Origin of the sequence: Kitasatospora sp. NPDC058048 (genome assembly GCF_042885555.1) — a bacterium.
GTDB classification, from domain to species: Bacteria; Actinomycetota; Actinomycetes; order Streptomycetales; family Streptomycetaceae; genus Kitasatospora; species Kitasatospora lactacystinica.
In genome coordinates this window covers 1-56,655 of the sequence record NZ_JBHVRT010000031.1, presented here as the reverse complement: position 1 = coordinate 56,655, position 56,655 = coordinate 1, and the positions used below count along the sequence as shown (strand labels likewise).

Sequence of the window (56,655 nt, the reverse complement as noted above, 5' to 3'; positions counted from 1 at the left end):
CGCCGTCGCCGGCCACCGCCTCCTGGTGCGCCCCGAGGGCACGGTCCAGGCGCTCGATGGTCTCGGCGTACCGCTCCTGCGTCTCCTTGAGCATGGTCACCTGGGAGAAGCCGCTGCTCGCGTGCGGCTCGACCGGGTGCGCCAGGCCCAGCTCGGAAGCGAGCATCAGGAAGCGCCGGTTGTGGTAGCGGCCGGCCCGCGAGGTGTCCCGGATGTCCCGGGCCGCGGCCAGACCGTGGGCGGCCTCGTGCAGGAGTCGCTCGAAACCGAGCCGTGTCCCGCAGGCCGAGGAGGACTCGCCGATCAGCGCCTCGGGCGAGGCGAGGTCGGGGAGGTCCTGGTGGTAGGCCTGGATGTCACTCCAGGCGGCGGCCAGTTCGGCCGCGAGAACGAGGGGCTGTGTCGTGCTCACGCTAGACCAACGATGGAGTGCGAGCCGATGTTCCGCATGTTCTCGTTCCCGGGGAATTCACAGGGAACTCCCAGGAATGCAAGGCCGCGCGCGAATTGCGCGTTCCGGATCTGACGCAAGACCAACCCCCTGCCGGTTTCGGCCCGTCGCGAGGTCGGCGGGCCTGCTGAATTTCCGTCCGGGGAGCGGGCTGTCGCCACCCAGGACGTACGGCCCGTGGGTCTGCCGGATTGACAGGGCCACGGGCCGTACACCGTACCGCTATTCCGTTAATACCGGGAGTTGACCGGCCAGTAGGGATGTCCACCGCGGGGACGCACCGGAGGAGTTACCGGATTCTTACCCTTCCGCATTCCGGGCAAATGTCGCCGCTGTCGGTCATTACCAGCGGACGACGGACGTCCGGCGGACATCAACAGGACATCCACCGAACACCGAACACCCGTCGGGGCGCACCCGTGACAACCGCACGCCCCGGAACGGACGCACACCCGGGACGGGCGCGCCCCCGGAGCGGCCCCGGACCCGGACCCGGGACAAGCGGGACCCCGGACGGACTACGGCACGCCCCGGACGGACGTCAGTACGCCCGGGCGACGATCGCGATGTTGCCCTCCTGGTCGTCCGCCGCCGGCACCGAGCCGTCGGCCGCGACGATGCAGCGCACCGTGACACCCTGCTCGGCCAGCTTGGCCTCGCCCTCCGCGCCGAGCTCGGCCCAGGAGATCCGGCCCCAGCCGGTCGCGGCGGCCTCGATGGCCTCGTCGATGGTCTTGACGTCGACCGTGCGGGACTCGCGGCGCTCGCGGGACTGGCGCAGCAGCAGCGCCTGGTCCTCCTCCAGCACGCCCGGGACCAGCGCGACGAGGGAGTCGATGGAGACCGGCTCCTTGCCGCCCGGGATGCGGCGGGCCAGCATCGCGGTGCCGTTCTCCAGGTCGCGCGGGCCGACCTCGATGCGCAGCGGAACGCCCTTGAGCTCCCAGTCGACGGCGCGGCGGCCGAACGGGGTGTCGGTGCGGTCGTCGACCACGACCCGGATGCCGGCGGCCTCCAGCTGGGCGCCGATCTCGCGGACCTTGGCGATGACCGCGTCGTCGCCCTTGATGGCGAGCACGACGGCCTGGACGGCGGCCAGGCGCGGGGGCACCCGCAGGCCGTTGTCGTCGCCGTGGGACATGATCAGGCCGCCGACCATGCGGGTCGAGACGCCCCAGGACGTCTGCCAGACGTGCTCGCGCTCGGCGCCCTGCAGCTGGTAGGTGGTGTTGAACGCCTTGGCGAAGTTCTGGCCCAGCTCGTGGCTGGTGCCCATCTGCAGGGCCTTGCCGTCGCCCATCATGCCCTCGAGGGTGAGGGTGTTGATGGCGCCGGCGAAGCGCTCCTTGGCGGTCTTGCGGCCGAGCACGACGTCGATGCCGAGCACGTTGGTCATGAAGTCGCCGTAGACCTGGGTGTGGATCATCGACGCGTAGGCGCGGGCGTCCTCGTAGGTGGCGTGGGCGGTGTGGCCCTCCTGCCAGAGGAACTCGGTGGTGCGCAGGAAGACGCGCGGGCGCAGCTCCCAACGGACCACGTTGGCCCACTGGTTGATCAGCAGGGGCAGGTCCCGGTGGCTCTGCACCCACTTCGAGAAGTACTCGTTGATGATCGTCTCGGAGGTCGGCCGGACGACGACCGGCTCCTCCAGCTGCTTGCCGCCGCCGTGGGTGACCACCGCGAGTTCGGGGGCGAAGCCCTCGACGTGCTCGGCTTCCTTGGTCAGGTAGGACTGCGGGATGAACATCGGGAAGTAGGCGTTCTGCGCGCCGGCCTTCTTGATCCGCGCGTCCATCTCCTGCTGCATCCGCTCCCACAGGCCGTAGCCGTACGGTCGGATGACCATGGTGCCGCGCACCGGACCGTTGTCGGCCAGCTCGGCCTTGTTGATGAGGTCCTGGTACCAGCGCGGGAAGTCTTCCGCCTGAGGGGTGAGAACGGGTGCCTTAGCCATGGGGCGAATGGTACGGGGCCCGGGGCCCCGGTTTCGAATCGGTATCACCGGACGGGGGCGCACCACCGCGACACGCGCGCACCACCCTGCACCCCTCTGGACGCCGGGCCCGACCCGCTGTTCGCTGGTGTGGGGCGGGACTTTGGGGGAGCCGTAGCAGCACACCGAAGGACCGGATGGGAGGCCGCCGTGGCTTCAGCTCGGACGACCGGCACGACCGCACGACCGACGGGCGCACGCCCGCACCACCCGCGGACCGGGGTCGCCCGCCCCGCGCGGGCGCGCGACTGGGCGGAGATCCAGGAACGCATGCTGGTGCCGCTCTACGAGGCGGTCTACGACCGGCTGGAGGTCGGCCCGGCGAGCAGTGTGCTGGGCCTGGGCTGCCGGTCCGGGCTGGCCCTGCTGCTCGCCGCCGGGCGGGGTGCCCAGGTCGCCGGGCAGGAGCCGCGGGAGGAGCTGCGCGAGCTGGCCCACGACCGTCGGCTGCGGGTGTGCGCGGGGGCTCGGACAGCGTCCGCCGTCCCCCGCTCGGCCCATTCGCTGGTGACGGTTTTCGAGCAGCTTCCCGGTGCCGCCGGGTCCGGCCCGGTGGTCGCCGAGGCCGCCCGGCTCACTCTCCCGGGCGGGCACGTGGTGCTGGCCGCCTGGGGCCCGCCGGAGCGCTGCGAGAGCGCCGCCGTGCTGGACGTGGCCCGGCGGATGGCGGGCCGGACCACCGCGCGGGACCCGTTCGAGCTGAGCGCGCCGGGCGCCCTGGAGGACCTGCTCGCCCCGGCCGGCCTGCGCCCGGCCGGCAGCGGCCGGGTGAGCTGCCCGTTCGCGTACGCGGACCTCGACAGCGCCGTTCGCGGCCTGCTCTCCACCGGTCTGTTCGATCCGGCCGAGGAGTTCTCCGGCGCCTCGCTGGTGGCCAAGGAGCTGGAGGAGGCGCTCCAGCCGCATCTGCGCGCGGACGGCACGGTGCGGATGGAGAACCTGTTCCGCTACCTGGTCGCCGAGCGGCCGCGCTAGCAGGGGCGGGGAGACGAAAAACCGGGGGCGCTCGCCACTCTGGCGCGCGCCCCCGGCATCGGGCGTCACGCCCGGTCGATCGACTTCCCGTCGGAACCCTCGGAACCGTCGGAACCTCCGGAACCTTCGGAACCCCCGGAAGACCCCGCCGAGCCCGCCGAACCCTCCGAGGCCGCCTCCCGCGGCACCCCCGCCGCCCGGTACGCCGCCTCCTCGTCCAGCGTCTCCGCCTCCAGCAGCGCCGCCGCCAGCGCGTCCAGCCGGTGCCGCTGCTCGTTCAGGATCCGCACCGCGTCGCCGTAGCACTCGGAGACGATCCGCCGGGCCTCCTCGTCCACCGCGTCCAGGGTCGTCGGCGCGGCGGAGAGCCCGTACGCGCCCTGCGGGTCGGAGGGCACCGCGGTGAGCCGCCCGACCCGCTCGCTCATCCCCCAGCGCCCGGCCATCCCGCGGGCGATGTTGGTGACCTGCTCCAGGTCGCTCTCCGCGCCGGTGGTGATCACCCCGTAGACCACCTGCTCGGCCGCCATGCCGCCGAGCGCGCCGATGATCCGGCCGCGCAGGTAGGGCTCGGTGTACGAGTAGCGGTCGTTCTCCGGGGTGGAGAGGGTGACGCCGAGCGCCCGGCCGCGCGGCACGATGGTGATCTTGCGGACCGGGTCCGCGCCGGGCTGGAGCATGCCCAGCAGCGCGTGCCCGCTCTCGTGGTACGCCGTCCGCTCGCGCTCCTCCTGCGGCATCACCAGCGGCCGCACCGCACCGAGCTGGACCTTCTCCAGGGCGTCCGAGAGGTCCCGCTCGTTGACGGCGTCCTGCTCGCGCTTGACGGCCAGCAGCGCTGCCTCGTTGACCAGGTTGGCGAGTTCGGCGCCGGTCATCCCCGGCGTGACCTTGGCCAGCTGGTTGAGGTCGGTGCCGCCGGCCAGCGGGACGCTGCGGCTGTGGATGCGCAGGATCGCGGCACGGCCCTCCCGGTCGGGCGGGCTGACGGTGATCCGCCGGTCGAAGCGGCCGGGGCGCAGCAGCGCCGGGTCGAGCACGTCCGCCCGGTTGGTCGCGGCGATCACGATGACGCCCTCGGAGCCGGTGAAGCCGTCCATCTCGGTGAGGATCTGGTTGAGGGTCTGCTCGCGCTCGTCGTGCCCGCCCATGCCGCCGCCGGCGCCGCGCTGGCGGCCGATGGTGTCGATCTCGTCGATGAAGATGATCGCGGGGGCGACCTTGCGGGCCTCGGCGAACAGCTCGCGGACCCGGCTGGCGCCGACGCCGACGATCATCTCGATGAACTCGGAGGCGGAGGCGGAGAAGAACGGCACGTTCGCCTCGCCGGCCACGGCCCGGGCCAGCAGGGTCTTGCCGGTTCCGGGCGGGCCGCTCAGCAGCACGCCGCGCGGCATCTTGGCACCGAGCCGGCGGTACCGCTCGGGGTTCTTCAAGTAGTCGACGACCTCGGTGAGTTCGGCCTCGACCTCGTCGATGCCGGCCACGTCGGCGAAGGTGGTGCGCTTGCCCTCCTCGGCCATGACCGGCTTGGGCGGGGCCTTGCGGCCGAGCGGTCCGCCACCGAGTCCGCCGGCCATCCGGCGGGCGAGCAGCACCCAGATGAAGATCAGCAGCAGCATCGGGGCGAGCGAGAGCAGCAGGTTGGTGAGGAAGCTGCGCTGCTGGACGGGCGAGGTGGCGGTGACCTCGACGCCCTGCTGCTGCAGGGTGGCCCAGAGGTTGTCGCCCGCGAAGGAGGGCCGCTGGGTGTCGAACTCGGTGTAGTCGCCCTTGCCGCCGTCCGGCTTGGGCTGGGCGCTCTTGAGGGTGCCCTCGATCGCGTCGCCCTTGGCGTAGATCTTGGTGATGTTGCCCTTGTTCAGCTGGTTGTTGAACTCGGTGTACGAGATCGTGGTGGCGCCGGCGGGGCCGAAGAAGGACAGCAGCAGGTCCGAGATCAGGAACACCACGAGGGCGGTGAGGGCGAGGCCCACCCAGCCGCCGGGCATCCGGCGCTTGGGCGGCGGGGGCGGGGCACCCTCCGAACGCCAGGGCTGTTCGGGGGTCTGACGTGGCGGCACGGGTTCGGTCACCCATCGGACAATACGGACAGCTGCTCGGACGAGCCAATCGCAACGCCGCGCCCGGACCGCCGTACGCCCGCGCCACCCCCTCCCACCAGCGGCTATGCCGTTGCGCCCGGCCACTCCTCGGCGGTCAGGGCGAACCGCTCGTGGTCGCGCCAGTCGCCCTGGAGGAACAGCATCCGCGGGGAGAAGCCCTCGTGCCGGAAGCCCAGCCGCTTGGCCATCGCGACCGAGCGCTCGTTGTCCGGCTGGACGTTGATCTCCAGCCGGTGCAGCCCCAGCCCGTCGGCCGACTGCGGGGCGAAGCAGCGGTCCACGACCAGCCGCATGCCCTCGGTCATCCGGCCGGTGCCGTTGAACGGGAGGTAGGAGTCGTAGCCCAGCGTGGCGTTGCAGAAGCGGCTCATCACGATGTTGGCGACGTTCACCTTGCCGACCAGTCCGCCGGTCTCCCGGTCGAGGATCAGGAAGGTGCGCAGCCCGGAGCCCTGGCGCTTCAGCAGGTCGGGCAGTCCGTCCGGCTCGACCGGGTTCCACCGTCCGATGTGCTCGGCGGACCGCCGGACCGCCTCGGCGTACGCGGCCGTGTCGTCGGCCCTCGGGGCCCTGATCATCACTCGCATGCCCCCATCATCGGACACGCGATCGGCCCGCCGCCCGGAAACACCGGGCGACGGGCCGACCAGAATCGATCAGGACCGACCGCCGTTGATCAACGGATGACCGAAGGCGGCGGCACGTCCAAGGACTACAGCATGTCCTTGAACTCCTTGGGCAGCTCGAAGTCGGCCGGACCCTTGCCCGCGCCGAGACCGAACGCGCCGCCGTCCGCCGGACCCTGGCCGGCGCCCGGACCGAGCGCGCGGCGCTCGGCGGCCGCGGCCTCGTCCTGCGCCCGCTTCAGCGGGTTGCCGCTCTTGCGCTTGCCCTTGGCCTGCGGGGCCTTCTTGGCGGACTTCTTCCCGCCGCCGCCCATGCCGGGGATCCCCGGCATGCCGGGCATGCCCTTGCCGGAGGCCATCGCGGACATCATCTTGCGGGCGTCGAAGAACCGCTCGACCAGGTTCTTCACCTCGCCGACCTGGACGCCCGAACCCTTGGCGATGCGGGCCCGGCGGGAGCCGTTGATCAGCTCCGGCTCGGCGCGCTCGGCCGGGGTCATCGACTTGATGATCGCGCCGACCCGGTTGACGTCCTTGTCGTCGATGTTGTTGATCTGGTCCCGGATCTGGCCCATGCCGGGCAGCATGCCGAGCAGCTTGGAGATCGAGCCCATCTTCTGGACCTGCTCCAGCTGGGACAGGAAGTCGTCCAGGGTGAACTGCTTCGGGCCGCCGCGCAGCTTGGCGGCGATCTTCTCCGCCTCGGCCTGCGAGAAGGTCTGCTCGGCCTTCTCGATCAGCGAGAGGACGTCACCCATGCCGAGGATGCGCGAGGCCATCCGGTCCGGGTGGAAGGCGTCGAAGTCGTCGACCTTCTCGCCGTTGGAGGCGAACATGATCTGCCGGCCGGTGACGTGCGCGACCGACAGGGCGGCACCGCCGCGGGCGTCGCCGTCGAGCTTGGAGAGCACCACACCGGTGAAGTCGACGCCGTCGAGGAAGGCCTGGGCGGTGGTGACCGCGTCCTGGCCGATCATCGCGTCGACGACGAACAGGACCTCGTCCGGGTTCACCGCGGCACGGATGTCGGCGGCCTGCTGCATCAGCTCGGCGTCGATGCCCAGGCGGCCGGCGGTGTCGACGACGACGACGTCGTACTGCTTCTGCTTGGCGTACTCGATCGAGTCCTTGGCCACCTGCACCGGGTCGCCGACGCCGTTGCCCGGCTGCGGGCCGTAGAAGGCCACGCCGGCGCGCTCGGCGACCACCTGGAGCTGGTTGACCGCGTTGGGGCGCTGGAGGTCGCAGGCGACCAGCAGCGGGGTGTGCTTCTGCGTCTTCAGCCAGTGGCCGAGCTTGCCCGCGAGAGTGGTCTTACCGGCGCCCTGGAGACCGGCCAGCATGATCACCGTCGGGCCGCTCTTGGCGAACCGCACCCGGCGGGTCTCGCCACCGAGGATCGCGATGAGCTCCTCGTTGACGATCTTGATGATCTGCTGCGCCGGGTTCAGCGCGCCGGAGACCTCGACGCCGAGGGCCCGCTCCTTGACCTGCTTGATGAAGGCCCGGACGACCGGCAGCGCGACGTCCGCCTCCAGCAGCGCGATGCGGATCTCGCGGGCGGTGGCGTCGATGTCCGCCTCGCTCAGGCGGCCCTTGCCCCGGAGGTTCTTGAACGTCGCTGCGAGGCGATCGGAAAGGGTGTCGAACACGTCGTCGCGGGTCCTCTGCGGCATCGGTATCAGTACGGTCGTCGCCCCCCAGGGTATCCGGCCGCCCCGGGTGAGGTCTCCACCCCCGGTCGGAACTCCTGCTCGTCCCCGTGGCCGCACCCCTGCCCGCGCCCTTCCGCGAGCCCGGACGGCCCGGCCCCGACCGGCCCCGACCAGCCCCGACCGGGCCCGGCGCTCAGCCCAGCGCGGCCCGGACCGCCGCCGCCACCTCGCCGGCCCGCCCGGCGGTCAGCGGCCGCCCCGCCTCGTCGGTCAGGTAGAACGAGTCGACGGCCTCCGCGCCCAGCGTGGACACGTGCGCGGTGCGCACCCGCACGCCCGCCGCGTCCAGCGCCCGGCCGATCCGGTGCAGCAGCCCGGGGGCGTCGTGGGCGCGGACCTCCAGCACGGTCGCGGTCGCCGAGGCCACCGCCGGCGCCACCGCGACCAACGGCGGCGGGGTGGGGATGCCCCGGCGGCGCGGGGCGGCGGCGTCCCGCTCGGCGAGGCGGCGGGCGACGTCCAGCGAGCCGTCCAGCGCCCGGCGCAGGTCGGCCCGCAGCCGGGCCGCCTCCGGCAGCTCTCCGTACTCGGCCGCCACCCGCCAGGACAGCACCAGCACCGGCCCGGCGCCCACCGGGTCCAGCTCGCGCAGCCCGGCCGAACGGACGGCCAGCCGGTGCAGCGCGAGCACCCCGGCGGCGGTGCCGAGCAGTCCGGGACGGTCCGGGACCGCCAGGTTCAGCTCGACGCCCATCGGCTCGGCGCCCGGCTCCGCCCCCTCCGAGCGGGCCCGCAGCGACAGCGCCGGCTGCCCGGTCCGGGCGGCCTCGACCGCCAGCCGCTCCTGCTCGGCGGTCGGCGCCGCCTCGACCGGCGGGACTCCCGCCCCGGCCAGCCGGTCCGCCACCCGGGCCACCAGCCCGTCCACCAGCGAGGCCCGCCAGCCGCTCCACGCGGCCGGCCCGGTGGCCAGCGCGTCCGCCTCGGTGAGCGCGTGCAGCAGCTCCAGCTCCGGCAGGGTGGTGACCGCCTTGGTGATCGCCTCGACGGTGGCCGGGTCGTCCGGATCGCGCCGGGTCGCGGTGTCCACCAGGGTCAGGTGGTGGCGGACCAGTACCGCCAGGGTCTCGGTGTCCTCGGGGCCGAAGCCCATCCGGGCGCCGAGGTCGCGGACGATCACCTCGCCGGCCGCGCTGTGGTCCCCCGGCCAGCCCTTGCCGATGTCGTGCAGCAGCGCGGCGACCAGCAGCAGGTCCGGCCGGGCCACCCGGCGGGTCATCGCGGCGGCCCGCACCGCCGTCTCCACCAGATGCCGGTCCACCGTCCAGCGGTGCACCGCGTTGCGCTGCGGACGGCAGCGCACCCGTTCCCAGTCCGGCAGCAGCCGGCGGACCAGCCCCTGCGCCTCCAGCGCCTCCCACACCGGGACGGCCGACTCCCCCGCGCCCAGCAGGGTGACCAGCTGCTCGCGCGCCTCGTCCGGCCAGGGCACCGGCAGCGGGCGGCACTCGGCGGCCAGCCTGCGCACCGTGGCGTCCGAGACGGTCAGCCCGTTCTGCGCGGCGGCGGCCGCGGCGCGCAGCGGCAGCACCGGGTCGGCGGCGGGGCGGGCGCCCCGGGCGAGCACCGCCTCGCCGTCCTGCTCGACCACGCCCTCGGCGAGCGGCCGCCGCTCGACCGCGCCCCGGGCCGCCGCTCCGGTGCCGCGTCCGGAGCCGACGAACGGGATGCCCGGCCGGCGCGACCGCCGGCTCCGGCCGCCGCGGGCCGCGAGCACCCGGTCCACCGCCCGCCAGGTGACGTCGCCGGCGTACGCGATGGTGCGGGCGGCCTGGTAGACCTGGCGCAGCAGGGTGTCGGCGTCCAGCACGCCGAGCCGCTCGGCGACCTGGTCCTGGTCCTGGAGGCTGAGCCGTTCGGTGGCCCGGCCGGTGACCAGGTGCAGGGCGTCGCGTACGTCGGCCAGCCGCTGTGCGGCGGCGTCCAGGCCTTCCCGGGGGGCGTCGGCCAGCCAGGTGGCGGCGATCGCGTCCAGCGCCACGACGTCGCGCAGGCCGCCGCGGGCCTCCTTGAGGTCGGGCTCCAGCAGGAAGGACAGCTCACCGTGCCGTTCGGCCCGCTCGCGGCCCAGCTCTCGCAGCTCCGGCAGGCGCGCGGGGGCGCTCGCGCGCCAGTCGGTGAGCACCGCGGCGCGCAGGGCGTCGGTGAGCGCCCGGTCCCCGGCGAGGTGACGGGCGTCCAGCAGGCCGAGCTGGACCTTGAGGTCGGCGGCGGCGACCGAGCGGGCCTGGGCGACGGTGCGCACGGCGTGGTCGAGCCTGGCTCCCGAGTCCCAGACCGGGTACCAGATCCGCTCGGGCAGCTCCCGGGGGATCGGGCCGTCGTGCAGCAGCAGGACGTCCAGGTCGCTGCGCGGGGACAGCTCGCCCCGCCCGTACCCGCCGACCGCGACCAGGGCGACGCGGGGCGGGGCGCCGGCGGCCGTGAGCAGGCCGGCCAGCCAGTCGTCGGCGAGCCGGGCGAGCGCCCGGCGGCGGGGGCGGCCGCCCGGGCCGGGGCCGGCCAGCAGCGCGGCCCGGGCGGCGGCCCTGCCCGCGAGGTCGAAGGGGTCGAAGGGGTCGGCGGGGTCGCGGGCGTCGCAGGGGCCGCCCGGGGCGACGGGGCCGGAGGGCTCGGAGGGGTTGGTCTCGGAGGTCATGCGCGTGGTCCCGTCCGTCGTGCTGCTGAGCCGTCGTGCTGGTGAACCGCCGGGGCGTGCGAACCGTCGAGTCGCGGCAGGCCGCCGGGGCGTGCGGACCGTCGTGCCGTGCGGACCGTCGTGCCGCCGCCCCGACCCTCCGGGCGGGCCGTTCGGCCGGCCGGGGGACGCCGTTGCGCCGTCGGGCGGACCCGCGCACCCGGGGGTGGCAGGTCCGCCGTCCGGCGCGGGGCTACAGGGCGTCCGGGCCGCGCTCGCCGGTCCGGACCCTTACGGCGGTGTCGACCGGAATGCTCCACACCTTGCCGTCGCCGATCTTCCCGGTCCGGGCGGCCTTCACCAGGACGTCGATCAGGTCCTCGGCGTCCTCGTCCTCGACCAGGACCTCGATCCTGACCTTCGGCACCAGGTCCACGGTGTACTCGGCCCCCCGGTACACCTCGGTGTGGCCGCGCTGGCGGCCGTAGCCGCTGGCCTCGGTGACGGTCAGGCCGTGCACCCCGAAGGCCTGGAGGGCGGCCTTCACCTCGTCCAGTCGGTACGGCTTGATCACGGCGGTGATGAGCTTCATCGGGCGTCGACCTCGGTCTTCTTCTCGGCGGGCTTCTCGGCGGGAGCCGCGGCGGCGGACCGCTCGGCGACGGGCCCCGCGGCGGCGGACCGTTCTGCGGCGGGCTTCGCGGCAGCGACGGCCAGGCCCGGCAGGGCCCGGGCCAGGCCCGCCCCCACGGCGCTGAAATCGTAGGCGGACTCGGCGTGTTCGGCCTGGTCGATGCCGGCCACCTCGACCTCCCCGGCGACCCGGAAGCCGACCAGCCGGTCGACCGCCTTGGCCAGCAGCCAGGACAGCACGAAGGAGTACGCCGCGACCACCGCCACGCCCATCGCCTGCTTGCCCAGCTGCCCGATCCCGCCCCCGTAGAACAGGCCCTTGACGCCCTGGCCGACCCCGCCGGTGGCGAACAGGCCGACCAGCAGCGAACCGATCGCCCCGCCGACCGCGTGCACGCCCACCACGTCGAGCGAGTCGTCGAAGCCCCAGCGGTACTTGAGCGAGACCGCGGCGCAGCAGACCGCACCCGCCACCAGCCCGATCGCCACCGCGCCGAGCGGGCTCACCGACCCGCAGGCCGGGGTGATCGCGACCAGCCCGGCCACCGCGCCGGAGGCGGCACCCAGCGTGGTGAAGGCGCCGTGCTTGAACCTCTCGTAGACCAGCCAGCCGACCAGCGCCGCGCCGGTGGCGACCTGGGTGTTGACCATCGCCATCGCGGCGACGCCGTTGGCCGCGAGCGCCGAGCCCGCGTTGAAGCCGAACCAGCCGAACCAGAGCAGCCCGGAGCCGAGCATCACCAGCGGCAGGCTGTGCGGGCGCATCGGGTCCTTCTTGAAGCCGATCCGCTTGCCCAGCACCAGGCAGAGCGCGAGGCCGGCGACGCCCGCGTTGATGTGCACGGCCGTCCCGCCGGCGAAGTCGATCACGCCGTTGCGGTCGCCCAGCCAGCCGCCGTGGCCGCCGTCGAAGAAGAAGACCCAGTGCGCCACCGGGAAGTAGACGATCGTCACCCAGAGCGCGATGAACAGGCCCCAGGCCGCGAATCTCGCCCGGTCCGCGACGGCGCCGCTGATCAGCGCCGGGGTGATGACCGCGAACATCAGCTGGAAGAGCGCGAAGGCGGTGACCGGGATGGAGCCGGTCAGCTCGTTGAGGCCGAGGCCGCGCATCCCGAGGTGGTCCAGGTTGCCGATCAGCCCGGCGAAGGAGTCGGACCCGAAGCTGAGCGAGTAGCCGTACAGGACCCACAGCACGCTGACGATGCCGAGCGAGAGGAAGCTCATCGCCAGCATGTTCAGCGTGCTCTTGGCCCTGACCATGCCCCCGTAGAAGAAGGCCAGCCCAGGGGTCATCAGCATGACCAGGGCCGCACTGATGAGCACGAAGGCGGTGTCGCCCGCGCTGAAGCCGTCCGGCATCGGCGTCTCCTCTGCGTCCAGGCCGACCCGCGCCCGGGGACCCGTCCCGTGGTGCCACCCGGGGTGTCGGCGTTGAGGAGGAGCGTGCCGAAGGCTGGTTTCGGCCAGTGCGACCGGTTGTTTCACCGCCGTGACGTGTGCGACGCAGGGGTTACGGCTGCGTGAACCGCGGCCCCGCACCCCCGCGGTCCGGCCGCGCGCCGTGCCGTGCCACCGGGGCGCCGGACATGCCACCGACCGTGACGGCGGCGGCCGTCACGGTCGGTGGAGCACCTCTCGGAAGGCCCTCGGCGGGGCCGGTCGGACCACCGACCGGCGGATCACCGACCGGTCAGACCACCGAGACGAACTCCGGGATGTCCTGGACCACCCGCTCCTTGAGCCGGCTCACCGCGTCCACGCCCTTGAACCGGGCCGCCGCGGCCTCCGTGGTCTTGCGCACCCGGGAGTTCAGCCGCTCCGAGCGCACCTTGGTGGCGATGTCCACCGCCTGCTCGGCCATCACCGCGGCCTGCTCGGCCTCCCGCTGCAGCAGGTGGACGCTGGCCATGCCGATCAGGTTGAAGGCGTACGAGCGCACGTGGTCGGCGTCCTGGCGGAACAGGTCGACCGCGCGCTCCATCACCGGCGCGGACATCGAGGCGTAGAGCTGCGCGTTGTCCGAGTGGTAGGCGAGGTCGCGGAAGGAGTGCGCGTTCTCGGCGTTCAGCTCGGCCGGCGAGAAGAACTTCAGCCAGTCCGGCTCCTGGTCCCCGTCCCGGATGTCGGTGAAGGTGTCCTCGGCCAGCCGGACCGCCCGGGCGCAGCGGTTGACCTCGCCGATGGTGGCGTAGGCGCGCGCCTCCATCGCGTACAGCAGGGACTGCTGGCGCGGGGTGGCGGTGTCGCGGCTGCCGTACTGGGCCAGGTGGATGAGTTCCAGGGCGTCCTCGCCCCGGTTGAGGTGGATCATCTGGCGGCTCATGTCGGTGAGGATCAGCGCGCCGAACGGGCGGTCGCCCGCTTCCTTGGCCGCGTGCAGGGCGAGCACGTAGTACTTCTGCGCGCTCGGGTGCATCCCGACGTCGTACGACATCCACCCGGCCAGGTGGGCGAGTTCGGCGGTGAGCCGGAACAGCCGCCTGGTGGTGTCCTCGCTGTACGTCTCCTGGAGCAGGTCGGTGACCTCGTGCAGTTGGCCGACGACGGCCTTGCGGCGCAGCCCGCCGCCGTTCTGCGCGTCCCACTGCCGGAACATGACCGTGGTCTGCTCCAGCAGTTCGAGCTCGGGCTCGGAGAGCCGGCCGGTGAACGCCTCGCCGCCGTTGGCCGCGGTGAGGATCGGGGTGGGGACGCCGGTCGGGCCGGGGGTGAGCCAGCGCTGCATCGGCTCGATCAGCGCGGCGCCCGCGGTGAGCGCCAGCGAGGTGCCGAGGAAGCCCCGGCGGTTGAGCATGAGGTCGCTGCGGGAGTAGTCGCTGATCAGCTGGACGGTCTGCGGGCCGCTCCACGGCAGGTCGACGCCGCCGCCCACGGTCGAGACCGGGATCGCGGCGCGCAGGCCGAGGTCCTCGATCGAGACCACCGAGCCGAACCGCTCGGAGAAGAGTTCCGACATGATCTTGGGAATCGGCTCGCGGGGCTGTTCGCCGTCGAGCCAGCGGCGCACCCGCGAGGTGTCGGTGGACACGTGGTGGGCGCCGATCTGCCGGGCCCGGCGGTTGACCTGACGGGCCAACTCGCCCTTGGACCAGCCGCTGCGGGCGAACCACGTGGTCAGCTTCTCATTCGGTTGCTTCTCTGCCATGGGTAACGTCCCCATCCCGCCCGGCCCCTACCGGGGCCCCCGATCGTGACCGCCCGACGGTTGCGGGCTCTTGCCAGACGTGCCGTGCCTGAGGTGCTGCCGTGCCGCGGCGGCGCCGTTCCGCAGCGCCCTCGCACTGGTGTGCCATCGTTGCGGACGATCCGTCAGATCCCCAACTCCCGCTCCTCGACGGCCCGGGACAGACTCCTCGACGACATCCGCGTGCTGAACGTAATGCCCCGCGAGGGGCCCGCGGGAGCGGCCCTGGCGAAACGCCACCTTTCGCCACCCCCAGGAGTGAACCGAAGCCCGGGGGCACACGCTTCACTTAGGGAGTCCCGACGGCTCGGCATATGCGGGCCGCCAAGTCCCCCGGCGCATCCCGGAGGACCCGGCGGACCTCGCAACCCATCGCAGCCACAGGCGAGTTCACCGTCCACTCGGGACGGCGACAGCCCCACGCACCCGACGATCCGGCATCGGCGCCGCCCCCACAAGGCGGCGCCCGAGGCGCACCGGCGGAACAGGCGCACACCATGCGCTGCGCGCCGCCACTGCACTACGCACCACACAGCTGACAATCGACACACAGTCACCGTCCCGTAACCATCGGCAACGACAACCTGTTGGGGGAGGCATGGACAACCTGTTCGGCGAACTTCGACTGGGGCACCTGCGGCTGGCACCGCTGGGCGCGCGCCGCCGCACCAAGGTCACCGCGTCCCAGGCCGCCGCGGAGTACACCGGCCGCTGGGGCTGGGCGGTCGCCACCGGCGACCCGGTCACCGGTGCCCCGGTCACCGGCGCCACCGCCCCGACCCGCTGTCCCTGCGGCTCCCCCCGCTGCGCCGCGCCCGGCCCGCACCCCGTGGCCGGCCGCGGCGGCCGGGCCCGCGGCGCCCGCGCCGAGGGCTCGGTGCTGTTCCCCACCGGCCGCGCCTTCGACGTCCTGGACGTCCCCGAGCAGGCCGGGCTCCAGGCGCTGGTCCGGCTGGAGCGGATGGGCACCCAGGTGGGCCCGGTGCTCGCCGTCCCCACCGGCCGGCTCCAGTTCCTGGTCGCCGCCGGCACCGCCCGGCGCCTGCCCGACCTGCTGTACCGGATGGGCTGGGACGACGCCGCGCTCGACCTGGTCTGCCACGGCGAGGGCGGCTACGTCGCCGCCCCGCCCACCGTCCTCGGCTCCCTCGGCCCGGTCCGCTGGCTGCGCCGCCCCACCCGCGACAACGCGGGCTGCCCCCCCGAGGCCCGGCTGCTGCTCGGCACCCTCGCCTACGCCTGCCACCGCAGCCGCGAGCGCACCGCCGAGCCGGCCTGGATGGCCTCCTGACCCGACCGGGGCCCGCCGGGCCGCCGCGCCGGGGCCCGCTCCCCGGGCGGCCGTCCGAGCGGCCACCGCCGGGGCCACCGCGCCGGAACCGGCGCGCCACCCGGCTCCGGGCACGCGGAAGGGCACGCGAAGGGCCCGCCCCCCGAGAGGGGAGCGGGCCCTTCCTGCGCTCTTCGTACGCCCGTCGCGCCTTTCCGGCGCGCGCGGGGCGTCAGTCGCCGATCAGCGCGTCCACGAACGCCCCCGGCTCGAACGGAGCCAGGTCGTCCGCGCCCTCGCCCAGGCCGATCAGCTTGACCGGCACGCCCAGCTCGCGCTGGACGGCGACCACGATGCCGCCCTTGGCCGTGCCGTCCAGCTTGGTCAGCACGATGCCGGTGATGTCGACCACCTCGGCGAACACCCGGGCCTGGATCAGGCCGTTCTGGCCGGTGGTGGCGTCCAGCACCAGCAGCACCTCGTCCACCGGGCCGTGCTTCTCGACGACCCGCTTGACCTTGCCCAGCTCGTCCATCAGGCCGGTCTTGGTGTGCAGCCGGCCGGCGGTGTCGATCAGCACGGTGTCCACGCCCTCGGCGATGCCCTCCTTGACCGCGTCGAAAGCGATCGAGGCCGGGTCCCCGCCCTCCGGGCCGCGCACGGTGCGCGCCCCGACCCGCTCGCCCCAGGTCTGGAGCTGGTCGGCGGCGGCGGCACGGAAGGTGTCGGCGGCGCCGAGCACCACGGTGCGGCCGTCGGCGACCAGGACGCGGGCCAGCTTGCCGGTGGTGGTGGTCTTGCCGACGCCGTTGACGCCGACCACCAGGACCACCGCGGGGCCCTCCTCGTGCCTGGTCGAGCGGACGGTGCGGTCGGCGTCCTTGCCGACCAGCTCGACCAGCTCCTCGCGCAGCAGCGCGCGCAGCTCGTCGGGGGTACGGGTGCCGAGCACCTTCACCCGGGTGCGCAGCCGCTCGACCAGCTCCTGGGTGGGGGCGACGCCGACGTCGGCGGTGAGCAGCGTGTCCTCGATCTCCTCCCAGGTGTCCTCGTCCAGGTGCTCCCGGGAGAGCAGCGAGAGCAGTCCCTTGCCGAGCGAGTTCTGCGAGCGGGACAGCCGCGAGCGCAGCCGGACCAGCCGGCCGGCGGTGGGCTCGGGAACCTCGACGGCGGGCGCCGCCTCGGCCTCGGCGGGAACGACCTCGGGGGCCTCGACGGCCTCGGGGGCCTCCGTCGTACCGGCCTCCGCCGGGAGTTCCACCTCCTCGATGGTGCGGCGGGGCGCCTCGGTCGGCGGCGCGGACTCCTCGCCGACCTGGGGCTCCTGCGGGGTCGGCTTCGGCGCCGTGATGACCGGCGCCTGCGACTTCGGGGGCAGCTGCTGGCGTCGTCTGCCGGAAACGACGAGGCCGGCGATCGCGCCGACGGCGACCACGGCGATGACTACGGCAAGGATCACGTATTCCATAACTGCTCCAGTATCCGCGACCGGAGCCCGGATGGACCGCAGCCGCCCTACACCGACGCGGTTCGTCCGGCTCGCGGCCGGCGCTCCCGGTGCTCCTCCCGCAGCCGCTGGCTGATCACCTGCGAGATGCCGTCGCCCTTCATGGTCACGCCGTAGAGGGCGTCGGCCGACTCCATGGTGAGCTTCTGGTGGGTGATCACGATCAGCTGGGAGCTCTCCCGCAGCTCCTCCATGATCCCGATCAGCCGGCGCAGGTTGGTCTCGTCCAGCGCCGCCTCCACCTCGTCCATCACGTAGAACGGGCTGGGCCGGGCCTTGAAGATCGCCACCAGCAGCGCCACCGCGGTCAGCGAGCGCTCGCCGCCGGACAGCAGCGACAGCCGCTTGACCTTCTTTCCCGGCGGGCGGGCCTCCACCTCGACCCCGGTGGTGAGCATGTTGTCCGGGTCGCTCAGCACCAGCCGGCCCTCCCCGCCGGGGAAGAGCCGGGCGAAGACGCCCTCGAACTGGGCGGCGGTGTCGTGGTAGGCCGAGGTGAACAGCTGCTCGACCCGCTGGTCCACGTCCCGGACGATGTCCAGCAGGTCGCGCCGGCTGCGCTTGAGGTCGTCCAGCTGCTCGCCGAGGAACCGGTGCCGCTCCTCCAGCGCGGTGAACTCCTCCAGCGCCAGCGGGTTGACCTTGCCGAGCTGGAGGTAGGCCTTCTCGGCCGCCCGCAGCCGTTTCTCCTGCTCGGCCCGGACGTACGGGTACGGCTCCCCCGGCTCCTTTCCGTCCTCCGCGGCGACACCGGCGGCGACATCGGCGGCCGGCGCCGCGGGCGAGGGCGGAACGGGCTGGTCGGGCCCGTACGAGGCGAGCAGTTCGCCGCCGTCGATGCCGAACTCCTCCAGCGCGCGGGCCTCCAGCTGCTCGATCCGCAGCCGCTTCTCGGCCCGCAGCACCTCGTCCCGGTGCCCGGCGTCGACCAGCTTGTCCAGCTCCTCCTTGAGTCCGCGGCCGTACTCGCGGTGCTCGCGCAGTTCCTGCTCGCGCTCGGCGCGCGCCTGTTCGACGGCCACCCGCCCGGCGTCCGCCCGGGCCAGCGACACCTCCAGGCAGGCCAGCAGCTGCCGGGCGCCCGCCGCGACGGCGTTCGCCACCGAGGCGTCGTGCTCGGCGCGCCGGCGGCGCTCGGCGGCCCGGGCGCGCGCCTCGCGTTCGGCGCGGGCGGCGCGGTCCAGCTGGTCGGCCCGGCCGGCCAGGGCGCGGACCCGCTCCTCGTGGGTGCGCACCGAGAGCCGGGCCTCCAGCTCGGCCTGCCGGGCGGCGCTCGCGGCCCCGGCCAGGCGCTGCTGTTCGGCGGTGTCCGGCTCGTCCTGCCCCGCCCGGGCCGACTCCTCGGCGGCGGCCAGGCGCTGCGCCAGTTCCTCGGCGCCGTCGAGCAGCTCGGTCAGCCCCTGCTCGGCCCGCGCGGCGGCGGCCGACAGCCGCTCGGCCTCCCCGGCGGCGGCGCGGGCCTGCCCGCCGAGCCGGCCGAGTGCCCCGGCGACCTGGGCCCGTTCCTTCTCCGCCTGCCGCCGCCGCTCGGCCAGTTGCTCCACCTCGGCGGCCGACTCCCGCCGCTGTTCGGCGAGTTCGGCCAGCCGCTCGGCCGACTCGGCGCAGCGGTCGGTGAGTTCCCCGATCGCCCGGGCCGCCTCGTCCACCGCCGCCGCGGTCTCCAGCAGGCTCGGCGCACCGCCGGACCCGCCCTGGGCGAAGCCGGCGCCGAGTCGGTCCCCGTCCGCGGTGACGGCGCAGACTCCGGGCTGCGCGGCGGTCAGCCGCAGCGCCCGGTCCAGGTCCTCGACCACCGCCACCCCGGCCAGCAGCCGCCGGACCGCGCCGAGCAACTCCTCGGGGCCGTCCACCAGTTCGGCCGCCCAGCGGGCTCCGTCCGGCAACTCCCCCGCCGCCTGCGCCACCTCGGCGGCGCCGGCGATCAGCAGCGCGGCCCGGCCGGCGTCCTCGGCCCGCAGCAGCCGCAGCGCCCCGGCGGCGGCGGACGGCGAGTCGACGGCCACCGCGTCGGCCGCCGCGCCGAGCGCCGCGGCCAGCGGCACTTCGTACCCCGTCTCGATCCGCAGCAGCGCGGCCGCCGGGCCGAGCACCCCGCCCAGCCGCTCCGCCGCGTCCAGCAGCGCGCCGGTGCCGTCCTTGCGGCGCAGCCCGAGGGAGAGCGCCTCGTGCCGCGCGGTCAGGGCGGCCCGCTCGCGCTCGGCGGCACCGGCCGTCTCCCGGGCCGCGGCCAGCCCCTCCTCCACGGCGGCCAGCCGCTCGCGCGCCCGCCGGTACCCGGCCTCGGCCTGCTCGTCGTCCCCGGTCGCGCCGTCCACCTGCTGCCGGAGTTCGTCCAGCTCGGCCCGGGCGGACTCGGCGCGCAGCAGCGCCTCGTCCCTGGCTTCGGCGAGCCGGCCGATCTCGGCCTGCGCCGCGGCGGCCCTGGACCGGGCGGCGGCGGCCTGCCCCTGCAGCCGGGCCAGGCCCTCCCGGCGGTCGGCGATGGCCCGGGCGGCGTCGCGCAGCCGGCGCTCCTCCTCGGCCAGCTCCCGCTCCAGCCCGTCCTTGCGCTCGACCGCCTCGGCCAGCGCGTACCGGGCCTCCTCCAGCGCCCCGGTCAGCGCGGCCTCTTCCTCGCGGACCCGCCCGGCCTCCTGTTCCAGGTCCTCGGGGTCGCGCCCGCGCCGCTCCTCGCCCCGGTCCCCGGCGGCGGCGTGCCGGGCGCGGGCCTCGGCCAGCCCGATGGTGCCGCGGGTGCGCTCGGCGAGCGCGGAGAGTCGGTACCAGGTCTGCCGGGCGGTCTCCAGGCCGGGGCCGAGCCGCTGGACCTGCGCCTCCAGGACGCTTTCGCGCTGCACCGCGCGGGCCAGTTCCTGTTCGACGGTGGTGCGGCGCAGGCGCAGCGCCAGTTCGTCCGCGATCTCGGCCTCGACGGCCCGGCGGAGCGTGCACAGGTCGTCGGCGAGCAGCCGCAGCCGGGCGTCGCGCAGGTCGGCCTGGATGCCGGCGGCCCGGCGGGCGATCCGGGCCTGCCGGCCGAGCGGTCCGAGCTGGCGGCGCAGTTCGGCGACCAGGTCCTGGACCCGGTTGAGGTTGGCCTGCATCGCGTCCAGCTTCCGCAGCGCCTTCTCCTTGCGCTTGCGGTGCTTGAGGACGCCGGCCGCCTCCTCGATGAAGGCGCGCCGCCCCATCGGGTCGGCGTGCAGTACGGAGTCCAGCTGCCCCTGCCCGACGATGACGTGCATCTCGCGGCCGATGCCGGAGTCGGAGAGCAGTTCCTGGATGTCCAGCAGGCGGCAGGTCTCGCCGTTGAGCGCGTACTCGCTGCCGCCGTTGCGGAACATGGTCCGGGTGATGGTCACTTCGGCGTAGTCGATCGGCAGGGCGCCGTCGGCGTTGTCGATGGTGAGGCTGACCTCGGCGCGGCCGAGCGGGGCGCGCCCGCTGGTCCCGGCGAAGATGACGTCCTCCATCTTGCCGCCGCGCAGCGACTTGACCCCCTGCTCGCCCATCACCCAGGACAGCGCGTCCACCACGTTCGACTTGCCGGAGCCGTTCGGGCCGACGACGCAGGTGATGCCGGGCTCGAAGCGCAGGGTGGTGCTGGAGGCGAAGGACTTGAATCCGCGCAGCGTCAGGCTCTTCAGGTGCACGCGGCCGGTCTCCTCGATCGCTCGGGACAGGAACCGACTTTATCCGGCGCCGGACACGACGAAGGGACGCCACATCCGGGCGTCCCTTGCAAGCTGCGTCCCTTTCGGGGCGGCTCAGTGCACAGCGGCGTCGATCTGCGAGGACCGGGCGGGACTCAGGTGAGAGCCGGCTCCCGCTGATCCAGATCGATGCTGTTGAGCAGCGAGTGCTCGTCAGCGACAGCGGTCAGAGCGTCGTTCTCAGCCTGCATCCGAAGGAGCTCGGCTTCAAGGTCCTGGACGCGCTGCTGAAGCCGTCGCATCTCGGAGAGCATTCGCGGGTCGGGGCCGCCGACGTACCCGAGAAGCGCCTTTGCCATGATGAATGGTCCTCCACGCTGAGTGACCGAACCGGAACGGTCCAGGTCTAGGGGGAAGGGGGACGCACGCGCGGCGCGTCACCGGAAGTGCTGGCTGGGCACTACGGCACAACCACCGTGAGCTGGGCTCACGGGGGCATGCGCCTGCCGGGAGAACGCGGTCGTGTGCGCGGGCTTCCAGCGTCTCACCAAAGACGGAAAGGGTCAACACGATCACCGCACGCTACCGCGCCCCTGTCACCTGCCCGGCGGTGTCGTCACGCCTGGGGGTCTCGGGACGGGTCCACCATGTGCTCGTGGATCATCGTTCGATGCGGAGTCAACCACGAGTCTGCCCGGATGGCAACCTCGTGACACCGCCGGTTCCGGATCTTTTCCCGGAACGCCGCACCCCGGTTCGCCGGAGCTCCGGCCCGGGGCGGTTCAGCGGATCTCGAAACCCTCGTAACCGGGGCCGACGGCCGTCCAGATCTCGGTGACCCCGCTGACGTTCCCCGGGGTCCCCGGGCCGCGCAGCCGGGCCAGCAGCTGTTCGCAGTCGGCCGCGAGTCCCTCGGCCACCACCTGCACCCGGCCGTCGCCGAGGTTGCCGGCGTAGCCGGTCAGGCCGATCTCCAGCGCCCGTGCCCTGGTCCACCAGCGGAACCCGACCTGCTGGACCTTCCCCCGGACCCAGGCGGTCACCCGGACCGGTTCCTCACTGTGGGCGTCGCGACCGTGCATGCCCCCGACCTTAGGACACGCCCCGACAGCCCGCGCGCCCGGCCACCGCCCGGCCGGCCCGCCCCGCGCACGCAGGCCGGGACGAGGACGTCAGCGGCCCCGCCGGTGTTCCGGCGGGGCCGCTGACGTGGACGGTCGGTGCCGCGGGTTTACCAGTCCCCGCCGCCGAAGTCGCCGCCACCGCCGAAGTCGCCACCGCCGCCGAAATCGCCGCCGCCGCTGAAGTCGGCCGGGTTGAAGTCGGCGCCGGTGTAGTCGCCGCCCTCGTACTGGTCCTGGTAGCCGCCGCCCATCATCGGCGCCGCCGCGTAGGCCGGGGAGCTCATCATCGAGCCGAGCATGGTGCCGACCAGCAGGCCGGGCAGCAGGCCGCCGCCGAAGCCGCTGTAGTAGCCGCCCGCGTACGGGGCGTACGCCGGGCCGGCGTTCCAGTACGGCTGCGGGCCCTGGTCGGTGTCGACGGTGCGGATCGCCGGGTCGAGGCCGGCCGCCACGCGGTCCGCGTCGGCCTGGCAGACCGGCACGGAGCGGGCGGAGCCGCCGGCCGGGGCCCAGTCCACGTCCTTGACGGACGGGCCGTGCCGCGGGTCCATGAAGCACGGGGGACGGCGCTCGGGCAGCGGCCGCTTGTCCCGCCGGGCGGCCAGGGTGGCCAGCGAGAAGCGGCCGTCCTCGATCGCCTCGGTGACCTGCTTGACGTCCTCGGGCTTCTTCGCCTCGTCCATCAGCCGCTTGGACTTCTCGTACGAGTCCAGGGCGTGGCTGTAGTCGGTGCGCTGGGCGTCGTCGGCGTCGGCCGCGGCCGGGCTGAAGTCGAGCCGCTCCAGTTCGACGCCGAAGGCGGTGATGTCCTCGTCCACGACCCGGCGCAGCTGCTCCAGCTCGGCCCGGGCCTGCTCCTCCTTGCGCTTCTTGGCGCGGCGGAACAGCAGGAAGACGCCGGTGCCGGCGAGCGCGACCAGCACGAGCGGGATGACCACCCAGGCGATCGAGGTGCTGTGGTTGACCCCGGTGCCCTTGGTCTGCGGGACGGCCTGGTCGACGAAGGAGTTCAGGGTGGCGTCGATGTCGCCGCCGTTCGACCGGAAGGCCGCCCCGGCGATGCGCTGCGGCTGGCCCGCGCCCATCGCGCCGCGGTCGCCGCCGGCGTCGAACTTGTCGCCGTGCCAGACCGCGTAGACGCCGTCGATGCCCACCAGGGTGCGGAAGTCCTGGAGGTTGCTCTTCGCGTAGGCCGGAGAGTCGGGGATCACCGCGATGAAGATCGGCTTGTCGGCCTTGTCGATCTTCTTGGTCAGGGCGTCGGCCCGGTCCTGGCTGAAGCGGCTCGTCATGGCCGGGTCGACGTAGACCCGGCCCTTCTTCAGGGAGGCCGCGGCGTCGCTCAGTCCGCCGGCCGCCGAGGCCGCCGGCGCCAGCAGGAGCAGCAGCCCGAGCAGCGCCGCCACCAGGGCAAGCGGCCCGGCGCCCCGGGAACGTCGTGCAAGGGTTCTCATGCCCCCGACGCTACCGTGACCGGCCCCGGAGCACGCCATACCCTTCGCATACTGGTACTGACAAGGCTCCCCGCCGTCCGCCGGGTCCGCTCCCCTCCTCGGGGATGATGTTTCCCCCAGCCGTCCCCGAGACGGGGCCCGCGCGGGAACCGGCTGCGGCCCCCGGACGTACGTTCCGGCAGGCCCGGCCCGGCTCCGGGGTACTCCGGGGGGCGTGCCGACCGTACCGTGCGAACGGGCATAGTGGTCCCGAACCACCGGCCCCATTGCCCTTTCTTTACTCAGCCAATCCTTGACTCGACTCCCGATCGGAGCACTCGGTGATCATCGGCCTCGTCACCGCCGTGGCGGCATCCGCCTGCTACGGCACCGGCTCGGTCCTCCAGGCCGTCGGATCCCGCCGCTCCGCCCGGGAGGAGGCCGCCAAGGGCGCCACCACCTCGACCACCGAGCACGGCGGCCCGAGCCTGTCCTCGACCGCGAAGGCCGCCGTCACCTGGGAGTTCATCCTCGGCACGGTGCTCGACCTGATCGGTTTCGGGCTCGGTGCGCTGGCCGCCCGGCTGCTGCCGCTGTTCCTCTCCCAGACCATCATCAGCGCCAACCTGGTGATCACCGCGGTGCTCAGCATCAAGCTGCTGGGCATCCGGCTCAAGCAGCTGGAGTGGGCCTCGATCGCCGTTCTCTGCTCGGCGCTGGTGCTGCTGGCCGTCTCGGCCGGACCGGAGGGCGGCCACCACGTGGCGATGTCCTTCCACTGGTGGCTGCTGATCGTCACCACCGTGCTGCTGGTCGGCGGCAGCCTGCTGGTGCGGCGGATGGGCGCCAACGGCGCGATCGTCGCCGGCCTGCTCTCCGGCCTCGGCTTCGGCGCCCTGGGCGTCGGGGTGCGCATCCTCAACGGCATCGAGCCGTTCGACATCGGTTCGCTGCTCTCCGACCCGGCGCTGTACGCGGTCCTGGTCGGCGGCATCGGCGGGATGTACATCCACACCGTGGCGCTCCAGATCGGCTCGGTCAACGGCGCGACCGCCGCGCTGGTGGTCGGCGAGACGGTGCTGCCCGGCGCGGTCGGCGTGCTCTGGCTCGGCGACTCCTCCAAGGCCGGCCTGGGCTGGCTCGGCGTGATCGGCTTCCTGCTCGCGGTGGTCGCCGCGGTCGGGGTGGCCTACTTCGGCCAGGACACCCACGGCACGCCCGGGGAGCCGGCCGCCGAGGAGCCCGAACTCACCCGCAAGTAGCGCGGGGCCTCAGCCCCCGCCGCTGGTGCGCGGCACGCGCTGGCAGCGGGGGCAGAAGTAGCTGGAGCGGTTCATCCAGGCCGCCCGCCGGATCGGGGTGCCGCAGCGGCGGCAGGGCTCCTGCTCGCGCCCGTAGGCGTCGAGGTCCCGGGAGAAGTAGCCGCTCTCGCCGTTCACGTTGACGTAGAGGCTGTCGAAGCTGGTGCCGCCGACGGCGAGCGCCGCGGTCATCACGTCCCGGGCGGCGGCCAGCAGCAGCAGGGCCTGCGGGCGGGTGAGCGTCGCGGTCGGGCGGTCGTAGTGCAGCCTGGAGCGCCACAGCGCCTCGTCGGCGTAGATGTTGCCGACGCCGCTGATCAGGGTCTGGTCGAGCAGGGCGCGCTTGACGGTGGTCCGCTTGGCGCGCAGCGCGGCCGCGAAGGCGGCGTCGTCGAAGCGCGGGTCGAGCGGGTCGCGGGCGATGTGCGCGATCGAGACCGGGGTGCCCTCGGGGTCCCCGTCCTCGGCCTCCTCGACTGCCAGGCCGCCGAAGGTCCGCTGGTCGACGAAGCGCAGTTCGCGCCCGCCGTCGGCGAAGCGCAGCCGCACCCGCAGGTGCGTCTCGTCGGGTACGGACGGGTCCTGGACGAGGAGTTGGCCGCTCATCCCGAGGTGGCCGATCAGCGAGAATCCTCCCCCAGCCTCCGGCCGGGGGGACCCCCACCCGGCCTCCGGCCTCCCGGTGCCGGCCAGCGGCACCCACAGGTACTTGCCGCGCCGCTGCGCGGTGCCCAGGGTGGTGCCGGTCAGCCGGGCGGTGAAGTCGGCCGCGCCGGCCGGCTGGCGGCGCACCGCGCGCGGGTGCAGCACCTCGACGTCGGCGACGGTCCGCCCGGCGACCCAGTTGGCCAGACCACGGCGGACGACCTCGACCTCGGGAAGTTCGGGCACGGGAAGACGCCTCCTGCTCGGTACGGTTCGGCAGGAGTGAAGGCTACTCGGAGGTCACGCCCCGGCGGGCAGCCGGTCGGCGTACTTGTCCTTGATCGCGCGCCAGGCGCTCTCGGCGGCCTTCTGCTCGGCTTCCTTCTTCGAGCGGCCGACGCCGCTGCCGAAGTCCTCGCCGGCCACCCGGGCCGCCGCGGTGAAGGTCTTCTCGTGGTCCGGACCGGATTCCATGACCACGTACTCGGGCACTCCGATGCCCACCGAGGCGGTGAGCTCCTGGAGGCTGGTCTTCCAGTCCAGGCCGGCGCCCAGCTGAGAGGACTCCTCGATCAGCGGGTCGAACAGTCGGTGGACGAACTCGGTGGCCGCGTCCAGGCCCTGGTCCAGGTAGACGGCGCCGATCACGGCCTCGACGGTGTCGGCGAGGATCGACGACTTGTCGCGGCCGCCGGTACCCTCCTCGCCCTTGCCGAGGCGGATGAACGTGCCGAGCTCCAGGCCGCGGCCGACGTCCGCGAGCGCGCGGGAGTTGACCACCGCGGCGCGCAGTTTGGCGAGCGTGCCCTCCGGGACGTCCGGGTGGACGCGGTAGAGGGTGTCGGTCACCACGAGGCCCAGCACCGAGTCGCCGAGGAACTCCAGGCGCTCGTTGGTGGGCAGCCCGCCGTTCTCGTACGCGTACGAGCGGTGGGTCAGGGCACGCACCAGAAGGGCGCGCTCGAGCGTGTACCCGAGGCGCCCTTCCAGGACGTCGTATTCGGTCGAAGCCGGCCCGCCGGCCTTGCCGCCGCCCGAAGAGGAACCCTTCGGGGCGATGGACGCCTTGCGGGTGGAGTTACCGTCCGACATCGATCCGTACACCCCGCCGATCAGACCGAGAGGACCTGGCGACGGTTGTACGTGCCGCAGCTCGGGCACGCGATGTGGCCCAGCTTCGGCTCGTGGCAGCGGTCGCACGCCACGAGGGCCGGGACAACGGCCTTCCAGTTGGACCGACGGTGGCGCGTGTTGCTGCGCGACATCTTCCGCTTCGGAACAGCCACGGCTACTTCTCCTGGTTCTCGGCGAGACCCTCACGGGTGTCGCTGTTCTTAGATCCGTCACCCTCGTCGCCGGGGGCGGCGGAGAGTCCCTGCAGAGCCGCCCACCGGGGGTCGACGGCATCGTGGTGGTGCGCCGGGTCGTCGCTCAGGCGCGCTCCGCACTCGGAGCACAGGCCCAGGCAGTCTTCCTGGCACACCGGCTGCAGCGGCAGTGCGAGCACCACCGCGTCACGCAGCACCGGCCGGAGGTCGAAGAAGTCGCCCTCCAGACGGTAAGTCTCTTCTTCCGAGTCCTCGTCGAGGTCCTCGGCCCCGGCGGTCCGGGCGCGGTGGCGCTCGTCGGACTCCGGGTAGTAGTACAGCTCCTGGAAGTCCACGTCGATGTCGAACGCGACGGGCTCCAGGCACCGGACGCACTCGCCCTCGACGCGGGTCTCGGCGGTGCCGGTGACCAGCACGCCCTCGACCACGGACTCCAGGCGGAGTTCCAGCTCGATCGGGCTCTTCTCCGGCACGCCGATCACGTCGATGATCCCGAAGCCCTCCGGGGCCTCCAGGGTCCGGCTCACCTTGCGCATCGAGCCCGGACGCCGACCGAGCTCGTGCGTGTCGAACACGAGGGGGTCGCGGTGGTCGAGGCGGTTCACGGTGTCCTGACTTCCATAGGAATTCAACGAAGCGTCCCCATACAAGTCGGCGCTGCGAGGGCAAGCCAACGGCCGGACATGGGGAGGCCGGAGTGGTCAGACTACCGGAGTCTCCCGTCAGGCCCAACTTCGGTCCCGTCGGGAGACTCCCCCGCGGCCGTGCCGGGGCCGGTTCAGCGGCCGCCGAGCTCCCGCAGCCTGGTCATGTCGATCATGCTGGTGTCGAAGAAGCTGGTCTCGTCCAGACCCTGCCCCTGCGCCTGGCCCTGGCCCTGCTGCTGGCCCTGCTGCTGGTGCGGCACGGCCGGCGGGGTGGCCGGCGGCTGGGGGTAGGTGTAGCCCTCGTACGACTGCGCGGGGTAGCCCTGCTGCTGGGGATATCCGTAGCCACCCTGCTGCTGGTCCGGGTAGCCCTGCTGCTGGTAGCCGTCCTGCTGCCCGCCCCACTGGGCGTTGTACGGGTCGCCCTGGCCGGCCGGGTCGTAGCCGCCGCCGTACACCTCGGCGTACTGCCCGCCGGGCTGCTGGGCGGCCGCGTACTGGTCGGTGCCGGGGGCCTGCCAGCCGGCCGCGGCCGGGGTCTGCTCCGGCCAGGTCTGCTGCTGCGGGACGTCCTCGCGATACCAGGCGATGTCCCCGCCGTCGGGGTCGTGGGCGAAGCCCGCCGCCACCGCCTCGGCCCGCTCCTTGGCCTCCTGGGCCTGGTCGGCGGCGGCCAGGTAGGCGCCCAGCTCGTCGATGGGCCGCTTGCCGAGCAGCTTGTCCCGGCCCTTGCCGACCGCCTCCAGGGTGGCGCCGAGCACGTTCTCCAGGGTGGCGAGCTTCACATCGACGTACTCGTCCACCTCGGGGCTCGGGCTGATCCGCTGCGGGCGGAACTCCTCGCCGTCGCCCTCGCCCTCGGACTCGGTCTCGAAGACGCTGGAGTCGCCACGCAGCTTGGTGCGGCCGCGGCCGACCGCGCCGAGCGTCTTGGTCAGCACGACCTCGAAGTTGGCGAGCTTGCTGTCCACGTAGTCGTCGGCCTCGGCCCGCTTGGCGTCGACCTCGGCGCGCGCCTCGGCGAGGATCCGGTCGGCCTGGGCCTGGGCCTGGCGGACCACCTCGGTGTCCGAGATCAGCGAGCCGCGCTCGGCGTGCGCGCCCTGGATGATCCGCTCGGCCTCGGCCTGGGCACCCGCCACCACCTGCTCGTGGTCGGCCATCACCGACTGGGCCTGGGCGAGTTCGGCGGGCAGGGCCGACCTGAGGTTGTTGAGCAGGCCGATCAGCTCGGCCCGGTTCACCACGCAGGAGGCCGACATCGGCATCGAGCGGGCGTTCTCGACCGCCGCCACGATCTCGTCGACCTTGTTCTGCACGTCCACGGGGCTTCGTCTTTCCGTGTGCCGCCGACGGTCCGGCGGAGGCAGGCCCGACGCGGTGAACCTCACCGCGGGGCAGGAGTACAGACTGTACGGCCCCTGCCGGGCGGGGTCACAACGCCTGCGCCGAACCGGTCTGCCGCCCTCGGGACAATCCATGACGAACCGGCAGAAGCGGACAGGCGGCGCCTACTGCTCGGCCTTGCGCTCCGCGATCCGCTCCACCAGCCGGCGGTGCACCGTCTCCGGCAGCAGGTGCGAGACGTCGCCGCCGTACGAGGCGACCTCCTTGACCAGCGTCGAGGAGAGGAAGCTGTACGTCGGCGAGGTCGGCACGAACAGCGTCTCCACCCCGGTCAGGCCGTGGTTCATCTGGGCCATCTGGAGCTCGTAGTCGAAGTCGCTGACGGCGCGCAGGCCCTTGATGATCGCGGGGATGCCGCGGTCCCGGCAGAAGTCCACCAGCAGGCCGTGGTGCGACTCGACCACCAGGTTCCCGAAGCCGGCGGTGACCTCCTCGATCAGGCCGATCCGCTCCTCGACGGTGAACATGCCCTGCTTGTTCCGGTTGATCAGGACCGCGACATGCACCACGTCGTACAGCTTCGAGGCCCGCCCGATGATGTCGAGGTGACCGTTGGTGATCGGGTCGAACGAACCAGGACAGACGGCTCGGCGCATGGCGTGTGTGCTCCCTCGTGGGGTGACGGCTGCTGCGGGCCGCGGCCCGCTACTTCTGCTCACCGGCCGCGGCGGCGGCGCGACCGTACCAGAGCGTGCCCTCGCCGTAGCGGCGGGAGCGCAGTTCCTCGAAACCCCCGGGCCAGTCGAACCCACCGCCGCGGGTGCTGCGCTCCACGGTGACGAGTGCGTCGTCCGCGAGCCAGCCCCCGGCCAGGAGTGTGATCAGCATCTCGCGGACCTCCTCGTCCGTCACCACGTACGGCGGGTCGAGGAAGACCAGGTCGTACGGGCTCTGCGGGGGCGGGCCGGCGATCACCTTCTCCGCCCTGGCGGCCCGCACCTCGGCCCCGGGCAGGCCGATCGTCCGGACGTTCTCCCGGATCACCCGGGCCGCCTGGCCGTCCGCCTCGACCAGCAGGACGTGCTCGGCGCCGCGCGACAGCGCCTCCAGTCCGACCGCGCCCGATCCGCCGAACAGGTCCAGCATCCGGATCCCCTGCAGGGTGCCGCGCAGCGCCTCCAGGGTGGAGAACATCGCCTCGCGGGCCTTGTCGGAGGTCGGGCGGGTGCCCCGGCCGGGCGGTACGGCCAGTCGGCGGCCGCCGGCCGCCCCGGCGATCACGCGGGTCATGGTGGTGGGAGGTCCTTTCGTCGCTGCCCGACCACGCTATACGGCGCAGGCCCCGCCGGGCTTACCGGCAGGGCCTGCGGGGAGTACGGGTCAGCTCGCCTCGGAGCCCGCCGCCTGGGGCGGCAGGGCCGCGCCGAGCAGGGCCGGCGAGGCGTAGCGGGACCAGGACAGGCAGCCGTCGGGCGGGCAGAACTCGGGGCGGCGCGGGTCGTGCCCGAGCTCGCGCAGCTTGGTCCGGACGGAGTCGGGCGTGCGGCCGAACCGGGCGGCGACCCGGGCGATGGTCTCGCCGTCGTGGAAGCGCCGGACCAGTTCCTCCTCGTGCTGCGGCACCCAGGGGGCGCCGTGGCCGGGGTACAGCTCGCGCAGCACGTCGCGGTCGGGGATGGGCTCGGAGACGTCGGCGACGATCGCCAGCGCCCGCAGCGCGCGGTTGAGCGCGATCCGCAGCGAGGCGACGTCCTCGACCGGCAGGCGGAGCTTGCCCGAGGCGAGCGGTGCGGCGGCCGCCCCCTCGCGCCAGCCGGTCAGGGTGAGGGTGACCTCGCGGTCGTCGTCGCTGGCGAGTTCGATCCGGAAGACCTTGTCGCCCAGCGGGAGCTCGTTGAGATGACGGAATGCCATGGCATGACCCCCAAGTGTCGTGCCAGGTACGCACCTTGGAGGTGCGTCCTGAACAACTCCATTCTCTCCCGGGGGTCTGACAATCCGACCCCCGAAGGGCCGGTCAGCCCTTCTCCATGTAGGCCGCGCGGTCCTCGTCGAGCAGGCTCTCCAGCGCGGTGCGCAGCTCCGGGTGGGCGGCCAGGTCCGGGTCCTCGGCGACCAGCCGGGTGGCCTCGGTGCGGGCGGTGAGGATGACCTCCTCGTCCTCCAGCACCGAGAGCACCTTGAGCGAGGACTTCACCCCGGACTGGGCCTGGCCCAGCACGTCGCCCTCGCGGCGCTGTTCGAGGTCGATCCGGGACAGCTCGAAGCCGTCCAGGGTGCCCGCCACCGCGTCCAGCCGGGCCCGCGCGGCGCTGCCCCCGGGCATGTCGCTGACCAGCAGGCACAGGCCCGCCGCGCTGCCGCGGCCGACCCGGCCGCGCAGCTGGTGGAGCTGGGAGACGCCGAAGCGGTCGGCGTCCATGATGACCATCGCGGTGGAGTTGGGGACGTTGACGCCGACCTCGATCACCGTGGTGGCGACCAGCACGTCCACCTCGCCGGCCGTGAACCGGCGCATCACCTCGTCCTTGGCCTCGGGCGCGAGCCGGCCGTGCAGGATCTCCACCCGCAGGCCGCTCAGCGGGCCCTTCGCCAGCTTCTCGGCCGTCTCCACCACCGAGAGCGGGGGCCGCCGTTCGTCGCTCGCCGCGCCCTCGTCACCGCTCTCGTCGCCGACCTCCTCGAAGTCCTCCACGGCGGCCTTGCGGCGCTTCTTCCCCGGGCCCGCCGCCGGCTCCTCGTCCCCGATCCGGGGGCAGACCACGTACGCCTGGTGGCCCTTGGCGACCTCCTCGCGGACCCGCTCCCAGGCCCGGGTGAGGAAGTTGGGCTTCTCCAGCGCCGGGACGACATGGGTGGAGATCGGCGAGCGGCCGGCCGGCAGCTGGTCCAGGACGGAGGTCTCCAGGTCCCCGAAGACCGTCATCGCGACGGTGCGCGGGATCGGGGTGGCCGTCATCACCAGCAGGTGCGGCGGCTGCTCGCCCTTGGCGCGCAGCGCGTCCCGCTGCTCGACGCCGAAGCGGTGCTGCTCGTCCACCACGACCAGGCCGAGGTCCTGGAACTGCACCTTGTCCTCGATCAGCGCGTGGGTGCCGATGGCGATCCCGGCGTCCCCGCAGGCCATGTCGAGCAGCGCCTGCCGGCGGGCGGGGACACCCATCGAGCCGGTCAGCAGCACCACCCGGGTGCCGAGGTCGGAGCCGCCGAGCATGCCGCCCTCGGCGAGGTCCCCCATCATCTCGACGATCGAGCGGTGGTGCTGCTGGGCGAGCACCTCGGTGGGCGCCAGCAGCACCGCCTGGCCGCCCGCGTCCACCACGGCGAGCATGGCGCGCAGCGCGACCAGGGTCTTCCCGGAGCCGACCTCGCCCTGGAGCAGCCGGTGCATCGGGTGGTCGGTGGCGAGGTCGGCGGCGATCTCGGCGCAGACGGACCGCTGGCCCTCGGTGAGGGTGAACGGCAGCCGGGCGTCGAAGGCGTCCAGCAGGCCGCCCTCGCGGGCCCGGCGCGGCTTGGCGGGCAGGGCGGAGTCGGCGGCCCGGCGCTGCGCGAGGGCGACCTGGAGCACGAAGGCCTCGTCCCAGCGCAGCCGGCTCTGGGCCCGCTCGCGGTCGGCGTGGCCGCGCGGGCGGTGGATCAGTTCCAGTGCCTCGGGCAGCGGGATCAGGTCGTGCCGCTCGCGCAGTTCGGCGGGCAGCGGCTCGCCGACGTCGCCGAGGTGCTTGGTGAGCGCGGTCTCGATGCAGATCGACAGCTTCCAGCTGGGCATCTGCGCGCTGGCGCCGTACACCGGGATGAGCCGGCCGGCGAACTGCCGCGCGGCGTCCGACCCGGTGTCCTCGTCGAGCAGCTGGTAGTCCGGCGAGACCAGCTGGCGGGTCCGGTTGAAGACCCCGACCTTTCCGGCGAACAGGCCCTGGGCGCCGGCCTTGAGCTCCTTCTGCCGCCAGCCCTGGTTGAAGAAGACCAGCGAGAGCCGGCTGCGGCCGTCGGTGACCACGACCTCCAGCCGGTCGCCCTTGCGGCCGCGGAACGGGATCAGGGTGACCTTCTCGATCCGGGCCAGCACGGTGACGTGCTCGTCGACCTCCAGCTCGTCCAGGCTGGTGAGCTGGCCGCGTTCGACGTAGCGGCGCGGGTAGTGGTGCAGCAGGTCCCCGACCGTGCGCAGCTTGAGACTGTCGGCGAGCACCTTCGCGGTGCGGTCGCCGACGAGCTTGGTCAGTGGTTCATCGAGAGCGCCCATCAGGCCCCTGTTTACACCAAGGGGCGGACAGAACGGCGGCTACTCCACCCCGATGAGCAGCGGCGCCGGTTCCTGCCCCCCGTGGAAGACCACCGCGTCCACCTCGGGCCGGCGGTGCCGCACGTGGGCGACCAGCCGCTCGGCGAGCGCCGCCTCGGTGCCCTCGCCGAGGATCAGGGTGACGAGTTCGCCGCCCGCCCCGAGCATCCGGTCCAGCACGCTCTCGCCGACCTCGGCCAGCCCGGCGCCGATCACCGCGACGTCGCCGTCGATCAGCCCGAGCACGTCCCCGGCCTGGCAGACGCCGGCCATCGTCCAGGACTCCCCCTCGGCGACGGCCAGTTCCGCGTACCGGGTGGCCCCGGCGGCGGAGGTCATGGCGACCACGTCCTCGTCGAAGCGGCGGCCGCCCTCGTGCACCGCGAGCGCCGCCAGTCCCTGCACCGGCGAACGGGTGGGCAGGACGGCGATCCGCACCCCCTCCTCGCGCAGCTGGTCGGCGGCGGCCCCGGCGGCGGCGCGCAGCTCCGGGTCGTTCAGCAGCAGGACGACCTCGCGGGCGGCCGAGCGGCGCACCGCGGCGGCGAGTTCGGCGCTGGCCGGCGGGCGGTCCGGGTCGGCGTGCAGGACGACGGCGCCGGCCTGTTCGCAGAGCTCGGCCAGGCCCTCGCCGGAGACCACCGAGAGGACCGCCCGGGCCCGCTCCTCGCGCTCGCCGGGCTCGGCGGCGGTGCCGGAGCGGGCGGCGGCCTCGGCGAAGTGGGTGATCCGGATCTGGTGCGGGCGCCCGGCCCCGACGCCGGCCTCCACGGCGGCGCCCGCGTCGTCCACGTGGACGTGCACGTTCCACAGGCCGTCGCCGCCGCCGACCACCAGCGAGTCGCCGAGCTCGCCGAGCCGCTCGCGCAGCGCGGGCAGCGCCTCGTCGGGGGCGTCCAGCAGGTAGATGACCTCGAAGGCGGGGTGGCCGGGGCCGGGCGGCCGCAGGTGCGTCTCGCAGCTCTCGACGGCCCGGACGTCCCCGCGCAGCGCGACCGGCCCCATCGGCTGCTGCCCGGCGACGGCGTCGGCGAGCGCGCCGAGGACGGCCACCAGGCCGCGCCCGCCGGCGTCCACGACCCCGTTCTCGGCCAGCACGGCGAGCTGCTCGGGGGTGTGCCGCAGTGCGTCCCGGGCGGCCCGGTGGGCGGTGTCGGCGACCTGCGCGAGCCCGTCCCCGGCCCGGACGGCCTCCCGGGCGGCGACCCGGGCGACGGTCAGCAGGGTCCCCTCGACGGGCTCCGCGACGGCCTGGTACGCGGAGTCGGCGGCCCGTTGCAGGGCGGCCCGCAGCTGGTCGGCGCCGCCGCCCTCGGCGAGCGTCTCGGCGGTCCCGCGCAGCCACTGGGCGAGGATCACCCCGGAGTTCCCGCGGGCGCCGACCAGCGCGCCGCGGGCCATCGCCCGGACCGTGTCGGCCAGCCCGGGGGCCGTCCCGACGGCGGGGTCGGCGAAGCGGCTCTCCACCTCGGCGGCGGCGGACTCGACGGTCAGATAGAGGTTGGTGCCGGTGTCGCCGTCCGGGACGGGGTAGACGTTGAGCGCGTCGATCTCCTCGCGGGCCTGGCCGAGCGCCCGCAGGGCGAGCTGGCACCAGGTGCGCACGGCCGGGGCGTCGAGCGTGTGCAGCACCAGGTCTCCTCCGGATGGGACGCCGCGGTGGCCCGAGGGGCGGCGGCGAGGGGTGATACCGGCAGGTTATCGGGGGGCGGGCGGGGCCGTCCGGGCCGACGACCGGAGCGATCACTCGGCCGGTCATGGTAGTTTCGTGGGACGGAAGCAAGCGTTGTATGCTCTTCCGGTTGCCTGGAACCGTCCAGGCTCACCCCCTCGTCCGGTCTGGTCCACGCGAGTGTTCTGGTGGTCGAGCGGGGTTTTCGAAAGTATCTGATCTGAAGTCTTGGAGTGACTCCTGTGGCTGCCAACTGCGACGTCTGCGGCAAGGGGCCGGGCTTCGGCAACAGCATCTCCCACTCTCACCGCCGTACCCCCCGTCGTTGGAACCCCAACATCCAGACGGTGCGCGCTGTGATTGGGCGGACGCCGAAGCGGCTCAACGTCTGCACCTCGTGCATCAAGGCCGGTAAGGTCTCGCGCTGACGCGCAGACCGGCAAGCCGGTCCTCCAGTGAGCCGGTTCATCCTCGGATGAACCGGCTTCACTGTTTCCGTGGCCGGCTCTGCCGTTTTCCGGACCCACCGACAGTGGGCGGACTCCCCCCAGGAGCCCGCCCACTGTCGTCTTCCGGGGTCCTCAGCGCCAGCGCCAGGCGTGGTCGACCGGGCCGATGCCGGCGCCCAGGGCGAAGCCCCCGGCGATCGCGCCGGTGATGTACTCCTTGGCCGAGGCCACCGCCCGCGGCAGCGGCTCGCCCTTGGCCAGTCCGGCCGCGATCGCGCTGGCCAGGGTGCAGCCGGTGCCGTGGGTGTGCCGGTTGTCGTAGCGGGGCGCCCGGAACCAGTGCACCTCGTCCGGTCCGCCGTACAGCAGGTCGGCGGCCTCGCCCGGCAGGTGGCCGCCCTTGACCAGCGCCCAGCGCGGCCCGAGGTCGACCAGTGCCCTGGCGGCGTCCAGCATCTGCGACTCGTCCTCGACGGTCAGCCCGGTGAGCTGGGTCACCTCGTGCAGGTTGGGGGTGGCCAGGGTGGCGACCGGCAGCAGCTTCTCGCGGACGGTGGCGACGGCCTCGGCGACCAGCAGCGCGTCCCCGTGCTTGGAGACCCCGACCGGGTCGACCACCACCGGGGCGTCCACCCCGGCCAGCAGCTCGGCGACGGTCTCGACGAGTTCGACCGAGGCGAGCATGCCGGTCTTCACGGCCTGCACCCCGATGTCGTCCACCACGCTGCGGAACTGCGCCCGGACGGCTTCCGCGGGCAGCTCCCAGTAGCCCTGGACGCCGAGCGAGTTCTGCGCGGTGACGGCGGTGATCACGCTCATGCCGTGGACGCCGAGGGCGAGCATCGCCTTGAGGTCGGCCTGGATTCCGGCGCCGCCGCCGGAGTCGGAGCCGGCGACGGTGAGCACCCGGGGAGGCGCGGGGCGGGCGGTGGCGTCGGAGGGGCCGTGCGAAGCGCTTCGGCCGGGGGCGGGGGTGGGAGACGGGAGGGCCATGGGCCCCAACCTACCGGCGCGCTCTCAGAGCACCGCCTCGGACTCCGCCCAGCGGTCCTTCGGCACCGTCTTCAGCCTGGTCACCGCGTCGCCGATCGGCAGCAGCTCGATGCCGGTGCGGCGCAGCGCGGTGAAGTGTCCGAACGCCCCCTGCTGGACGGCCTCCACCGCGTGCCAGCCGAACCGGGTGGCGAGCACCCGGTCCCGGGCGGTCGGGGTGCCGCCGCGCTGGACGTGGCCGAGGATGACCGGGCGGGCCTCCTTGCCGAGCAGGTTCTCCAGCTCGTGGGCGAGCCGGTTGCCGATCCCGCCGAAGGTCCGGTGGCCGTACTGGTCGACCTCGCCGTGGTCGAAGCGCATGGTGCCGGGCAGCGGGGAGGCGCCCTCGGCGACGGCGATGATGGCGAACTTCTTGCCGCGCGCGAAGCGGTCCTCGATTATCCGGGCCACCGCCTCGATGTCGAAGGGCTTCTCCGGGATCAGGATGCCGTGCGCACCGCCCGCCATGCCCGCGGTGAGGGTGATCCAGCCGGTGTGCCGGCCCATCAACTCGACGACCATGACGCGCTGGTGGGACTCGGCGGTGGTCTTCAGCCGGTCGATCGCCTCGGTCGCGACGTGCACGGCGGTGTCGAAGCCGAAGGTCACGTCGGTGGCGTCGATGTCGTTGTCGATGGTCTTCGGCACCCCGACCACGGGCAGTCCGGCGTCGCTGAACAGCTTGGCGGCGGTCAGCGTGCCCTCCCCACCGATCGCGATCAGCGCGTCGATGCCGATCTCCCGGGCCAGCGTCTTGGCGTTCTCGACCGCCCAGGCGATCCGGTCCCGCCGCACCCGGGCCGAGCCCAGGATGGTGCCGCCGAGGGTGAGCAGGCCGGTGACGTCGTCGTGCGAGACCGTCCTGGTGCGGCCCTCGATCAGTCCGAGGAAGCCGTCCAGGATGCCGACGATCTCGTGCCCGTGGACGTCGGTGCCCCGGTGCACCACCGAGCGGATCACCGCGTTGAGGCCGGGGCAGTCGCCGCCGCTGGTCAGTACACCGATGCGCATGTCTGGTGTGCTCCCGCTCGCAGTGGGTCGGGCCACCCGCGCCGGGCGGGTGGGCTGGGGTGTCGCAAGCCTACGCACAACGCACCCTCGACACCCGTTCCCAGCGCACCGGAGCGTCACGCGCCGCCCGCCGTACGGGGATCGGCGCGGACCGCCCGCCGGGGCCCCGCCTCCCGGGTCCCCGGCGGGGCCGACGCGATCCGGGGGCGGGCCCTACTCGGCGAAGTGGTCCCAGCCGCCCACCCGGTCCCAGGGGGCGCCGTCCACCGTGACCCGGCCGCTGCGGCTGCCCGTCGGGCGGCCGGTCACCTCGCCCACCACCCGCCAGCGGGCCGGGAGTTGGACCCCGCGCGGGAAGGTGGCCACGATCGCGTGGTCCTCGCCGCCGGAGAGCACCCAGACCAACGGGTCCACGCCGACCGCCTGGCCGATGTCGGCCATCTGCGCCGGGACGTCGAAGTCGGCGGCCTTCAGGTCGATGTCCACCTCGCTGGCCCGGGCCACGTGGCCGAGGTCGGCGACCAGCCCGTCGCTCACGTCGATCATCGAGGTCGCGCCCAGCTCGGCCGCCGCCGGGCCCGCGTGGTACGGCGGTTCGGGCCGGCGGTGCGCCTCGACGAAGGCCCGCGGGGAGCGGAAGCCGCGCTGGAGCACGGTCAGGCCGGCGGCCGACCAGCCGAGCCAGCCGGTCACCGCGACCACGTCGCCGACCTGCGCACCGGAGCGGGTCACCGCCGCACGCCCTTGGAGGTCCCCGAGTGCCGTGATGGCCAGCATGACGGTGTCGCCGCGCACCACGTCACCGCCGACCACCGTCGCCCCGGCCACCTGGCACTCGTCGCGCAGCCCGTCCATCAACTCGGTGGCCCAGGTGGTCGGCAGGTCCGCGGGAGTGACCAGACCGAGCAGTATGGCGGTCGGCACCGCCCCCATCGCGGCCACGTCGGCGAGGTTCTGGGCGGCGGCCTTGCGGCCCACGTCGTAGGCGGTGGACCAGTCCCGGCGGAAGTGCCGGTTCTCGATCAGGACGTCCGTGGTCGCCACCACCCGGCCGTCCGGAGCCCGTACCACCGCGGCGTCGTCACCCGGGCCGAGGTCGACCGCGTCGGTGAGCGGTACCCGGGCGGTCAGCTCCCTGATGAGGCCGAACTCGCCGAGCTCGCCCACGGTCCCCTGCATCTGCCGTCCTCTCGCGTTTCCATCCGTCTTCGGCCCCCGTCGCGCTCCCCCGCGCGCAGCGTACGCCCTTCCGGGGCCTCGGGGTCTCCCCTCCCCGGCCCGCTGCGAGGTAGCGTGGTGATCAGACTGCCGGTGAGCCCACCCACCCATGCGCCTGACCGGGCGATCACGGCGGCGATCCCCCCTCAACCGGCCGCCGGGAGGTCCCCGTGGTACAGGCATACATCCTGATCCAGACCGAGGTTGGCAAGGCCACCGCCGTGGCCCGGACCATCGCCGAGGTCCCCGGCGTACTCACCGCCGAGGACGTCACCGGCCCCTACGACGTGATCGTCAAGGCCGAGGCCGAGACGGTGGACGAACTGGGCCGGCTGGTGGTGGCCCGGGTCCAGAAGGTCGAGGGCATCACCCGCACCCTCACGTGCCCGGTGGTGCACCTGTAGGCCCGTGCACCGGTGCGCCCGGGCCCGGTGGCCCGGCGCACCGGCACGTCCGGCCACCCGGGCCCCGGTTACCATCGGCGGGTGGCCAGAGAACTCCGCGTCCCCGAGGCGCTGACCGCCCTGCCGGCCCCGGTCCGCTGGCTGGCCCTGCCCGTCGCCCTGACCTGCACCGTCGTGGCGCTGGTCGGCAGCTGGGGGCCGGCCGACCCGAAGGTCGAGGTCCCGCAGCCGGGCGGCCGTGCGGCCGGGTACTGCCGGTCGCTGGCCGCCGCGCTGCCGGCCGACCTGCTCGGGCACGCCCGCAACGACCCGTCGCCCGCCTCCCCGTACGTGGCCGCCTGGGGCGATTCCCCCCGGACGGTGCTGCGCTGCGGCATCGACCGGCCGGAGGAGCTGGACGGCGACCACGCCGCGGACTGGTCCCCGAGCGTCGACGGAGTCACCTGGTGGTCGCAGAAGCTCGCCGACGGCGGCTACCGCTTCGTGACGACCATGCGCGCCGCCTACGTCGAGGTGACCGTCCCGGCCGGGGCCGCGCAGAACCCCTTCGACCCGGCGGCCGCCCTGACCGGCGCGGTCAAGGCCAACGTCCCGGGCTGAGCCCGGCGGCGGGAGCCGCGCCCCGGGAGGGGACGCACCGAGGGCGGGCCGGGAGCTCCCCGGCCCGCCCTCCGCGGCAGGACCCGCTAGCGCAGCCCGGTCGAGCGGCGCAGCGCCGTCCCGAGCAGCCGGTCGATCAGCTCCGGGTACGCGACCCCACTGGCCTCCCACATCTTCGGGTAGGCCGAGATCGGGGTGAAGCCGGGCATGGTGTTGATCTCGTTGATCATCCAGGTGCCGTCCTCCAGCAGGAAGAAGTCCACCCGGGCCAGGCCCTCGCAGCCGAGCGCCTCGAAGGCCTCGACCGCCTGGCGCCGGATCTCGGCGAGCTCCTCGGCGGTCAGGTCCGCCGGGATCTTCACGTCCGAGGAGTCGATGTACTTGGCCTCGAAGTCGTAGAAGTCGAAGCCCTCGCCGACCAGGATCTCGCCGGCCACGCTGGCCCGCGGGCCGTCCTCGAACTCCAGCACGCCGCACTCGATCTCGCGGCCGGTCACGCCGGCCTCGATGATGAGCTTGGGGTCGTGCCGACGGGCCTCCTCGATCGCGGCGTCGAGGTCGGCCAGGTCCTTCACCTTGGTGATGCCGATGCTGGAGCCGGCCCGGCAGGGCTTCACGAACAGCGGCAGACCCAGCTCGGCGGCCCGCTCGCGCACCGCCGCGCGGCCCGCCTCGGACTCCCAGTCGCGCGGCCGCACGATGGTGTAGCGGCCGACGTTCAGACCGTGCGAGGCCAGGATCCGCTTGGCGAACTCCTTGTCCATGCCGGCCGCGCTCGCCAGCACGCCGTTGCCGACGTACGGGACGCCGGAGAGCTCCAGCAGGCCCTGGAGCGTGCCGTCCTCGCCCCACGGACCGTGCAGCAGCGGGAACACCACGTCGACCTCGCCGAGGGCCTTGGGGGCGCTGCCCGGCTCGGTCAGGACCACCTCGCGGCTGCCCGGGGCGACCGGCAGCGCGACCTGGCCGTCGACGCCCTCGGCGACGTGCGCCACGTCCGGCAGCCGCCCGTCGGTGATGGCCATCCGGGCCGGCTCGTCGCTGGTCAGCGCCCAGCGGCCCTCGTGCGTGATGCCGATCGGCAGCACGTCGTACTTGTCGCGGTCGATCGCCCTGAGCACACTGCCCGCGGTGGAGACCGAGATCGCGTGCTCGGAGCTGCGCCCGCCGAAGACCAGCGCGACGCGCGGCTTCCGGTCGGGCCGGTTCGGGGAGGACTGTTCGATGCTCATATCGGGTTTGAGACTACCGTGCGAGCCCCTGCCGGAAGGCAGGCGCCACCGCGGAGTCGGCGGTCCCGCGGGGCCGGGCGGGCGCCGCGGCCCCGGGGCCGCGGCCCGCCGGACTCAGCGCCGCTCGGCCTTCGCCGAACGCGACATCAGGGTCTGCAGCGCCTCCTGGGTCGGCCGCCCGTTGTGCACCACGTCCACCACGGCCTCGACGATCGGCATGTCGACCCCGTTGCGCCGGGCCAGATCCAGGACCGACTCGCAGGACTTGACGCCCTCGGCGGTCTGCCGGGTGGCCGCGATGGTCTCCGCGAGCGACATGCCCCGGCCCAGGTTCATGCCGAAGGTGTTGTTGCGCGACAGCGGCGAGGAGCAGGTGGCCACCAGGTCGCCCATCCCGGCGAGTCCGGCGAAGGTGTGCGGGTCCGCGCCCAGCACCTCGCCGAGCCGGGTGGTCTCGGCCAGCCCGCGGGTGATCAGGGTCGCCTTGGTGTTGTCCCCGAGCCCCATGCCGGCCGCCATGCCGACCGCCAGGCCGATCACGTTCTTGACCGCGCCGCCGAGTTCGCAGCCCACCACGTCGGTGTTGGTGTACGGCCGGAAGTACGGCGTGTGGCAGGCCGCCTGGAGCCGCTTGGCGACCGCCTCGTCGGAGCAGGCGACCACGCTGGCCGCGGGCTGCCGGTTGGCGATCTCCTTGGCCAGGTTGGGCCCGCTGACCACCGCGACGCGCTCCGGGCCGACCCCGGTGACCTCGTCGATCACCTCGCTCATCCGCTTGGCGGTGCCGAGTTCGATGCCCTTCATCAGGCTCACCAGCACGGTCTGCGGCTCGATCAGCGGCGTCCAGGCGGCCAGGTTGTCGCGCAGCGTCTGCGAGGGCACCACGAGCACCGCGAAGTCGGCGCCGGCCAGCGCCTCGGCGGCGTCGGTGGTCGCCCGCACAGTGTCGGGCAGCCGGACGCCCGGGAGGTAGTCCGGGTTCTCGTGGGTGGAGTTGACGGCGTCCACCAGCTCCTGGCGGCGGGCCCACAGCACGACCTCGCAGCCCGCGTCGGCGAGCACCAGCGCGAACGCGGTGCCCCAGGAGCCGGTCCCCATCACGGCGCAACGGATCACTTGCCGGCCTCCTCGGTGCCCTTGCCCCGCTCGCCCTTGGCGCGCCGGCGCTCGGCCAGCGCCGCCGCGGCCCGATCCCGGGCGGCCCTGCGCATGTCGTAGCGCTCGGCGGGCGGTTCCTCGCCGCGGACCTCCGCCAGCACGGCGGTGATCGCGGTCATGATGTCCTCGGTCGCGTCGGCGAGCACCTGGGCGGTGAGCTCCTGCCCCCGGTACTTGCTCAGGTCCACCGCGGGCCCGGCCGCGACGGTGACCCGGTGCCGCGGGAACAGGTTGAACCTGCCCTTCCCGAGACCGGGCCGGCCGTACGGCGGGATGATCTCGTGGGCGCCCCAGTGCGCGACCGGGATGACCGGCGCACCGGTCATCAGCGCGACCCGGGCGACACCGCTCTTGCCGGTCATCGGCCACAGGTCCGGGTCCCGGGTGAGCGTGCCCTCCGGGTAGAACTGCACGCACTGGCCGCTGTTGACCGCGTCGATCGCGGCCCGGAACGCCTGCGCGGCGTCGGTGGACTCGCGGAACACCGGAATCTGACCGGTCTTGCGCAGCATGAATCCGATGAAGGGGATCGAGAACAGCGAGGACTTGCCGAGAATGCGCGGCGGACGTCCGCTGTTGTACTGCCAGTGCGCGTAGATCACCGGATCGATGATCGAATTGTGGTTCACCGCGGCGATGAAGCCGCCGTTCTTCGGAATGTGCTCCCAGCCCCGCCAGTCGGGCTTCACCAGGGCGGTCGTCACCGGCTTCACCAGCACGGCCGCGAAGCGGTACCAGATGCCGTAGTCGGCGTTGCCGAACTTGGCGTACGAGCGGCGGGCCACCCCAGCTCCTTCTCATCCGATGCGGCACGGATTACCGCGGTCATGGTGTCCCGGTGCCGCGCACCGATTCCACCGGTGCCCGGGCCACGGGCGCGGAACAGTGTCGCCCGCCCGATCACCGGCTGTCGAGCAACCGCGCCAACCCGCCCGGCGGGCGTGATCAAACGCACGTCCGCACAGCTCGGACGGCCTGGCGAGGGCTCCGGGACCGGCGCCAGAATGACGCCGATGACCCAGGACACCGTACGCCCCAGCGGGGCCGTCGCGCCCCCCGCACCCACCGCCGGCTGGTCGCTGGTGCTTCCGCTCAAGCCGCTCACCATGGCGAAGAGCAGACTGGCCCCGTACGCCGGACCGCACCGGGCCGACCTGGCCCTGTCCTTCGCCCTGGACACCGTCACCGCCGCCCTGGCCACCCCCGGGGTCGGCCGGGTCCTGGTGGTCACCCGCGACGCCGCGGCCGGCGCCCGGCTGACCGCGCTCGGCGCCCTGGTGGTCGCCGACGAGCCCGACGGAGGCCTCAACCGGGCCCTGGCGCACGGCGCCGAGAGCGCTTGGGCGCTGGCCCCGCGGGCCCCGCTGGCGGTGCTCTCGGCGGACCTCCCGGCGCTGCGTCCGGCCGAACTGGCCCGGGTGCTGGGCGCGGTGCCGGCCAACGGCCGGGCCTTCCTGCCGGACACCCCCGGCCTCGGCACCACGCTGCTCGCCTGCGCCCCCGGCCGTCCGCTCTCCCCCGCCTTCGGGGACGGCTCACGGGCCCGGCACGCGGCCGGCGGGGCGCTCGAACTGCGCCTCGCGGACGTGGAGTCGGTGCGCCGGGACGTGGACACCGGGACGGACCTCGGCGAGGCCGCGGCGCTCGGCCTCGGCCCGCACACCAGCGCGCTGTTCGCCCGGCTGAGCCTTTCCTGAGCCCTCCCGGCCGCCGCCCGGGCACCGCCCGGAGCAGCCCCGGCGCGTCCCGGCCCGGGCGTCGACCTGCTCCCGGGCCGGGGCCAGCCCGCTCGCTATGCTGCTCGCATGCAGGCCACCTCGTTCACCTTCGACCCCGCCACCCGGGCCGGCTCCGTGCTGCTCGACGACGGGACCCCGGTGCCGTTCGACGCGGCCGCCTTCGACGCCGGCGGCCTGCGGCTGCTGCGCCCCGGCCAGCGGGTGCGGATCCGCACCGAGGGCACCGGCGAGGCCCGCCGGGTGGTCTTCGTGACGCTCCAGACCTTCCCGGACCCCGCCGAGGGCTGACGGCCCCGTCCGGCGCCGCCGGGCCCGGCCGGACCGGCCCGCGGACCGTCCCGTCGCACCGCCCGGAACTCCCTGTGCCGCCGCACGCCGTCGATTCCTGACTAAGCGCCCGGAAATCGAAAGAGCCGCGGCGACCCGTCTCCGTGAATTCACGGAAGGGGGTGCCGCGGCTCTGAGCCGAAGGCCGTCCTGGGACGGTCGCGCGGGACTTACTTGGCAGAGGTCTTGCGCGCGGTGGTCTTGCGGGTGGCGGTCTTCTTCGCCGGCGCCGTCTTCTTGGCCGTGGCGGTCGCCTTCTTGGCGGTGGCCGTGGTCTTCTTGGCGGCGGCCGTGGTGGTCGCCTTCTTCGCCGCGGCCGTCTTCTTGGTCGCGGCGGCCTTGGTCGCGGTCGCCGTGGTCTTCTTGGCGGCGGTGGTCTTCGCGGCCGTGGTCTTGGCGGCGGTGGCCTTGACGGCCGTGGTCTTCGCGGCGGTCTTCTTGGCGGTCGCCGTGGTCTTCTTGGCGGCGGCCGTGGTGGTCGCCTTCTTGGCGGCGGCCGTGGTGGCCGTCTTCTTGGCGGCGGCCTTCTTGGCGGCCGGGGCGGCGGCGGCAGCAGCGGCGGCACGCTTGGTGGCGGCACGCTTGGCGGCCGGGGTGGCGGCCACGCCGCTCTTGCCCGGGGTGAGGGAGCCCTTGGGGGCCTTCTTCACCGAGGGGCCTTCCTTCGGCAGCTTCTTGCTGCCGCTGACCAGGTCCTTGAAGCCCTGACCCGGACGGAAGCGCGGGACCGAGGTCTTCTTGACCTTGACCCGCTCGCCGGTCTGCGGGTTGCGGGCGAAGCGCGCGGAGCGCTCCACCTTCTCGAAGGTGCCGAACCCGGTGACCGAGACCCGGTCACCGGCCACAACGGCACGGACCATGGTGTCGAGCACTGCGTCGACGGCCTCTGCGGCAGCCTTGCGACCGCCCAGCTGCTCGGCCACCGCTTCGACAAGCTGAGCCTTGTTCACGTCTTCCCCTTCGGAAACGGGCGCCGGATGATTCCATCCGTTCTTTTCGCACGTTAGGTATGTATCTGCGGACTTTCAATTACCAAACGCGCGAATCACCCTAGTGTCGCAATGGATTTGCGCGTCGGCGACCTCAGTCGAGCGGCGGGGGCCGCTCGTCGAGGTCATGTACAAAGCGACTCAACCGCCTTGCCGCCTCCGGAAGATCGCGCTTGGCGGCCTCGGTGACGATGAGGAGTTGACGGGTGAGAGCGGTCTTTGCATCGGCAGACACGTTCAGCGCATGCACGCGGGCGTGAGCTTGCTTCAACCGCTCGGCCACAAGCGCGTAGAGCGCTGCGACTTCCTGGTCGTCCGGCCCCTCAGCTGGTGCGGAGGTGACGTCCGGCCGATCGTCAATTCGGCGTTCGGATGGCCGGCCCATGGAGTCCTCAGCCGCGGGTTCGCCGCCCGCGTACGGAGGTTCATGGTGCCGGTGCATGTACTGATTGTGCCATCTACCCGCAGTTGTACTTGCGCGGGCCCCTCTTCCGCAAAGCCAAATGGGCAATCCGGGGCGGGCCGCGGCGCTAACTCGTGCTCCGGAACGACGGATGGCCCGGCCCCCCCGAGGGGGGCACGGGCCATCCGGTGGATCGTCAGAATGCTTGTTCTGAGGGGAACTCAGGCGACCGGCAGAGTACGGGGCTTGAAGGCCGGACGGGTCTCCTCGAAGGCCGCGATGTCGGCCTCGTTCCGCAGGGTGATGCTGATGTCGTCCAGGCCGTTGAGCAGACGCCACCGGACGTTGTCGTCCAGTTCGAAGGCCGCGACGACGCCCTCGGCACGCACTTCGCGCGCCTCCAGGTCAACGGTGATCTCGGCCGAAGGGTCACTCTCCGTGAGCGCCCAGAGCCGTTCCACGGTCTCCTGCGGCAGGACGACCGTCAGCAGGCCGTTCTTCAGGGAGTTGCCCCGGAAGATGTCGGCGAAGCGCGACGAGACGACCGCGTGGAAGCCGTAGTTCTGGAGCGCCCAGACGGCGTGCTCCCGGGAGGAGCCGGTGCCGAACTCGGGGCCGGCCACCAGGACCGTGGCGCCCTGCCGCTCGGGCCGGTTGAGGATGAACGACTCGTCCTTGCGCCAGGCCTCGAACAGGCCGCCCTCGAAACCGGATCGGGTGACCTTCTTGAGCCAGTGGGCCGGAATGATCTGGTCGGTGTCCACGTTGCTGCGGCGCAGCGGCACGGCCCGGCCGGTGTGGGTGGTGAACTTCTCCATGGCTCAGGCCTCCACGGCAGCGACGTCGGCGGACAGGTCGGAGGGGGCGGCGAGACGGCCCAGGACGGCGGTCGCGGCGGCGACCTGCGGGGAGACCAGGTGGGTACGGCCGCCCTTGCCCTGCCGGCCCTCGAAGTTGCGGTTCGAGGTGGAGGCGCAGCGCTCCCCCGGGGCGAGCTGGTCGGGGTTCATGCCCAGGCACATCGAGCAGCCCGCGTGGCGCCACTCGGCACCGGCAGCGGTGAACACCTTGTCCAGGCCCTCCTCGACGGCCTGGAGGGCGACCCGGACGGAGCCGGGAACCACCAGCATCCGGACGCCGTCGGCGACCCGGCGGCCCTCCACGACGGCCGCGGCGGCCCGCAGGTCCTCGATCCGGCCGTTGGTGCAGGAGCCGACGAAGACGGCGTCGACCTTCACCTCGCGCAGCGGGGTGCCGGCCTCCAGGCCCATGTACGCCAGGGCGTTCTCGGCGGCCAGGCGCTCCTGCGGGTCGGCGAAGGACGCCGGGTCCGGCACCTCGGCGCCCAGCGGGGCGCCCTGGCCCGGGTTGGTGCCCCAGGTGACGAACGGGGTCAGCTCGCTCGCGTCGATGAAGATCTCGTGGTCGAAGACCGCGTCCTCGTCGGTGCCCAGGGTCCTCCAGTACGCGACGGCGGCGTCCCAGTCCTCGCCCTGCGGGGCGTGCGGGCGGCCCTGGAGGTACGCGAAGGTGGTCTCGTCCGGGGCGATCATGCCCGCCCGGGCGCCGGCCTCGATCGACATGTTGCAGACGGTCATCCGGGCCTCCATGGACAGGCTCCGGATCGCCGAACCGCGGTACTCCAGGACGTAGCCCTGGCCGCCGCCGGTGCCGATCTTCGTGATGACGGCCAGGATCAGGTCCTTGGCGGTGACGCCCTCGGGCAGTTCGCCCTCGACGGTGATCGCCATCGTCCGGAACGGCGCCAGCGGCAGGGTCTGGGTGGCCAGCACGTGCTCGACCTGGCTGGTGCCGATGCCGAACGCCAGCGCGCCGAAAGCGCCGTGGGTCGAGGTGTGGGAGTCACCGCAGACCACGGTCATGCCGGGCTGGGTCAGGCCGAGCTGCGGGCCGACGACGTGCACGACGCCCTGCTCGACGTCGCCGAGCGAGTGGATCCGGACACCGAACTCGGCGGCGTTCCGGCGCAGGGTCTCCAGCTGCACCCTGGAGACCGGGTCGGCGATCGGCTTGTCGATGTCCAGGGTGGGGGTGTTGTGGTCCTCGGTGGCGATCGTCAGATCGGTGCGGCGGACCGTGCGGCCGGCCAGTCGCAGCCCGTCGAAGGCCTGCGGGCTGGTGACCTCGTGGAGCAGGTGCAGGTCGATGAAGAGGAGGTCGGGTTCGCCCTCCGCGCGCCGCACGACGTGGTCGTCCCAGACCTTCTCTGCGAGTGTCCGTCCCATCGGATTCCCTCCAGCCGGCCGCGTTGCCGGCCTTCTCGGTGTCGTCGAGGTCAAAGCGTGTGCGCCGCCCTGAGACTCCCGGGCCGCTCCCGTCCAGAGTGGCGCTTTTCGCCGGAGATTGAACTTGTGTCTCGCGGAGTGAGACCGCAGTCTTAGCGCATGGACAGCGCTCCGCCCCCGTCCGCCGCCGGGCGGCAGGGCCCGCGGAAAGCCGGAAGGGCGCCGTGGAAAGCCGGAAGGGCCCCGCTCGGAACGGAGCGGGGCCCTTCGGGGCATTTCCGGGGAAAGCAAAAAGACCCCGGGGACCGGGGTCTTTCCAATTTCTGGCTGGGGTACCAGGACTCGAACCTAGACTAAATGAACCAGAATCACTCGTGCTGCCAATTACACCATACCCCAACACAAAGCAAGGGCCGATGGGCTGGCCCACCGGCTTCCTGCTCTGAAGTACCCCCGACCGGATTCGAACCGGCGCTACTGCCGTGAGAGGGCAGCGTGCTAGGCCGCTACACAACGGGGGCTTCCTGGCGATCCCTTGCGGGATCAGTACCCCCGACCGGATTCGAACCGGCGCTACTGCCGTGAGAGGGCAGCGTGCTAGGCCGCTACACAACGGGGGCTTTCCAGGTGATCCCTTGCGGGATCAGTACCCCCGACCGGATTCGAACCGGCGCTACTGCCGTGAGAGGGCAGCGTGCTAGGCCGCTACACAACGGGGGCTTGATCTTCTTTTGTGGTGCTGTACTCACGTACTGCGCTGGGGTACCAGGACTCGAACCTAGACTAAATGAACCAGAATCACTCGTGCTGCCAATTACACCATACCCCACCAGAGTTGAACCCTCGCGGGCCCTTCTCAGGCGTTGCGCCTCTCGGTCGGTCCCTTCCGAGGGGCTTTCGTTCCCTCGTCCGTTCCCTCCCGGGCGGCGCAGAAAGAACATTACCCGACGTCGGCCCCGGGTCCAAAATCGATAACCCCAGGCAGCGGCCGGGAGGCCTGCGGGCGGCCTCCGGGTACGCCGCGGGCCCGGCACGAAGCCGGGCCCGCGGCCTGCTCGGAACCCCGCTCAGGCGGCCGGCAGGGCGTCCAGGGCGGCCCGCAGCCGACGCAGCGTCTCCGGGCGTCCCAGCAGCTCCATGGACTCGAACAGCGGCGGGGAGACCCGGCGGCCGGTGACGGCCACCCGCAGCGGCGTGAAGGCGAACTTGGGCTTGATGCCCAGCCCCTCCACCAGCGCCTCGCGCAGCGCGGCCTGGATCGGCTCCGGGGTGAAGTCCGCGAGCTCCTCCAGCGCCTTGATGCTGGCCTCCAGCACCGGGCGGGAGTCCGCGGTGAGCACCTTGGCGGCGTCGTCCGGGTCGAGGGCGAACTTCTCCGGCGCCACGAACAGGAAGCCGGCCATGTTCACGATCTCGCTCAGCACGACCATCCGCTCCTGGGTGAGCGGCGCCACCTTGGCGAGCAGGTCCAGCTGCTCGGCGGTGGGCTCGGCCGGCAGCAGCTCGGCGCCCTGGAGGAAGGGCACCAGGCGGCCGACGAAGTCCTCCGGGGCCAGCCGGCGGACGTGCTCGGCGTTGATCGCCTCGCACTTCTTCAGGTCGAAGCGGGCCGGGTTGGCGTTCACCTTGGTGACGTCGAAGGCGGCGACCATCTCGTCCATGTCGAACAGGTCGCGGTCCTCGGCCAGCGACCAGCCCAGCAGGGACAGGTAGTTGAGCAGGCCCTCGCGGATGAAGCCGCGCTCGCGGTACATGTTGAGCGAGGACTGCGGGTCGCGCTTGGAGAGCTTCTTGTTGCCCTCGCCCATCACGTACGGCAGGTGGCCGAAGCGCGGGGTGGTGCCGTTGCCGACGCCGATCTCGGCGAGCGCGGCGTACAGCGCGATCTGCCGCGGGGTGGAGGACAGCAGGTCCTCGCCGCGCAGCACGTGGGTGATGCCCATCAGGGCGTCGTCCACCGGGTTGACCAGGGTGTACAGCGGGGCGCCGTTGGCCCGGACGATGCCGTAGTCCGGCACGTTCTCCGGCTCGAAGGTGAGCGTGCCGCGGACCAGGTCGTCGAAGCTGAGGGTCTTGTCCGGCATCCGGAAGCGCAGGATCGGCTCGCGCTTCTCCAGCTTGTAGACCGCCACCTGCTCGTCCGTCAGGTCGCGGCAGTGCCCGTCGTAGCCGGAGGGCTTGCCGGCCGCGCGGGCGGCCTCGCGGCGGGCGTCCAGCTCCTCGGTGGAGCAGTAGCAGTAGTAGGCGTGGCCGGCCTCGTGCAGGCGGCGGGCGACATCGGCGTAGATGTCCATCCGCTGCGACTGGCGGTACGGCGCGTCCGGGCCGCCGACCTCCGGGCCCTCGTCCCAGTCGAGGCCGAGCCAGCGCATCGCGTCGAGCAGCTGGTTGTACGACTCCTCGGAGTCGCGGGCGGAGTCGGTGTCCTCGATCCGGAAGACCAGCGTGCCGCCGTTGTGGCGGGCGTAGGCCCAGTTGAAGAGGGCCGTGCGGACCATCCCCACGTGGGGGTTGCCGGTCGGGGAGGGACAGAAGCGAACCCGGACGGCCGGGTCAGTGTTAGCCACGCTTGATCACCTTGTTGGTGAGAGTGCCGATGCCTTCGATGGAGACGGCGACCTCGTCGCCGACGTTGAGCGGGCCCACCCCTGCGGGCGTGCCGGTGAGGATGACGTCGCCGGGCAGCAGCGTCATGGCCTCGGAGATGTGGACGATCAGCTCGGCGACCGAGCGGACCATCAGGGAGGTGCGGCCGGTCTGGCGGAGCTCGCCGTTGACCGTGCAGGTGATCGCGAGGTCGCTCGGGTCGAGGTCGGTCTCGATCCACGGGCCCAGCGGGCAGGCCGTGTCGAAGCCCTTGGCCCGGGCCCACTGGCCCTCGCGCTGCTGGACGTCCCGGGCGGTGACGTCGTTGGCGCAGGTGTAGCCGAGGATCACCTCGGGCACCCGGTCCAACGGCACCTCACGGCACATCCGGCCGATCACCACGGCCAGTTCGGCCTCGTGGTGGACGTCCGAGGAGAACGGCGGGTACGCGATGCTCTCGGTCGGACCGATCACCGAGGTGGACGGCTTGAAGAAGGTGAGCGGGGCGTCCGGGACCTCGTTGCCCAGCTCCGCCGCGTGCGCCGCGTAGTTGCGGCCGACCGCCACGATCTTGTTCGGGAGCATCGGGCTGAGCAGCCGGACGTCCTGGAAGCGGTAGCTCTCACCGGTGGGCTGGGGCTGGCCGAACGGGTGGCCGGCCAGCGCGTGGACGACCAGCGAGTCGGGCCGGGAAGGGTCGCCCTCCACCACGCCGAAGGAGACGCTGCCGGCGGCAGGGCTCCCTTCCCGGACGGAAAACCTGGCAATGCGCACGGCTGGGATACCCCTCGCTTCGTCGGCCGCCCGGGGCGCGCCCGGGCGCTGGTGGGCGCCCCGCCCGCAGTGGGCGCGGCCCCGTCAATCGGCCTCCAGGCTATCGCGTGGGGGCCCGGCCGACCGCTTTGCCCCTGTTCAGGAGGGTCGGGGCCGAATGCCCCGCGAGGCCCGCGGGCGGCTCGCCGTCGCGGTCCGCGGCGGCGCCGCACAACGGCGAGGGCGCCGCCGCCACCGGGGTGACGACGGCGCCCTCGTCGCGGCGCTGCGGCGGTCAGTCCTGCGGGACGACGACCGGGGCGACCATCAGCCGGGTGCGGCGCGGGTTGGCGGTGGCGGCCGGCAGTTCGGAGCCGTAGGTCACGACGTCCTCGGGCTTGCGGGCGCCCGGGATCTTGCTGAAGTCCTCGACCGAGGCCAGCGTCGTCCGGCGGGGGTTCGCCGTGGGGCGGCAGGACAGCGTGGACTTGGTGGCGTTCTTCGCCTGGGACATCGAGAGCACCTCGTGGTCATGGCCGGGTCGATCGCGGCGATCGGCACCGGCCTGATGGATTCCGATTGATTCGGAGGGGTTCTGGGCAGGCTGATCGGGGCCGTGCTCCGGAGACAGCCAGGTTACGAGATCTCATTCCACAGAGGCCGTGACCAAAGCTACACATTAGACTGTGATTTTGCTCACAAAATGCCGAGCAAAGTGCAGATATCCGACATATCGCCGCACCGGGATTTTCCGGCATTTCGCCGATAAGGGGCATTCCGGAAGGTCTGTGACTCTTCCCGACCCCGGGTCCGCTTGGCATGTATCCGGCGAGTGTCCGAAAAAGGCGGTATTCCGGTCCTGTTACCGCACAGTCCGTAAGAAGACGCAAGCGGTCGGTAGCGCCGGACGCCCGGTACGTGCGGCCCTTGTTGGGATTCCCCGGCTGTGCTGGAATGCGACGGACCGTGGGTAGGGAGTGGTCCACCCCGGTGCCCGCTCTCCCGGACCGGCCGGGGTGCGGATGGAAACTCGACACCGTCCAGGCCGTGGCGACGCGGCGGGACGCCCGGTCCAGAGGTTGCGACGCCAGTGCAGGGACGTTTCAAAAGGGGTAGCGGCGCCGCGGGTAACCCGGAGTCGCGTGAGCCTGTGGCAGCCCCTCAACAGGCGGCGGCCCCCGGCGGCCCGGCAGAGCCGGTGACACCCGAGGCCATCGGCCACCCGGAGGAGGAGGGCCAGGAGCGGAAGTCCGCCCGGGACAAACTCCGCACCTCCCTGACCCGGCGCCGCGCCACCGGTCTGAACCGGCTCGCGATGCGCAACTGGCGCATCCGCACCCGTCTGATCGCGCTGCTCGCCCTCCCCGTGCTGGTCTCGCTGGTCCTCGGTGGCCTGCGCATCCAGAGCTCGATGGAGAACTCGCAGCAACTCGCCCAGATGGCCAACCTCTCCGACCTGGCCAAGAAGGCGACCAACCTCGCGGACGCGCTCCAGACCGAGCGCGACATCAGCGCCGGCCCGATCACCCACGACCCGGCCGCGCCGCTGGACGACGACATCGTCGCGGCCCGCAAGTCCACCGACGACCTGAGCCGCACCTTCACCGCCTCCTCCGACAAGTTCGAGAACCTCGAACTGTCCGGCGGAAAGGCGCTGTTGCTCCAGATCCGCAAGGACCTGAACTCGATCGCGGACACCCGCAGCCTGCCGTACCAGAACAACCAGAACATCCAGTCGACGATCACCGCCTACGACGTGATCATCCGCGACCTGCTGTCCATCACCCAGGACATCGCGCTCGCGTCGAACAACAAGGACCTGGTCGTCTCCACCCGCGCGCTCCAGCAGTTCTCGCTGGCGAAGAACGCGACCTCGCAGCAGCGGGCCCTGATCAGCGCCGCGCTCGCCAACCCGAAGACCCCCGACCTCAGCCCCAGCGACGAGTCCTTCGGTATCCGCCTGCGCAGCTCGTACGACAACGCGATCGCGAGCTTCAACAACATCTACACCGCGCACGACCTGGACAACCTGCGCAGCCAGCTGAGCTACAACTCGGTGGTCGCCGACGCCGACCGCTACGCCTCCACGATCCTCACCCAGAGCGGCATCCGCCAGACCGAGGCGGTCAGCTACAAGGACTGGTTCGAGAAGGCCAGCTCCAAGATCACCGCCGAGCGCCGGATCGAGTCCAAGCTCATCGAGAACCTGGACGGCAAGGCCCAGGACCTCCAGTCCCAGGCCGACGCCGACGCCCTGATCATCGGTGTCGCGGTCGCCCTGGTGCTGCTCGTCGCCCTCGGTGGCGCCGGTCTGATCGCCCGCTCGATGGTGCGCTCGCTGACCCGCCTCCAGGCGGCGGCCGAGGACGTCGCCGAGCGCCGTCTGCCCGAGCTGGTCAAGACCCTCTCCGAGGCCGACCCGCACGACGTCGACACCACGGTCGAGCCGGTCGCCGTCGACTCCACCGACGAGATCGGCCACGTGGCCCACGCGTTCGACATGGTGCACAGCGAGGCCGTCCGCCTCGCCGCCGAGCAGGCCCTCCTGCGAGGCAACATCAACGCGATGTTCACCAACCTCTCGCGCCGCAGCCAGGGCCTCATCCAGCGCCAGCTGTCGCTCATCTCCGAGCTGGAGAGCCGCGAGGCCGACCCGGACCAGCTGGCCAACCTCTTCAAGCTGGACCACCTCGCGACCCGCATGCGCCGCAACGGCGAGAACCTCCTCGTCCTCGCCGGCGAGGACCCGGGCCGCCGCTGGACCCGTCCCGTCCCGCTGGTCGACGTGCTCCGCGCCGCCGCCTCCGAGGTGGAGCAGTACGAGCGCATCGAACTCGCCGCCGTACCGTCGGCCGAGGTCGCCGGCCGCGTCGTCAACGACCTCGTCCACCTGCTCGCCGAGCTGCTGGAGAACGCCACCTCGTTCTCCAGCCCGCAGACCCGCGTCCGGGTCACCGGCCACGCGCTGCCGGACGGCCGCGTGCTGGTCGAGATCCACGACACCGGCATCGGCCTGAGCCCCGACGACCTCGCCGAGATCAACGAGCGCCTCGCCAACCCGCCGACGGTGGACGTCTCGGTCTCCCGCCGCATGGGCCTCTTCGTGGTCGGCCGCCTGTCCCTGCGACACGGCATCCGCATCCAGCTGCGCCCCAGCGACTCCGGCGGCACCACCGCGCTGGTCATGCTCCCCGTGGACGTCACCAATTCGGGTGACCGCCGCGGCGCCGGCCGGGCCGGTTCCGGCCAGGGCAAGCAGCAGCGCGGGGTCACCCCGACGCCGCGCCAGCAGCGCCAGGTGCCGCCCGCCCGCCAGGGCGGTCCCGCCGCGCTCGGCCAGGGCCCGGCCGCGGGTGCCCCGCAGGGCGGTCGCCCGCAGCTCGGCCAGGGCGGTCCTGCCGCTCCGGCCGCTCCCGCTCCGCAGGGCGGCCCGCAGGCCGGCCCGGGTGCGCCCGCCGGCGGTCTGCCGACCCGCCAGGTCGGCAAGTCGCTGCGGGAGAACCCGGCCCCGCAGGGCGGCGCTCAGCAGGGCCAGGGCCAGGGCCAGGGCCGACGGCCCGCCCAGCCGCAGCAGAAGCAGCAGGCCCCGCAGCAGCCGCAGCAGCCGCAGCAGCCGCAGGCGCCGCAGCAGCAGACTCCGCAGCAGGCCCAGCAGGGCGGTCTGCCGCAGCGCGCCCCGGGCCGCCAGGGCCCGCCGCAGAGCGGCCCGAACGGCCTGCCGCGCCGCGGCGGCCGTCCGCAGCAGCCCGGTGGTCAGCCCCAGCCTGGTCAGCAGCAGGCCGGTCAGCAGCAGGCCGGCCGGCCCGGCCAGGAACGGCAGCGTCCCGGCGGCGAGTTCGACGGCGGTCCGGGTGCCCGGACCGGCGAGCAGCCCCAGCACGGCCGCCCCGGCGGTCCCGGCACGCCGCAGCAGGGTGCCCGTCCGGGCAACCGTCCGCAGGACGGCCTGCCGCAGCGCCGTCCGGCCCCGCAGGGCCCCGGTGCCCCCGGCCGGCCCGCCGGCCAGGGCCCGCGCGGTCCGCAGCGCCCCGGCCCGGACGCGCCGCAGCGCGACCGTCAGCCGCAGCTGCCGCCGCAGGCCCAGCAGCAGCCCCAGCAGCTGCCGTCGGCCGAGCCGGCGCCGGTGGAGAGCACCCAGCAGTTCGCCCGCCCGCGCTTCGAGGCCAGCCAGATCGACCCGCGCGACCCGCTGGGCCTCGGCCTGGTCGAGCCGGTGCTGCCGAACGTGCCGAACCCGCCGCGTCCGGAGCCGGTGCGCCAGGAGCAGGCGCCGCAGCAGCCGCAGCCGCTGCCGTACCAGGAGCCGATGGCGCTGCCGACCGGTCCGTCCGAGGCCGGTCAGCGGCCCGGCGGCGAGCAGCCGTGGGCCCCGCAGGCCGACGGGCAGCAGGCGCGGCAGCGGTCGTACCAGCCGCGCCGCCCCGGTACCTCCTCGCCGGAGTTCCAGCCGCAGGCCCAGGAGCAGCAGGCTCCGCAGCAGGCACCCCGGCAGCAGGCGCCCCAGCCGGCTCCGCAGCAGCAGGCCCCGCAGCAGCAGAACCAGCAGCAGCCTCCGCAGCCGCAGGGCCAGCAGCCCGGCACCGGCGACGCGCCGTGGCGTCCGTCCGCGAACGACGAGCGCTGGCGCCGCGCCGAGCAGGTCCGCGAGCCCTCGACCAGCGGTGTCACGATGTCGGGCCTGCCCCGGCGGACCCCGCAGGCCAACCTGGTCTCCGGCACCGCCGAGGCCTCGCCGCTGACCGGTCCGCAGGTCTCCCGGGCCCCCGAGGAGGTCCGCGGCCGGCTGACCAACCTGCGCCGCGGCATCCAGCAGGGCCGCCGCGTCGGGGCCGAGCAGGCCGCCAACCAGTCGGGCTTCCAGCATGGTGCCCAGCAGCCCGGATTCGATAGTTTCGGTGGCCGGAGCGACGGCAACGGCGCAGATCACCAGGAGCGTTGAGTTGAACCAGATGAGCCAGGCCGCACAGAACCTGAACTGGCTGATCACCAATTTCGTGGACAACACCCCCGGGGTGTCCCACACCGTGGTGGTCTCCGCGGACGGCCTCCTGCTGTGCATGTCCGAGGGCTTCCCCAGGGACCGGGCCGACCAGTTGGCGGCGGTCGCCTCCGGTCTCACCTCGCTGACCAACGGTGCGAGCCGGATCTTCGAGGGCGGCGAGGTCAACCAGACCGTGGTCGAGATGGAGCGGGGGTTCCTGTTCCTGATGGCCGTCAGCGACGGCTCGGCGCTGGCCGTCCTGGCCGCCCCGGACTCCGACATCGGCCTCGTCGGCTACGAGATGGCCCTGCTCGTCGACCGGGCCGGCGCCGTCCTCACCCCCGCACTCCGCGCGGAACTCCAGGGCAGTCTCCTGCACTGACCCGGGGCTCCCGCGCGGATCCGACCACCCCGTCCCACCTGCCCTCGCCGGGTCCGACCCGACCGGACCCGGCGAACCACCCTCAGCTACCCTCAGGCAGCTGATCTCGCCTCAGCTGGCACCGCCCCAGCTGGAACCGGCTGCTCAAGGCTGCAGCACTAGGAGGACCCATGACCCCGCCTTCGACACCCGCCGGCTCGTACGGCAACGGGTACGGCAGCGGCTACGGCGGGCAGCAGTCCGACGGCTACGAGCAGCAGCCGCTGGTCCGCCCGTACGCGATGACCGGCGGCCGGACCCGCCCGCGGTACCAGCTCGCCATCGAGGCCCTGATCTCCACCACCGGCTCGGCCGACCGGGCCAGCGGACTGCTGCCCGAGCACGCCCGGATCGTCAGCCTCTGCCGCGAGGTCAAGTCCATCGCGGAGATCTCCGCACTGGCCGGCGTGCCGCTCGGTGTCGCCCGCATCCTCGTGGCCGACCTTGCCGAGGCCGGTCTCGTCGCCATCCACCAGCCCGCCGCCGCGGGCGAGTCGGGCGGAACGCCCGATGTCACGCTGCTCGAAAGGGTCCTCAGTGGACTTCGCAAGCTCTAACGCGGCCGCCCCCACCCGCGCCACCACCTCCGCGAAGATCGTCGTCGCGG

At 73.2% G+C, this 56,655-nt stretch carries 48 protein-coding genes and 5 tRNA genes (1 of these 53 only partly in view); 11 read left to right on the top strand and 42 right to left on the bottom strand.

Features of this window, described 5'->3' with window-relative positions; genetic code table 11:
• Positions 1–412 carry the 5' portion of a hypothetical protein gene (locus ACFVVA_RS28540; RefSeq protein ID WP_049650398.1) on the bottom strand. 167 nt of this gene lie to the left of the window's left edge, so only the first 412 of its 579 coding nucleotides appear in the window; it begins with the start codon at positions 410–412; the stop codon falls past the left edge of the window.
• A 580-nt stretch (positions 413–992) separates the two neighbouring features.
• Entirely contained in the window at positions 993–2,405 is a 1,413-nt protein-coding gene (gene proS, locus ACFVVA_RS28535; protein WP_359900597.1) for a proline--tRNA ligase, read from the bottom strand.
• Between the two features lie 189 nt (positions 2,406–2,594).
• On the opposite strand from proS, the gene ACFVVA_RS28530 reads away from it, so the two are divergent.
• Positions 2,595–3,419 carry a class I SAM-dependent methyltransferase gene (locus ACFVVA_RS28530; protein WP_387693668.1) on the top strand — a complete coding sequence of 275 codons (825 nt, stop codon included), beginning with the start codon at positions 2,595–2,597 and terminating at the stop codon, positions 3,417–3,419.
• A 65-nt stretch (positions 3,420–3,484) separates the two neighbouring features.
• Here ACFVVA_RS28530 and ftsH read toward each other — a convergent pair whose 3' ends face one another.
• The 7 genes from ftsH to ACFVVA_RS28495 form a co-directional block, all read right to left on the bottom strand.
• Positions 3,485–5,494: an ATP-dependent zinc metalloprotease FtsH gene (gene ftsH, locus ACFVVA_RS28525; RefSeq protein WP_387693667.1), complete on the bottom strand. Its 2,010-nt coding sequence runs from the start codon at positions 5,492–5,494 to the stop codon at positions 3,485–3,487.
• 92 nt (positions 5,495–5,586) lie between these two features.
• Positions 5,587–6,111 carry a GNAT family protein gene (locus tag ACFVVA_RS28520; protein WP_359900590.1) on the bottom strand — a complete coding sequence of 175 codons (525 nt, stop codon included), beginning with the start codon at positions 6,109–6,111 and terminating at the stop codon, positions 5,587–5,589.
• Positions 6,112–6,236: 125 nt separating this feature from the next.
• Entirely contained in the window at positions 6,237–7,802 is a 1,566-nt protein-coding gene (gene ffh, locus ACFVVA_RS28515) for a signal recognition particle protein (protein WP_387693722.1), read from the bottom strand.
• Between the two features lie 196 nt (positions 7,803–7,998).
• Positions 7,999–10,503 (bottom strand): [protein-PII] uridylyltransferase, encoded by a 2,505-nt coding sequence (locus ACFVVA_RS28510; protein WP_387693666.1) that lies wholly within the window; start codon positions 10,501–10,503, stop codon positions 7,999–8,001.
• 232 nt (positions 10,504–10,735) lie between these two features.
• A complete protein-coding gene (locus ACFVVA_RS28505) occupies positions 10,736–11,074 on the bottom strand; it encodes a P-II family nitrogen regulator (protein ID WP_380543410.1) in 339 nt (112 codons plus the stop codon).
• A complete protein-coding gene (locus ACFVVA_RS28500) occupies positions 11,071–12,477 on the bottom strand; it encodes an ammonium transporter (RefSeq protein ID WP_387693665.1) in 1,407 nt (468 codons plus the stop codon). Before ACFVVA_RS28500 ends, ACFVVA_RS28505 begins: the two co-directional genes overlap by 4 nt.
• A 331-nt stretch (positions 12,478–12,808) precedes the next feature.
• Positions 12,809–14,263: a hypothetical protein gene (locus tag ACFVVA_RS28495; protein ID WP_380354225.1), complete on the bottom strand. Its 1,455-nt coding sequence runs from the start codon at positions 14,261–14,263 to the stop codon at positions 12,809–12,811.
• A 637-nt stretch (positions 14,264–14,900) separates the two neighbouring features.
• On the opposite strand from ACFVVA_RS28495, the gene ACFVVA_RS28490 reads away from it, so the two are divergent.
• Positions 14,901–15,593 carry a bifunctional DNA primase/polymerase gene (locus tag ACFVVA_RS28490; protein WP_387693664.1) on the top strand — a complete coding sequence of 231 codons (693 nt, stop codon included), beginning with the start codon at positions 14,901–14,903 and terminating at the stop codon, positions 15,591–15,593.
• A gap of 211 nt (positions 15,594–15,804) precedes the next feature.
• Here the strand turns inward: ACFVVA_RS28490 and ftsY are convergent, their stop codons facing one another.
• From ftsY to ACFVVA_RS28465, 5 genes are all read right to left on the bottom strand, one after another.
• Positions 15,805–17,040: a signal recognition particle-docking protein FtsY gene (ftsY, locus tag ACFVVA_RS28485; RefSeq protein WP_387693663.1), complete on the bottom strand. Its 1,236-nt coding sequence runs from the start codon at positions 17,038–17,040 to the stop codon at positions 15,805–15,807.
• A gap of 47 nt (positions 17,041–17,087) precedes the next feature.
• Positions 17,088–20,714 carry a chromosome segregation protein SMC gene (smc, locus tag ACFVVA_RS28480; protein ID WP_387693662.1) on the bottom strand — a complete coding sequence of 1,209 codons (3,627 nt, stop codon included), beginning with the start codon at positions 20,712–20,714 and terminating at the stop codon, positions 17,088–17,090.
• 155 nt (positions 20,715–20,869) lie between these two features.
• The gene (locus tag ACFVVA_RS28475) at positions 20,870–21,073 is read right to left on the bottom strand and encodes a hypothetical protein (protein ID WP_045702518.1); all 204 of its coding nucleotides are present in this window, start codon (positions 21,071–21,073) and stop codon (positions 20,870–20,872) included.
• Positions 21,074–21,496: 423 nt separating this feature from the next.
• Positions 21,497–21,796, bottom strand: coding sequence for an acylphosphatase (locus tag ACFVVA_RS28470; RefSeq protein ID WP_359900575.1), 300 nt, complete (start codon positions 21,794–21,796; stop codon positions 21,497–21,499).
• Positions 21,797–21,945: 149 nt separating this feature from the next.
• Positions 21,946–23,292, bottom strand: a complete 1,347-nt coding sequence (locus ACFVVA_RS28465; RefSeq protein WP_387693661.1) for a hypothetical protein — start codon at positions 23,290–23,292, stop codon at positions 21,946–21,948.
• 320 nt (positions 23,293–23,612) lie between these two features.
• On the opposite strand from ACFVVA_RS28465, the gene ACFVVA_RS28460 reads away from it, so the two are divergent.
• On the top strand, positions 23,613–24,533 hold the full coding sequence (locus ACFVVA_RS28460) for a hypothetical protein (protein ID WP_359900571.1): 921 nt from the start codon (positions 23,613–23,615) through the stop codon (positions 24,531–24,533).
• Between the two features lie 9 nt (positions 24,534–24,542).
• Here ACFVVA_RS28460 and mutM read toward each other — a convergent pair whose 3' ends face one another.
• The 10 genes from mutM to ACFVVA_RS28410 all read right to left on the bottom strand — a co-directional run bounded on the left by mutM (position 24,543) and on the right by ACFVVA_RS28410 (position 34,459).
• Positions 24,543–25,463 (bottom strand): bifunctional DNA-formamidopyrimidine glycosylase/DNA-(apurinic or apyrimidinic site) lyase, encoded by a 921-nt coding sequence (gene mutM / locus ACFVVA_RS28455; RefSeq protein WP_387693660.1) that lies wholly within the window; start codon positions 25,461–25,463, stop codon positions 24,543–24,545.
• Positions 25,464–25,517: 54 nt separating this feature from the next.
• Positions 25,518–26,309, bottom strand: coding sequence for a ribonuclease III (rnc, locus tag ACFVVA_RS28450; protein ID WP_387693659.1), 792 nt, complete (start codon positions 26,307–26,309; stop codon positions 25,518–25,520).
• Between the two features lie 20 nt (positions 26,310–26,329).
• Complete coding sequence (rpmF, locus tag ACFVVA_RS28445; RefSeq protein ID WP_030056747.1) at positions 26,330–26,503, bottom strand: 50S ribosomal protein L32; 174 nt, start codon at positions 26,501–26,503, stop codon at positions 26,330–26,332.
• A 2-nt stretch (positions 26,504–26,505) separates the two neighbouring features.
• A complete protein-coding gene (locus ACFVVA_RS28440; protein ID WP_387693658.1) occupies positions 26,506–27,150 on the bottom strand; it encodes a YceD family protein in 645 nt (214 codons plus the stop codon).
• Positions 27,151–27,323: 173 nt separating this feature from the next.
• Positions 27,324–28,517: an ATP synthase F0 subunit B gene (locus tag ACFVVA_RS28435; RefSeq protein ID WP_387693657.1), complete on the bottom strand. Its 1,194-nt coding sequence runs from the start codon at positions 28,515–28,517 to the stop codon at positions 27,324–27,326.
• Positions 28,518–28,703: 186 nt separating this feature from the next.
• On the bottom strand, positions 28,704–29,195 hold the full coding sequence (coaD, locus tag ACFVVA_RS28430) for a pantetheine-phosphate adenylyltransferase (RefSeq protein WP_387693656.1): 492 nt from the start codon (positions 29,193–29,195) through the stop codon (positions 28,704–28,706).
• A 49-nt stretch (positions 29,196–29,244) separates the two neighbouring features.
• The gene (rsmD, locus tag ACFVVA_RS28425) at positions 29,245–29,829 is read right to left on the bottom strand and encodes a 16S rRNA (guanine(966)-N(2))-methyltransferase RsmD (RefSeq protein WP_387693655.1); all 585 of its coding nucleotides are present in this window, start codon (positions 29,827–29,829) and stop codon (positions 29,245–29,247) included.
• Between the two features lie 90 nt (positions 29,830–29,919).
• On the bottom strand, positions 29,920–30,453 hold the full coding sequence (locus ACFVVA_RS28420) for a hypothetical protein (RefSeq protein WP_387693654.1): 534 nt from the start codon (positions 30,451–30,453) through the stop codon (positions 29,920–29,922).
• A gap of 103 nt (positions 30,454–30,556) precedes the next feature.
• Entirely contained in the window at positions 30,557–32,788 is a 2,232-nt protein-coding gene (recG, locus tag ACFVVA_RS28415; RefSeq protein WP_387693653.1) for an ATP-dependent DNA helicase RecG, read from the bottom strand.
• A 39-nt stretch (positions 32,789–32,827) separates the two neighbouring features.
• Positions 32,828–34,459 (bottom strand): DAK2 domain-containing protein, encoded by a 1,632-nt coding sequence (locus ACFVVA_RS28410; RefSeq protein ID WP_387693652.1) that lies wholly within the window; start codon positions 34,457–34,459, stop codon positions 32,828–32,830.
• Between the two features lie 282 nt (positions 34,460–34,741).
• On the opposite strand from ACFVVA_RS28410, the gene rpmB reads away from it, so the two are divergent.
• Positions 34,742–34,927, top strand: a complete 186-nt coding sequence (rpmB, locus tag ACFVVA_RS28405) for a 50S ribosomal protein L28 (RefSeq protein WP_014138233.1) — start codon at positions 34,742–34,744, stop codon at positions 34,925–34,927.
• A gap of 153 nt (positions 34,928–35,080) precedes the next feature.
• Here rpmB and thiD read toward each other — a convergent pair whose 3' ends face one another.
• The 3 genes from thiD to ACFVVA_RS28390 all read right to left on the bottom strand — a co-directional run bounded on the left by thiD (position 35,081) and on the right by ACFVVA_RS28390 (position 38,170).
• On the bottom strand, positions 35,081–35,941 hold the full coding sequence (gene thiD / locus ACFVVA_RS28400; protein WP_387693651.1) for a bifunctional hydroxymethylpyrimidine kinase/phosphomethylpyrimidine kinase: 861 nt from the start codon (positions 35,939–35,941) through the stop codon (positions 35,081–35,083).
• Between the two features lie 24 nt (positions 35,942–35,965).
• Entirely contained in the window at positions 35,966–36,991 is a 1,026-nt protein-coding gene (locus tag ACFVVA_RS28395) for an ATP-dependent 6-phosphofructokinase (RefSeq protein WP_359900549.1), read from the bottom strand.
• Positions 36,992–37,204: 213 nt separating this feature from the next.
• Entirely contained in the window at positions 37,205–38,170 is a 966-nt protein-coding gene (locus ACFVVA_RS28390; protein ID WP_359900547.1) for a thiamine-phosphate kinase, read from the bottom strand.
• A gap of 209 nt (positions 38,171–38,379) precedes the next feature.
• Here ACFVVA_RS28390 and ACFVVA_RS28385 point away from each other — a divergent pair, with 209 nt between their 5' ends.
• Entirely contained in the window at positions 38,380–38,613 is a 234-nt protein-coding gene (locus ACFVVA_RS28385) for an Lrp/AsnC ligand binding domain-containing protein (RefSeq protein WP_359900545.1), read from the top strand.
• Positions 38,614–38,694: 81 nt separating this feature from the next.
• Complete coding sequence (locus tag ACFVVA_RS28380) at positions 38,695–39,213, top strand: DUF3515 family protein (RefSeq protein WP_359900543.1); 519 nt, start codon at positions 38,695–38,697, stop codon at positions 39,211–39,213.
• An 86-nt stretch (positions 39,214–39,299) separates the two neighbouring features.
• Here the strand turns inward: ACFVVA_RS28380 and ACFVVA_RS28375 are convergent, their stop codons facing one another.
• The 3 genes from ACFVVA_RS28375 to ACFVVA_RS28365 form a co-directional block, all read right to left on the bottom strand.
• Complete coding sequence (locus tag ACFVVA_RS28375) at positions 39,300–40,445, bottom strand: D-alanine--D-alanine ligase family protein (protein WP_387693650.1); 1,146 nt, start codon at positions 40,443–40,445, stop codon at positions 39,300–39,302.
• Positions 40,446–40,559: 114 nt separating this feature from the next.
• Positions 40,560–41,543: an NAD(P)H-dependent glycerol-3-phosphate dehydrogenase gene (locus tag ACFVVA_RS28370; RefSeq protein WP_359900678.1), complete on the bottom strand. Its 984-nt coding sequence runs from the start codon at positions 41,541–41,543 to the stop codon at positions 40,560–40,562.
• A 14-nt stretch (positions 41,544–41,557) separates the two neighbouring features.
• The gene (locus ACFVVA_RS28365; protein WP_380543456.1) at positions 41,558–42,388 is read right to left on the bottom strand and encodes a lysophospholipid acyltransferase family protein; all 831 of its coding nucleotides are present in this window, start codon (positions 42,386–42,388) and stop codon (positions 41,558–41,560) included.
• 228 nt (positions 42,389–42,616) lie between these two features.
• Here ACFVVA_RS28365 and cofC point away from each other — a divergent pair, with 228 nt between their 5' ends.
• Together cofC and ACFVVA_RS28355 are read left to right on the top strand one after the other, a co-directional pair.
• A complete protein-coding gene (gene cofC, locus ACFVVA_RS28360; RefSeq protein WP_387693649.1) occupies positions 42,617–43,300 on the top strand; it encodes a 2-phospho-L-lactate guanylyltransferase in 684 nt (227 codons plus the stop codon).
• Positions 43,301–43,408: 108 nt separating this feature from the next.
• Positions 43,409–43,630 carry a hypothetical protein gene (locus ACFVVA_RS28355; protein WP_359900536.1) on the top strand — a complete coding sequence of 74 codons (222 nt, stop codon included), beginning with the start codon at positions 43,409–43,411 and terminating at the stop codon, positions 43,628–43,630.
• A 209-nt stretch (positions 43,631–43,839) separates the two neighbouring features.
• Here the strand turns inward: ACFVVA_RS28355 and ACFVVA_RS28350 are convergent, their stop codons facing one another.
• The 12 genes from ACFVVA_RS28350 to ACFVVA_RS28295 all read right to left on the bottom strand — a co-directional run bounded on the left by ACFVVA_RS28350 (position 43,840) and on the right by ACFVVA_RS28295 (position 51,160).
• Complete coding sequence (locus ACFVVA_RS28350) at positions 43,840–44,619, bottom strand: HU family DNA-binding protein (protein ID WP_387693648.1); 780 nt, start codon at positions 44,617–44,619, stop codon at positions 43,840–43,842.
• Positions 44,620–44,752: 133 nt separating this feature from the next.
• Positions 44,753–45,100 carry a hypothetical protein gene (locus ACFVVA_RS28345; protein ID WP_380354200.1) on the bottom strand — a complete coding sequence of 116 codons (348 nt, stop codon included), beginning with the start codon at positions 45,098–45,100 and terminating at the stop codon, positions 44,753–44,755.
• Positions 45,101–45,282: 182 nt separating this feature from the next.
• A complete protein-coding gene (leuD, locus tag ACFVVA_RS28340; RefSeq protein WP_359900532.1) occupies positions 45,283–45,879 on the bottom strand; it encodes a 3-isopropylmalate dehydratase small subunit in 597 nt (198 codons plus the stop codon).
• A gap of 3 nt (positions 45,880–45,882) precedes the next feature.
• Complete coding sequence (gene leuC / locus ACFVVA_RS28335) at positions 45,883–47,307, bottom strand: 3-isopropylmalate dehydratase large subunit (RefSeq protein WP_359900530.1); 1,425 nt, start codon at positions 47,305–47,307, stop codon at positions 45,883–45,885.
• A gap of 324 nt (positions 47,308–47,631) precedes the next feature.
• Positions 47,632–47,706, bottom strand: a tRNA-Gln gene (locus ACFVVA_RS28330).
• Positions 47,707–47,755: 49 nt separating this feature from the next.
• Positions 47,756–47,828: transfer RNA gene (locus ACFVVA_RS28325), tRNA-Glu, on the bottom strand.
• A 26-nt stretch (positions 47,829–47,854) separates the two neighbouring features.
• Positions 47,855–47,927: transfer RNA gene (locus ACFVVA_RS28320), tRNA-Glu, on the bottom strand.
• Positions 47,928–47,954: 27 nt separating this feature from the next.
• Positions 47,955–48,027: transfer RNA gene (locus ACFVVA_RS28315), tRNA-Glu, on the bottom strand.
• A gap of 37 nt (positions 48,028–48,064) precedes the next feature.
• A tRNA-Gln gene (locus ACFVVA_RS28310) sits at positions 48,065–48,136 on the bottom strand.
• Positions 48,137–48,374: 238 nt separating this feature from the next.
• Complete coding sequence (gene gltX, locus ACFVVA_RS28305; protein ID WP_387693647.1) at positions 48,375–49,874, bottom strand: glutamate--tRNA ligase; 1,500 nt, start codon at positions 49,872–49,874, stop codon at positions 48,375–48,377.
• Positions 49,867–50,667, bottom strand: coding sequence for a fumarylacetoacetate hydrolase family protein (locus ACFVVA_RS28300; RefSeq protein WP_359915358.1), 801 nt, complete (start codon positions 50,665–50,667; stop codon positions 49,867–49,869). Before ACFVVA_RS28300 ends, gltX begins: the two co-directional genes overlap by 8 nt.
• A gap of 274 nt (positions 50,668–50,941) precedes the next feature.
• The gene (locus ACFVVA_RS28295; protein ID WP_387693646.1) at positions 50,942–51,160 is read right to left on the bottom strand and encodes a hypothetical protein; all 219 of its coding nucleotides are present in this window, start codon (positions 51,158–51,160) and stop codon (positions 50,942–50,944) included.
• A gap of 636 nt (positions 51,161–51,796) precedes the next feature.
• Between ACFVVA_RS28295 and ACFVVA_RS28290 the strand changes: the two genes are divergently transcribed.
• From ACFVVA_RS28290 to ACFVVA_RS28280, 3 genes are all read left to right on the top strand, one after another.
• Positions 51,797–55,585, top strand: coding sequence for a nitrate- and nitrite sensing domain-containing protein (locus ACFVVA_RS28290; protein ID WP_387693645.1), 3,789 nt, complete (start codon positions 51,797–51,799; stop codon positions 55,583–55,585).
• Positions 55,586–55,595: 10 nt separating this feature from the next.
• On the top strand, positions 55,596–56,009 hold the full coding sequence (locus tag ACFVVA_RS28285; protein WP_359915368.1) for a roadblock/LC7 domain-containing protein: 414 nt from the start codon (positions 55,596–55,598) through the stop codon (positions 56,007–56,009).
• Positions 56,010–56,179: 170 nt separating this feature from the next.
• The gene (locus ACFVVA_RS28280; protein WP_380456468.1) at positions 56,180–56,605 is read left to right on the top strand and encodes a DUF742 domain-containing protein; all 426 of its coding nucleotides are present in this window, start codon (positions 56,180–56,182) and stop codon (positions 56,603–56,605) included.
• Positions 56,606–56,655: the final 50 nt, after the last annotated feature.

Bases quoted from the DNA above. Each gene is read 5' to 3' on its own strand.
- thiD (WP_387693651.1), bottom strand. From the start codon at position 35,941: ATGGCCCTCCCGTCTCCCACCCCCGCCCCCGGCCGAAGCGCTTCGCAC.
- ACFVVA_RS28285 (WP_359915368.1), top strand. From the start codon at position 55,596: ATGAGCCAGGCCGCACAGAACCTGAACTGGCTGATCACCAATTTCGTG.
- ACFVVA_RS28280 (WP_380456468.1), top strand. From the start codon at position 56,180: ATGACCCCGCCTTCGACACCCGCCGGCTCGTACGGCAACGGGTACGGC.
- cofC (WP_387693649.1), top strand. From the start codon at position 42,617: ATGACCCAGGACACCGTACGCCCCAGCGGGGCCGTCGCGCCCCCCGCA.
- ACFVVA_RS28495 (WP_380354225.1), bottom strand. From the start codon at position 14,263: ATGGCAGAGAAGCAACCGAATGAGAAGCTGACCACGTGGTTCGCCCGC.
- rnc (WP_387693659.1), bottom strand. From the start codon at position 26,309: ATGTCGGACGGTAACTCCACCCGCAAGGCGTCCATCGCCCCGAAGGGT.
- leuC (WP_359900530.1), bottom strand. From the start codon at position 47,307: ATGGGACGGACACTCGCAGAGAAGGTCTGGGACGACCACGTCGTGCGG.
- leuD (WP_359900532.1), bottom strand. From the start codon at position 45,879: ATGGAGAAGTTCACCACCCACACCGGCCGGGCCGTGCCGCTGCGCCGC.
- ACFVVA_RS28295 (WP_387693646.1), bottom strand. From the start codon at position 51,160: ATGTCCCAGGCGAAGAACGCCACCAAGTCCACGCTGTCCTGCCGCCCC.
- ACFVVA_RS28355 (WP_359900536.1), top strand. From the start codon at position 43,409: ATGCAGGCCACCTCGTTCACCTTCGACCCCGCCACCCGGGCCGGCTCC.
- coaD (WP_387693656.1), bottom strand. From the start codon at position 29,195: ATGCGCCGAGCCGTCTGTCCTGGTTCGTTCGACCCGATCACCAACGGT.
- proS (WP_359900597.1), bottom strand. From the start codon at position 2,405: ATGGCTAAGGCACCCGTTCTCACCCCTCAGGCGGAAGACTTCCCGCGC.
- ACFVVA_RS28470 (WP_359900575.1), bottom strand. From the start codon at position 21,796: ATGCACGGTCGCGACGCCCACAGTGAGGAACCGGTCCGGGTGACCGCC.
- ACFVVA_RS28500 (WP_387693665.1), bottom strand. From the start codon at position 12,477: ATGCCGGACGGCTTCAGCGCGGGCGACACCGCCTTCGTGCTCATCAGT.
- ACFVVA_RS28345 (WP_380354200.1), bottom strand. From the start codon at position 45,100: ATGCACCGGCACCATGAACCTCCGTACGCGGGCGGCGAACCCGCGGCT.
- ACFVVA_RS28505 (WP_380543410.1), bottom strand. From the start codon at position 11,074: ATGAAGCTCATCACCGCCGTGATCAAGCCGTACCGACTGGACGAGGTG.
- ACFVVA_RS28520 (WP_359900590.1), bottom strand. From the start codon at position 6,111: ATGCGAGTGATGATCAGGGCCCCGAGGGCCGACGACACGGCCGCGTAC.
- ACFVVA_RS28490 (WP_387693664.1), top strand. From the start codon at position 14,901: ATGGACAACCTGTTCGGCGAACTTCGACTGGGGCACCTGCGGCTGGCA.
- ACFVVA_RS28465 (WP_387693661.1), bottom strand. From the start codon at position 23,292: ATGAGAACCCTTGCACGACGTTCCCGGGGCGCCGGGCCGCTTGCCCTG.
- ACFVVA_RS28370 (WP_359900678.1), bottom strand. From the start codon at position 41,543: ATGGGGACCGGCTCCTGGGGCACCGCGTTCGCGCTGGTGCTCGCCGAC.
- ACFVVA_RS28375 (WP_387693650.1), bottom strand. From the start codon at position 40,445: ATGAGCATCGAACAGTCCTCCCCGAACCGGCCCGACCGGAAGCCGCGC.
- ACFVVA_RS28510 (WP_387693666.1), bottom strand. From the start codon at position 10,503: ATGACCTCCGAGACCAACCCCTCCGAGCCCTCCGGCCCCGTCGCCCCG.
- recG (WP_387693653.1), bottom strand. From the start codon at position 32,788: ATGGGCGCTCTCGATGAACCACTGACCAAGCTCGTCGGCGACCGCACC.
- rsmD (WP_387693655.1), bottom strand. From the start codon at position 29,829: ATGACCCGCGTGATCGCCGGGGCGGCCGGCGGCCGCCGACTGGCCGTA.
- ACFVVA_RS28475 (WP_045702518.1), bottom strand. From the start codon at position 21,073: ATGGCAAAGGCGCTTCTCGGGTACGTCGGCGGCCCCGACCCGCGAATG.
- ACFVVA_RS28420 (WP_387693654.1), bottom strand. From the start codon at position 30,453: ATGGCATTCCGTCATCTCAACGAGCTCCCGCTGGGCGACAAGGTCTTC.
- ftsY (WP_387693663.1), bottom strand. From the start codon at position 17,040: ATGGAATACGTGATCCTTGCCGTAGTCATCGCCGTGGTCGCCGTCGGC.
- ACFVVA_RS28390 (WP_359900547.1), bottom strand. From the start codon at position 38,170: ATGCAGGGGACCGTGGGCGAGCTCGGCGAGTTCGGCCTCATCAGGGAG.
- ACFVVA_RS28395 (WP_359900549.1), bottom strand. From the start codon at position 36,991: ATGCGCATCGGTGTACTGACCAGCGGCGGCGACTGCCCCGGCCTCAAC.